Consider the following 57,671-nt stretch of genomic DNA (forward strand, 5'->3'; position numbering starts at 1 on the left):
AATAACGCAGTTCTAATTCGTTGGTTTTGGCTTTTGCACCCCATTTGGCATACCCGTAGTAAGCATCTTGCATATAGCCCGCCGCAACGTTAATTTTGCCGCAGTTGAGATAAAATTTGGCGGCGAGTTCGTTCGCGAGGCTCTCTTCGGGAAGGTTGCCGTTGGTTTTCGCAGTGGCGATCGCGCGATCGTATCCATCGCGAGCTTGATGATTTTGCCCCAAGACGCGGCATTGCTCGGCTTCGACGAGATCCACCTTATGCTGGTGGTTCATGGGGGCGTAGCGCGCCCAATAATCGGTGAGTTGCTGTTGGTTGCGAGCGACTCGCTCGAAGGCGGCGGCGGCTTCTGGCGCTTGCGCGTCTAGTTGGGCAAGCAGACTGAGCGAATCGTAGAAATAGTACGCGGGTTCGCCAATCATCCCCGCCCCCGCCACGAGATAACGCTCGACTTCAACACTCTGCTGGCGCGCCGATTCGATATCCTCAAATAAATAGCACAGCATTAACTTGTAGAGGTGGAAAAAACACAAGCCATGCACGTCCTTCGCTTCGATCGCGCGGGGGATATCGGTTTCTTCTTCGAGCGCTTCGCCGGATAAAATACAGGGGTTCGCGCTCGCTCCCAACAAATTGAGAATGGGCTGCCAATAAATGCGACACCACTTTTCGGGGGGTTTTTGCTTGAAGTGAACCAGCGCTTCGGTGTAAGCGCGAGTTTCTTGCTCTAAAGATTCCAGCGGCTGACCGCACCAAAAGGAATTAAGACAGTATAAATGGGCTAGAAAACCGACAAATTCGAGGTTGCCGACTTCTATCGCTGCGGCGTAGCCTTGTTTGATGAGCGGTAACATTTCTCGGGTGTGGGCGTTGCGGTGCAGCAGAAACATTCCCGCAACGAATAAGACCTCGGGCTGGGCGGCTTTGTCCTCGAGCTTGGAGATGAGGTTCAGCGCCAGCTTGCCGAACTTAACGCCACTGTCGATATCGTGCCAAACATTGCAAGCGAGAATGCCGTAGCAAACGTAAGCAAAAGCTGAGGCGTTGGTATTGCCGAATTGAATCGAAAGTTTAACCGGGTACGATATCAGTAAGGGAAATAAGGGCGACCCGGAGATATGGGCGGCGGGGATAATGCGGGTGATAATTTGCACGATCGCGATTTTTTCGGGATCGCTCATTATCGGCAAGTCGATTAAGCTTTCAACATCGCGCGAACCGATCGCAGCATTGATTTCGTCGATGGTTTGCCCTAAGTCTTGCTCGGTGGGATGCTCGGGAAAGCTCACTCCGAATTGCGCGGCGAATTTGCGGGCGATGGCAATGGCTTCAATCAGTTGACCTCGAGCGAAACTGGCAATAATTTGGGTGCGATAAACGCTGGCGCAATCGAGCAAAACGCGCGATCGCGCGATCGCAATCTCGATATATCGTTCCATCGCTTCAAAGTCACCGCCCAGCATTGCCAGTTCGGCAGCAGCTTCATAAAAAGCCAAACTCATTTCGTATTGCCGCTCCCAAGCCTGCGCTCCCAGCAAGCTCAATCCCCGTTCTGCATACTCGCATCCGGCTTGGTACGCCGTTGCCGCTCTGGCTTTACGGCAGGCGATGAGATTGAGGCGCGCGAGGTCGTCGCGTTCGTCTTGCTCGGAAATTAAAGCCGTACCGTAGTTGAGTTGATTGACCAGTTCAAAGATGCGTTCTTCTCGCGCGTCGGGCGAAAGACGCTCGAGCAATAACTGTCCGATTTGATAGTGGGTGCTTTGTTTTTGGGCTTCGGGAATGAGAGAGTAAGCGGCTTCCTGGACGCGATCGTGCAGGAAGCGATAGTGGACATTTTCGCGCCGGTGTTCTGTTAAATGCTGTTGCTCGGTGCTGAGGTAAAACTTATAGATTTCGGTCTGCGGTAGGATGAGTCCTTCTTGGAGGGCGCGCCATAAAGCCACTGCAACATCGGCTCGCGGTTTCTGGGAAACGATCGCTAAAGTTTCTAGTTGGAATTGATTGCCGATACAAGCGGCTAATTCGAGCAATAATTGGGTTTCTGGGGGGAGTTTTTGCACTCGCTCGGCCATGAATCTTACGACATCTTCGGTTAGCGAAAGATCGTTGATTTGGGTGAGGTCGCATTCCCAGTAACCGCGATCGCGATTGAAAACAATCTGTCCGTCGTCGTGCAAGGCTTTGAGAAATTGCGTCAAAAAGAAGGGATTGCCTCGAGTTTTGCGATCGACCAGTTCGGTTAACGGTCGCGCCCTCTCTTTGGAACAATGTAAGGTATCGGCGACTAATTGGTTTGTTTCCTCAAAGGCGAGCGGTGCGAGGGTCATGGTATTGACCATTTTCCCCGCTTTTTTCAATTCTTCCACCGTCAAAATGAAGGGATGAGCGGCCGAAACTTCATTATCGCGGTAAGCTCCCAGCAATAGCAAATGGCGGCGATCTTCCATTAACAGTTCGATTAACTTCAGCGACGCGCTATCTACCCATTGGAGGTCGTCGAGGAAAATCACTAGGGGATGGGCGCGAGTGGCGAAGACGGCAATAAATTTAGGGAGGAGTAAGTTGAAGCGATTCTGGACGGCGCTACCAGAAAGTTCCAGCAGTGGCGGCTGCGGGCCGATGATTTGTTCGAGTTCGGGAATGACATCGATTAAGACTTGTCCGCTGTCTCCGAGGGCTTCTAAAATCTTGGTTTTCCACGCTTGTAATTGTCCCTCGGATTCGGAGAGTAGTTGCGCCATCAAGTCCCGGAAGGCTCCGACAAAGCCGGAAAACGGAAGATTGCGATTGAAGAGATCGAACTTGCCTCTGATAAAATAGCCGTGCTGGCGCGCGATCGGTTTGTGAACTTCGTTAACGACGACCGTCTTGCCAATTCCGGAAAATCCCGCAACCAGCATCATTTCAACCTGCTCGTGCGAGGCGGATTTCGTGGGGTTAGCCACCCGTTCAAAAGCGTCGAGCAAGGTTTGAACTTCGGCTTCCCGTCCGTAGAGTTTTTCCGGGATAATGAAGCGATCGCAGAGATCTCGCATCCCCAACTCAAACTCGGCGATGGTTCCGCTTTCCTGCCATTGTTTCTGGCATTGCTCGAGGTCGTATTTTAGCCCCAAAGCGCTTTGATAGCGATCTTCGGCATTCTTGGCAAGCAGTTTTAATACGATGTGCGATACTTGGGGCGGAATGCCGGGGTTAACCTCGTGGAGGGGGACTGGTAACTGCGCGATATGAGCGTGGACTAACTCTAGTGGCTTTTTGGTTTGAAAGGGTAACTGCCCGCTTAGCAGTTGGTAGAGGGTGACACCTAAACTGTAGAAGTCGCTGCGGTAGTCTACCCCTCGATTCATCCTCCCAGTTTGTTCTGGGGAAATATAAGCTAGCGTTCCTTCTAGCGAGTTGGGGTTCTGGATTTCTTGGGTTTCTTTGGGGAGTAGCGACGAAATGCTAAAGTCGATGAGTTGGATCTGCCCGGTTTCGGGGTGAATCAGGATATTGGCGGGTTTGATATCTTTGTGGATGACGCGCTGGGCGTGCAGTTGGTGCAAAATTTCAGCGATTTGCAGGGCGACGTGCAAGCTCCCGCCTACGTCGAGCGGCTGTTGCTGGGTATATTGTACTAGGGAGAGGCTGCCGGTATCTTCCATAACGAGGGCATAGCCATTTTGCCAGGGTTCGAGGCTGAGAGGATTGATGATACCGGGGATGTTGAGATTTTTAGTAATGGTGTATTGATTGCGGAACTGAACCAGTTCGTTGAAGCTTGGATAAATGGCTTGCAGGACTTTAATAATGACCGAACGTTGAGTGGCTAGGTGTTCGGCGCGATAGACGAGGGTTCTGGAACTGGCATAGAGTTGCTCGATGAGGTGATAGCCTGGAAGTTGAGGCGATCGGTTGAGGCAAAGATGAGGGATATCGGACATGATTGCTTAAAAAATTTTATAAAAAGTGAAAAGCGATCGGTGTAGCAGAATACTGCACGGTTAACGCCCTAGGGCTTGGATGGCAGTGAAATTCGCTCGATAAGCAACACCTGAAAGCTTGACTCGTTTCAAGTGCAGACGCGCCTCACCCTTCTTAAGTGAATATCATTCGCTGATGGTTCAGTTAGTAAGGGGAAGTTGTATGGAGAATTCAGTGCCTTGACCCCATTCTGACCGAACTTTAAGCTGACCGCCATGTTTCTCTTCGATAATTTGACGGGCGATCGCCAGTCCCAATCCCGTTCCTTTCCCCACTCTCTTGGTTGTAAATAGTTGGTCGAAGATGCGCGCTTTAAGCTCTGGCGACATTCCCTTGCCGTTATCCGCGATCGCAATTGTAACGTCTTCCTCTTCGGCACGAGTCCGAATTGTAATGCAGTTTGGGTTGGGTTGAATCTCAGTAAAACTACGCCCTGCATTAGACTCTTCTAAGGCATCGATCGCGTTAGCCAGAATGTTCATGAAGACTTGATTTAACTGTCCGGGAAAGCACTCCACTAACGGTAAGTCGCCATACTCCTTGATGACTTGAATTGCTGGGCGATCCTCATTCGCTTTGAGCCTGTACTTCAGAATTAACAACGTGCTATCTAAACCGTCATGGAGATTCGCGAGAACTTTAGATTCGGTATCCGCCCGCGAAAAGATACCGAGGCTGGTACTAATCGCTTGAATGCGATCGGTTGCCCCTTTCATAGATTCTAATAATTTTGGTAAATCTGTTAAGATAAAATCGATATTGTTATCTTCGGCATTCTCTAAAATCTCGATATTTGCATTCGGGTAATGCGTGCGGTACAGTTCTAAATGTTCCAATAGAGATTGGATAGAGTCTTTGACATTAATCGAGCTTCCTTTAAGGAATCCTAGGGGATTATTGATTTCGTGGGCAACTCCCGCAACTAAAATTCCCAATGCCGACATTTTTTCGCTCTGAATCATTTGCGCTTGCGCGATTTTTAACTGTTGCAGCGTTTCCTGTAATGTCCGATTGCGATCGGCAAGGATAAAACTTTGTTTTTCAAGCGCCTCGTTAATTAATTGCAATTCCTTAAAAGCATTTTTCAATCGCACTCGCGATTGTGCCTGTTCTGACAACATCGCCATTAAAATCAAAGTTGTAAACACAATGACGGCAATAAAAGATTGCAGATTAAGTAACGATTGATTCAAATCTGGATGAGCAAAATAACCCAAGTTACGAACTGTACCTAAAATGGCAATTGTCGCGACGACAAACACACTCAGCGTTGCCCCTAAATGCCCGAAGCGGAAAGCCGACCAAACCAGTAAAGGAATCAGCATATAGGCAAAAGTATTTTGATGCCAGAAGACAGCAATACCAATCGAAAAAATCAACCCCGATAAGATTATCGTTTCCGCTATCTTTTTTCCTAAATATGCGGGCTGCTTCCGCAAATATTTAACCCTGGAGTGCTGGCGGTTGCTTTTCAACTGCCAAGATTGTAGCCCCTCCCGAACACTCAACAGTAAAGGCGTAAGAATAAAAATACCGGCAACATTAGAAATCCACCAAACAAGCCAAACGCTTTTGTAAGCAGAACCCGGTATCTTAGCAGCTACAATGAGCATCGCTACGCCTACTGTTGCATTAACTACAGGGCAGAGGAACCCACAATAAAGCAGAAATTTGATAACGTCAGTGACGCGATTGAATGGATAGCTGTAGTAACTCCTTCGGCGCAATAAAGACGTACCCCAAAAAGTTCCGAGAGTTGTTCCTCCTGCAATTCCGCAAACGGCAAAGATTGAAATTGATAAACTTTCTAGACTATTAGCGCTACTAAATGCTTGGATATTCGCTAAAAAAGAACCTAAAAAAACGCCAGGAAGCATCCAATTGCCATAAAGCAATGTTACGCCAACAGCAAGTCCGTCGGGAGGCCAAACCGGAGTGACGGAATTAGGAGTCGAAGCAAGATGTCGCGATAATTCAGCTAAGGAGTAATACAGTAGACCAACAAGAAAATTGACCAGCGTTATTTTGACACTCGCGTTTTTCGGCATACTTATCGATTGCGTCTCACTACCCTGCGAGATTAGTATACCCATTGGCAATAGCTAATCTATGCAGAGTGTAACTCATAATTTTGACAGATGACTAGAGAGCTTATTGTACGGAACAGTGCCTTTTTTTTAGGTTCAATCCCAGAAACGGCAATGCCCACCTGCGTAATCTTGTCAAGACTGAAGAGTTGACCGAAAATAATGGGATTCAAACCCCGTCCTTCTAGGACGGCTTTTCCTGATTCCCGATCGTCTCTCTAGAGTGATGCGAAGCTTCCCACCTCGCATAACTCAGGAAGAACACGAAAGAGAAATTTCAGTGAATTGATATTTTGGCTTTACAGGGGCAAGCTAATCCGGAATTCAGTCCCCCGACCGAGTTCTGAGTTGACCTCAAGGCTTCCCTCGTGTTTTTCAATAATAATTTGACGGGCAATTGCGAGTCCCAAGCCCGTTCCCTTTCCGACTGCTTTCGTCGTAAACAGATGGTCGAAGATGCGAGTTTTTAAGGCTTCGGGAATGCCGATGCCGTTGTCAGCAATAGTAATATAGGCTCGTTCTTTTCCCAGCCTTGTCTTAATGATAATGCGATTGGGAGTTGTTTCAATTTCGCTAAAGGTGCGTTCTAAACTTGCTTCTTCTAAAGCATCGATCGCGTTCGCCAACAGATTCATAAACACTTGATTCAATTGACCCGGATAACATTCAATTTCAGGCAGGTTTCCGTAATCGGTAACAACTTCGATCGCGGGTCGGCGATCGTTGGCTTTAAGTCGATACTTTAAAATCAGTAAAGTGCTATCGAGACCTTCATGCACATTAGCGCTGACTTTATGCTCGCTATCCGCTCTCGAAAAGGTTCGCAGGCTAGTGCTGATGGCTTTGATGCGAGCGATCGCGCCCTGCATCGATGTTAACACCTTCGGACAATCCCGCTCTAAAAATTCAAAATTGATGTCCTCCGCATAATCGAGAAGGGAATCGGGAACATCCGGAAAAGTCGCTTCATACAGTTCCAAATACCCGAACAAATCCTGAAGGTGTTCTTTCATATTCCCAACGCTACCGTTAAGAAAGCCAATGGGATTATTAATTTCGTGCGCGATACCCGCAACGAGATTCCCTAATGAAGCCATTTTCTCACTTTGAACGATTTGTAGTTGAGATTGTTCGAGTTGTTGGGCGTAATCTTGCGCTTGGCGATACAAGCGGGCATTCGTAAGGGAAATCGCCGCTTGCGTGCAAAGGAAATTAAGAACTAACTGCCGATCCCAGGTAAATGCGTCGGCTGCCTGCTGATTTTCGAGGTACAACACGCCCATCAAGTTGCCTTGATTGAGAATGGGCAGCACCAAAACACTTTTGGGCTTATGGGCGAACAAATAGGGATCGCTCGAGAGGAATTTCTGCTTCACATCTTCTAAGGAGACCGCTTCGCGAGTATTTTTAACGTAGTAAATTAAATGAGTCGGGAGGTGCGGATTGCCTTCGAGAGGTTCGGTTTTGAGAAACATCTCCTCGGTTGTGGCTCGGGCTTCAACTTGCCAGATCTCCTTCGCGTCGGGTAGGATGAGGGCGCAACGATTCGCCCCGGAATGTTGAATAATAATGCGGCTTAATTGAGCGATCAATTGTTCGAGGTCGAGGGTTCCCGAAACGCTCTGAGAAGCTTTGAGAACGGTCGTTAGGTCGAGGGTTGCATTGAAATTGGAACTGGAACTCGAACGAGTGGCGGTTAGGCTGTGCAGCGAGAGTTCGGTAGAGGTGAGTGACGCTAGGGTTTCTAGGGAGTTGAGCGAGGTTGCGGGGCGAAGAATCGGCGCAAGCAAGTTGGCGTAGCCTTGTTCCAGGTCGTCGGTTTTGGCTTTCGCTCCCCAACGGGCGTAGGTGTAGTAAGCATCTTGCATATAATTGGCGGCAACCTTTTCTTTGCCCCAGTTGAGATAGAACTTAGCGGCGAGTTCGCAAGTGAGGGCTTCTTCATAGTCATATTTTTGCACTTTTGCCTGCACGATGGCTCGGTCGTAAAAGTCAATGGCTGTTGCTATTTGTCCGTTGAGTCGCGCTTTTTCTGCTTGGATTAAGAGGCATTTATGACGAATATTTTCCGGGCAATCTTTCTCCCAACGGTTTAACCGTTCTTCTAAAAGTTCGATCGCTTGCCAATGCTCCTGACGTTGCTTCTCATCCTCTGCTGCTTTAATGAGTGTTAAGTGCATCAAGATAACATAAAAGACGCTGGAGGGAACTTTAGCGTGGCTGGCAATCGTTTCTTCAATAATTTGGAGTTTGGGAATTAATGCGGGGTAGAGTTCGGGTTGGGAAAATAGATAGGCATGACGAATTTTGACGGAATAAAACCACGATAAGTGATAAGGCGTGTTGCTATATTTCTGTAAATATTCAGCTTCCTTGAAATTATCGTCGTCAAAGCTCGCAGTTGATGGAGTTAAGCCGAGGAGATGGCGAAGGGGTTGTAACACGCCGACGATTAAGGCATCTAAGTTCTCTAAACTGCCGATCTGACGGAGAAAAGCAGCATGGGCAAGGGCGATGGCGTGGAGATCGTCCAAGTTTTTGCCGTAGGTGAGGCGATCGGAACCGCTTTGCATCATGGCAAAGCTCACTGTCAGCCAATTTCCAGCATCCATGCCGTATTTCAAGGCATTTTCATAGGAAGTATCTGCTTCTCGTATGGGGCGACTCCAACTTTGTACGTCTGCGGCAAAGAGGAAATTCGTCATCCCTCGCACGTCTGCGTTATCGAATTGTTCGCATAGTTGCACTGCCATGCTGCCAAATTGATAGGCTTGGGCGGCATTTTTCAACAGGGCATTGGCGATTAAACCATACCCGACATAGCCAAAGGGCGACATATCGCTGTTGCCATACTGCAATGATAGGGTTGTCATTTTGGCGAGGGCGAGTAAGGCGAGGGTGGGTTGACCGTCTAGCCATGCTGCATAGAAAAGGATTTGTAAGATTCGCAGTATTTCGGCAATGGTGTCATCCTCCATTTTGGCGAAGTCGAGGATGGATTCGATCGCGTGCCGTTCTAGGAATCGATCGACGGTGGAGATTTCTTCATCAAGCGTGCGTTGAATGTCCTCTGGCGCTGTCGGCATCGACCAACCCAGCAGTTGCAGGCTTCGATCTTGAATGGCGATTGCTTCTGCATTGCGCCCCTGAAGTTGATACTGGGTCATTTGCACTCGATAGATCGTTGCTTTATCTAGGGGAGTGCGGGCTTGCGCGAGAGCGTCGCTGTAGAGGGTTTCGACGCGATCGAACTCACTGCATAGATAGGCAGCCTCCGAACCGAGGTGATGCAGCGCGTAGAGTAACTCGTAGTCGGTTTGCCAAGCTTCGCTGGGCAGTAGGGCGATGCCGATTTCGCAATAGGTTCGAGCGGCTTGATAGGCGGCACAGAGTTTGGCTTTTGCCGCAGCTTGTAGATTGAGTTGGGCTAGTTGCTTTCGCTCGGAGAAGTTAGCGATCGCGGCTTTCCCTAAATTAAGTTGATTGACTAGAGCAAAAATTTTCTCTTCTTGTTGCTGTTCGGATAAGCCGGAGTATAAGAGTTGACCGATTTTCCAGTGGGTTGAGGTTTTCTGGACTTCTGGAATCAGAGAATAGGCGGCTTGCTGGACGCGATCGTGCAAAAACTTATAGGAGATATCGATCGCGCCGTCGCGATCGCGGACTGTTGTACTCGCCAAATCGCACGCGATCGAGTTGCTTCCGTGAAAAAATTTGTAGGTTTCATTAATCGGAAGAATAAACCCTTCCTGTAAGGCTTTCCACAGATCGCTAGCAGTTTCAACTTCCTCTTGTTCGGAAACAATTGCTAAAGTTTTGAGGTCGAAAGGGTTGCCAATGCAAGCTGCGAGTTTTAATAGCGTTTGGGTTTCTGCGGGCAGTTTCTGCAATTGCAAAGCCATAAACTCGACGACATCATCAGTTAACGATAACTGCCGTACCGCAGTCAAGTTGCACTGCCAATAACATAAATCGGCGTTAAACTGAATCCAACCCTCTTCATAAAGACCTTTCAGAAACTGAGTCGTAAAAAAAGGATTACCTTTTGTTTTTTGATAGATTAATTGAGTTAAAGGTTCGGCGATCTTTTCGCGACAACTCAGGGTATCGGCGACTAACTGATTGATGGTCGTTTCTAAAAGGGGAGCGAGGAAAATCTTTCCGATCCTCGCTTGGCTTTTCTCGATTTCCTGGAGCGTCACTATTAAAGGATGAGCCGGAAACACCTCATTATCTCGATAGGCTCCAAAAATCAATAAATATCCGCGACGGTTTTCCGCCATCAATAACTTGAGTAAGTTCAGCGATGCCAAATCTGCCCACTGCAAATCGTCCAGAAAAAGGACGAGTGGATGTTCTCTCGTCGTAAAAACTTGGATGAATTTCTCAAAGAGTAAATTAAAGCGATTTTGAGCGGCGCTGCCCGATATGGTAGGGATGGGGGGCTGTTTCCCGATAATTTGTTCGAGTTCGGGAATTACCTCGATAATGACCTGTCCGTTTTCACCTACTGCCTCAAGGATTTTAGTTTTCCAAGTTTCGAGTTGGGCGTTAGTTTCACTCAATAACTGCCCCATTAAATCGCGCAATGCCTGCACAAAAGCAGAAAAAGGAATGTTGCGATTGAATTGGTCGAATTTTCCTTTGATAAAATAGCCGCGTTCCCGGACGATGGGTTTGTGAACTTCATTAATGACGGCAGTTTTCCCAATCCCTGAATAGCCAGCAACTAACATGAGTTCTGCTGTCCCTTGGGAAACGTTTTCAAAAGCATCTAATAAGGCTTGAGTTTCGGCTTCCCGTCCGTAGAGTTTTTCGGGGATAATGAAGCGATCGCATAAGTCCCGCGTTCCCAACTCGAAGTTTTCTAGCTTGCCGGTTTCTTGCAGTTGCGCCAAGCATTGTTCGAGGTCGTATTTCAGCCCAAAGGCAGTTTGATAGCGGTCTTCTGCATTTTTTGCCATCAGTTTGGCGACGATGGATGCAATAACTTCAGGCACGCCAATTTCTGTTAAAAAAGGCGATTTTTTAGCAATATGACAATGCACCAACTCCATCAAATCGTTCGATTGGAACGGCAGTTCTCCGGCTAGCAATTCAAACAGCGTTACGCCCAAACTGTAGAAGTCGCTGCGATAGTCGATCGCGCGATTCATGCGTCCGGTTTGTTCGGGGGCGATATAAGCAAGCGTCCCTTCCAGTCGGTTGGGATTTTTGATTTCTTGGGTTTCTTTGGGGAGTAGGGAGGCGATGGAAAAGTCAATCAGTTTAACTTGCTGGGTTTGAGGGTGAATCAGAATGTTAGCGGGTTTAATATCTTTGTGGATGACGAAGTTAGCGTGCAAGGTGTGGAGGATATCGGCGACTTGTACGGCGATCTCTAAGACGCGAGGGACTGAAAGGGAATGTTCTCGGGCATAGTCGCGCAGGGAAACGCCGTCGAAGTCTTCCATCACGAGGGCGTAGCTGTTGCGGTAGGGTTCGAGACTGTAAGGGCGAACGATACCGGGGATATCGAGGTTACGCGCGATCGCGTATTGATTGCGAAACTGTAGGAGTTCGTGAAAGGTGGGATAGTCTTGTTGCAGGACTTTAATCGCAACCGGACAGTTATCAGCTAATCGAACGCCTCGCGAAACAACGGTTTTACGCCCTTCATATAGGGTTTCGATAAAATGATAGCCCGGTAGAGCATTAGTATTATTGACCTCAGCGTTCGTCAGCATAGCCTTTAATCTTATTGTCTCCAATTCTTGTAAGATTAATATTCCCTTCTGCGGAAGGAAATAAACTGGAGGTCAATGAATTGGATGGCGATTACTTTCTTAAATTAAAGGGGAATTTCGATCGCAAATTCTGTACCTTGCCCAATGTGAGAAGTACAGTATAATTGCCCGCCGTGCTGTTCTGTTACAATTTGATAACCAATCGCTAATCCTAAACCAGTACCTTTACCTACGGGTTTTGTCGTAAAGAAAGGATCGAAGACTTTCTGTTGAATACTTTCACTCATTCCAGAGCCATTATCAGCGATCGCAATCCTGACAGTATTTCCCCGGGCAACCTCAGTCATAATGCGGATTTCTGGCGTTTTCGGCGCATCGGGCAGCCTTAAAACATCGATCGCATTACCGATAATATTGAGAAACACTTGATTGAGTTGACTGGCATAGCAATTGAGCAAAGGCAGTTTTCCATAGTTTTTGGTAATGGCAATTTGTGGCTGTCCGGGAGTCGCTTTGAGTCGATGTTGCAAAATCAGTAAAGTATTATCTAAACCCTCATGGATATCGACTTGTTTCATTTCGGATTCGTCAAGGCGGGAGAAGTTTCGCAAACTGAGAACGAGTTGTTTAATCCGATTGGCTCCGGCTTTCATCGATTCCAAAACTTTAATCAAATCTTGCTCGATAAAGCTAAGCTCCATTTCCTCTTTTTTCGCTTCAATTTTCTCGTTTGGTTCGGGATATTCTTCTTGATAAACTTTCAATAACTCAAACAAAGACTTCATATAATCGCCCGTATAGTAAATGTTGGCATTAATAAAATTAACGGGATTGTTAATTTCGTGGGCTACGCCCGCCACCAATTGACCGAGCGCCGACATTTTCTCGCTTTGAATTAATTGAGATTGGGTTCTCCGCAAACTTTGCAAGGCTTCTTCTAAATCCTTCGCTTTACGTTGTAAATCTTTCGTTTTGCGCCCGACTTCTCGTTGGAGTTCTTGGGAATAGTTCTCCACTTCTCGGTACAACCGAGCATTCTCAATTGAAATAGCGGCTTGGGCGGTAATAATTTGGAGAATCTCAAGCCGCTCTTCCGTAAAAGCGCCGAAGGCAAGATCGTTTTCTAAATAAAGAATTCCGATCGCTTGACCTTGCCGAAGAATGGGAGCGCACAATACCGATTTAGGCTGGTGAAGCATCACGTAGCGATCGCTGGCAAATTGTTCTAAATCGCTGAGATTATCAAACACGGCTGTTTTTTGCGTGCGAGCGACTGAATAAACCAAACTTTGGGGGAGGTCGGGATAGCCATCCAAGGGAATCTCTAGCAAGCCTTGAGAACCTTCTAGGTAGAGATATTCAACAATCACCCAACCGATATCGGGTTTGCGAACGATTAAAGTCCCTTTTGTTGCCCCCGCATAAGTCATGGCAATGTGTCTCAAAATTGGCAACAGTTTTTCGAGAGCGATTTCTTGCGATAGCGCTCGAGCGGCTTTCATAACAGCAGGAAAGTCCAACCATAAGCGATCGCTCGAAGTCGCACTGGTTGAATGTTTTGTTCCTATCGTACTCGGAGCATTAAGCTCGAGCGTCCGGACTTCTACAGGCAGAATGGGCGCTAAAAGTTCGCGATAGCACTCCTCTAAATGCTGAAGTTTCGGCTTACTTCCCCAGCGGATGTAACAAGAGTAGGCTTCCTGAAAATAATCAGCAGCAATTTTTTCTTTTCCCCAAGCGCGGTAAAACTTAGCAGCCAGTTCGCGGGCGAGGGCTTCTTCCTGAAGCGATTCATTGGCTCGGGCGCTCGCAATAGCGCGATCGTACTGTTCGATCGCTTCGGCTTTATTGCCCAAAACTCTATATTTTTCGGCTTCGACTAAATGCCATTTATGCAAGTGATTCATCGGAGCGTTAACCGCCCACTGGTGTAGCTGGGTTTGATGGATTTCTACTTGGCGAAACATCTCCGCTCGTTCGCTTTCTAACGTTGCTGGCAACAGCTTCAAGTCGGTCAAAGCTGCATAAAAATGGAAAAGCGGAACAAAGGGAGTGTCTGTCACTCCGATTAAATACTGTTGGGCTTGGCTCAGATATTCTAGCGCGATCGCATCGCGATCGAACTGGTACGCTAGCATCAATTTATAGATATATGCAAACCCCAGCGCTGTCACCTCGTGATTCTGACGATGCCATTCCAGCATGACCGTTTCATCGTAAGCCTCACCGATTAAAAGCTCGGGTTGAGGGACGACTTCCCAACAGTTATAAGCGGCTTGCCGCGTTATCTCAAAATACATCAAACCTGAATCTTGTTTGTATTTACTTAACACGGTACTGTAATTCGCAATTTCATCAATCCAAGCATCGAGTTCGACTCCCGCTAAAAAATTGCTAAAAAAGTAATTATGGATATTGTAGATAGCATACAGAAAGTCGCCGACTTCCATCGCCGCTGTATAACTCTTTTTTGCGGTTAAACGAGCGTCTCTTAAAGATTCTTTTTGATGTTGAAGATAGCAGGTGAAGATGGCTGAAATGATGGCTTTCAATGGGGAGGTCGGGTGAGCTTCGCTTAAATCTTCGCGCTCCAGTAATGCGATCGCGAGTCTGCCAAAACGATAGCCCGTTTCTACATCTCCTAAAAAGTCGCAAAGCACGATCCCATAAACGATATAACCCATCGCTGACATGGGTGCATTCCCGAATTGCAACGATAGCTCGACCATCCTCGAAGCGAGCGAGGGCAGCAATTCTGTCACTCCTGTACGAATCGGTACGAACAAACTCCCCAAGAGTTGCATCGCCGCTAACGTTTGACGATCTTCCATTACGGGTAAGTTAACCAGTTCCTCGATCGCTTTGCCATTGAGTTGACCGATAATCGTTTGTAAGCCTTGTTCGATTTGCGCCCTCTTAGTTTCAGCACTCAGTTCCACCCCCAATTGTTTGAGAATGCTTCTGCCGAGATCCACGGCTTCTGATAATTGGCTTTGAGCGTTCAGAGCGCTAATTTTGAGTTCATAAATCTTGACTTTTTCCAAAAGAGTACGAGCGTGTTGCAAGACGATACTCGCTCTCTGCTCCATCTTTTGAAAATGACCGTTTGTGTAGGCGACTGAGGTGGCAGTAACGTGAAGTTCCAAGGCTAATTCGTACTGCTCTTGCCAGCAGTCGGCGGCTAATAGCTCCAACCCCGCCTGGAGATAAATTTCGGCAGCTTCGTAAGCGGTAGAAGCGAGCGCTTTTTGGGCGGCTTGTAAGTTAAGTCGAGCTAAGATATCTCGATCCTGCTGGCGAGCAATGAAGTCTCGTGCTAAATTCAAATGTCTGACAATTTCCAACAATCTTTCAGAAGTTTCGCTGTTTGAGTAATTGTTTAGCAATAATTGTCCGATCTGGTGATGGGTTGCTTGTTTTTGAGACTCAGGAATCAGGGAGTAGGCTGCTTGCTGGATGCGATCGTGGGTAAACTTGTAAGTCGGCGATTGAAGCGCAGTTGTTGAAAACGAAGCATAGTTTTCCCCCTCGCCACCACTCAAATAAAACTTATATCCTTCGCTTTGCGGCAGCACTAATTCTTCTTCTAGCGCTCTCCAAAGATCGGTAGCCGTTTCAACCGGCGATTGTTCGCAAACAATTGCCAATGTCTCTAAATCAAATTGGTTGCCGATACAAGCTGCTAATTTCAAAACTTCTTGCGTGAGTGCGGGTAGCTTCTGCAACTGCTGCCCTAAAAACTCCATCACATTATCGCTCGAGGCCACCTGTCGTATCCCAATCGGATTGTACTGCCAGCGTTTCAATTCCGGCTGAAACCGAATCCAACCCTCCTCATAGCTCGCTTTTAAAAACTGGTTAATAAAAAAGGGATTTCCCTGGGTTTTTTGATAGACTAATTCAACTAAAGGTTGAGCGATTTCTAGACTGCAATTCAGAGTGTCTGCCACGAGTTGATTCACCGTCCTTTCTGCTAAAGGAAGCAGTCCGATCGTATTGAGAACTGCCCCGGCTTTGCGAATCTCATCCAGGCTTAACATTAACGGATGCGAGCCGTCTACCTCATTATCTCGATAAGCTCCCAGAATCAGTAAATAACCCCCATTCGCTTCGCTCGTTAAAAGTTGCAGGAGATTCAAGGAGGCTGGATCGACCCACTGCAAATCATCCAAAAAAATGACTAAAGGATGTTCTTTTTTCGCGAAAACTCGAACAAATTTTTCAAAGAGTACATTGAAGCGATTTTGAGCCGCTGTTCCCGAAAGTTCTGGAACCGGAGGCTGTTTCCCGATAATGCGTTCCAATTCTGGGATCGTGTTAATAATCGCCTGTCCGCTCTCTCTCAGTGCGTCGAGAATTTGGGTTTTCCATTCTTCTAATCGTGCGTCGCTTTCGCCCAGCAATTGTCCGATTAAATCCCGAAAGGCTTGAACGAAGGCAGAAAGGGGAAGATCGCGATTGAATTGGTCGAATTTACCTTTAATAAAATATCCCCGTTGTCGGACAATCGGTTTGTGAACTTCGTTGATGACAGCGGTTTTGCCAATGCCGGAAAATCCAGCAACTAGCATTATTTCTGAAGTTGCTGCCCTAGAGGATGAGTGAGATGAGTGAATTGAGGTTTTGTCACCCACTCTCCCACTAACGCGCTCGAAAGCTTCTAACAGTTGCGAAACTTCGCTTTCTCGTCCGTAGAGTTTTTCGGGGACGAGGAGGCGTGCTTGCGCGCATCCCCTTCGCGAATCGCAGAGATCTCCTAACCCTAATTCAAAGGCTGTAATATTTCCGGTTTCTTCCCATTGGTTAAGACATTGCTGGAGATCGTATTGAAATCCTAGGGCAGTCAGATAGCGATCTTCAGCATTTTTCGCCATTAACTTCAGCACGATGGCCGAGAGTTGGGGGGAGATCTCTGGTTTTAATTCGTGGGGCGGAATCGGCGACTGGGCGATGTGACAATACACTAAGTCCAATGGTTCTTCAGCTTGGAAGGGTAACTGCCCGGTTAGCAGTTCGTAAAGCGTTACCCCGACGCTATAAAAATCGGTGCGGTAGTCGATAACGCGATTCATTCTCCCAGTTTGCTCGGGGGATAAGTAGGCAAGCGTTCCTTCTAGGACGTTGGGGTTCTGGATTTTTTGAGTTTCTTTGGGCAGTAGTGAGGCGATGGAAAAGTCAATGAGTTGAAGATGTTGGCTGTCGGAATGAATGAGGAGGTTTGCGGGTTTGATGTCTTTGTGGATGATGCGATGGGCGTGCAGTTGATGGAGGATTTCGGCGAGTTGGATGCCAACGTTCAGGGTGGCAGAAATATCTAAGGGATGCGTTTGGATGTATTGGGCGAGTGAGATGCTGCCGGTATCTTCCATCACTAATGCGTAGGAATTCTGCCAGGATTTTAGGCTTAGGGGGCGGATGATGCCGGAAAAATTGAGGTTTTTGGCGACTGCGTACTGATTGCGGAACTGAACGAGTTCGCTGAAGGTGGGATGGGTTTGTCGCAGGAATTTAATGACGACGGGCTGACGGTCGGCAAGTTGCACGGCTCGGTAGACGAGGGTTCTGGAGCCGCAGTACAGAGGCTCGAGCAGGGTGTAGCCGGGAAGCTGGGGCAAACGCGGCGGCTCGCTATTGGAGAATTCTTGCATTCCAGTTAGAGGGGTATCGGTGGGATGAGAAGAGGTTGGGTAGAGCCGCAGTTGGGTTGAGATGATGTTTTATTGTCCTGAGTTCAGCCCAAAATTGACTCCCTCTCGGGTTAGGGTGAGGATTCGATCGCAAATTCTGTGGTTTTACGGAGTTGGGAGGTCAGGCGCAATGCTCTGTCGTTTAAACGGAAGCCCCTATAGACAAGGCTTTCAGGGATAGAATCAACTGGCTCTACCCGAATAGAACCGGGAGGAATAATGGTTGTGTTGGCGGAGGCGTTCATGGTATCGAACCTCGTTTCACGGAGTAGTTCTTAGTCTTAGTTTTCCCTCGCTGTTAAACAATATGTTGCGAATTGGTGAATGAGAATGTTTAATGTTCGATCGCTAACCAAAGCAGGTATTCGAGATTTCCGGCGGGCCCGGAAATCGGAGAAGGGGTTAAACCGCGATCGCGCCATCCCAGTTCTCGCGCGGCTTGCAACACTTGTAGAATGGCGTTCTCGCGATCGCTGGGATCGCGCACTACGCCTTTTTTACCGACTCGATCGCGCCCGACTTCAAATTGCGGTTTCACTAGCAAAATCACTTCCCGAGGTTCGATTAATAAATCCCACAGGGCGGGCAGAATTTTAGCCAGCGAGATAAAGGATACATCCACCACCCCTAGATCGGCGCGAGGATTATCTCCATAGAGTTGTTCTGGCTGCAAATAGCGCAAATTTGTTCGTTCTTTTAAAACGACGCGATTGTCTTGGCGCAGAGTCCAAGCCACCTGTCCGTAACCGACATCAACCCCGTAAACCTGTTTGGCTCCGGCTTGCAATAAGCAATCGGTAAACCCCCCGGTAGAAATGCCACCATCCAGCGCAATTCTGCCCGCTACGGCGATTTCAAAGGTGTCTAGGGCTTTTTTGAGCTTCAGCCCGCCGCGAGAGACGTAGGGCGGTTTTTCTGCGATCGCGATCGCCGCATCGATCGCTACTTCCGTCCCGGGTTTATCCACCACCTGTTGATTCACGCGCACTTCCCCAGCCCGAATTATCCCTTGCGCTTGCTGGCGAGAAGGACAAAGATTGCGCTGAACCAAAAGCAGATCGAGTCGTTGTTTGCTCGCAGCCATCGTCCTCGGAAGAAACCTTTCTCCAATTTAGCGGTTTTTGGTAATTCTGCTTCAATCGATTGTTGGCTTCAATTCACCGCTTGTGAGATTCTCGCGTCGCGATCGTGCAAATCGTCCTCCGGCGCGGGTTTGCTTTAATCTCGGAAACGCTGCCTCTGGCGATCGCTCCTCATTGCATTTTAGAGCGTCTAAATGCCCAAAAGTCTTGGCTCGCGAGCGCTGCACTCCCTTACCGAATCTCCCAACCGATTTCCGTAGCGCTATAGCGTTTTTCTTAGGCGTGAGCTACGCTTTTTTTAAGTTCTCCTTAAAAAAAGGCTACGGTGTACGCATAAGCGATCGAATCTAGCATGATGGGTTGAGAATCCCCCCTAGCCCCCCTTAAAAAAGGGGATTTTAGGGGCGCTGTTTTCGAGGTTCCCTCGAAAATTGGAGCCGCCCCGTGGGGGATCGCACCGCTGTACTTCATCCGATTAAAAACTTTTATAACGGTCGAAAATATCGATCGATTAAGCTCATAAAACCAGCGCTTATCGTCTTAAGCATTGTAATGATTTTAACTAAATAATCTGCTCGATCTGGTATTTTTGCAATCAATAGAACCTACCTTGGGGGCAAGAGTAGGACAACGACCCATGATTTTTTTCAAAAAAAATATAAATTGAGAAGGCATCCTAGCCTCACAATTAAAGTAAGAGAAATTGAATAAAATACCATGTATGTTACCATTTAATTCCAGGAGATTGACAGTCCCAACACTTACCCCCGTACCGAAAACAAGCAAAATGGCTAATATTCCTTCAATTCTCGTCATCGACGATGAACCCAACAACTTTGATGTGATTGAAACGCTGCTAACCGAACAGAACTACGAGTTACATTACGCTGCTAGTGGCGTAAGTGCGCTGGCTAGCCTCGATACCTTCAATCCCGATCTCATTCTCCTGGATGTGATGATGCCCGATCTCGATGGGATTGAGGTTTGTCGGCGCATCCGGGCGATAGACCAGTGGCAGAGTTTGCCAATCGTGATGGTGACGGCCCTGACGGCGAAATCCGATTTAGCGGCTTGTTTGAGTGCGGGGGCGGATGATTTTATTAGCAAGCCGGTGAATGCGTTAGAATTGCGCGCCCGCATCCATTCAATGCTACGAATTAAACAACAATATGACAATATTCAAACTCTTGCTAACGTGCAGCAAGATACCATTCATCTGCTCGAAAGTAGTTTGAGCAGATGAATGGTAACTTAGCTTCCAGCCTCTCCCACGAACTCAATACTCCCCTCAATGGGTTACTGGGCGCGATCGGCTTAATGAAGGAAGATTTAGAGACAATACCGATTGATGAACTTCAGGAATTAATCGGTTATACGGAAGCGTCCGCACTTCGCTTAGAAAAACTTGCCAAAAAGTTTTTAATTTATCTGGAATTGGAATTAGTCACTCATCAGAAAAAACCTAGAAATCGCAATTTTGCGGAAGAGTCTCATGCTAAGTTTTCTGCCAGCGCGATCGAAAAAATCTCGCTCGATGCTGCTACGAAAGCAGGTCGTATTGTCGAGCAAGTGGGAGGAGAAGTTATAATCACCAGTATTTATAACCAGGAAACGACAGTCGAAGTTCTTTTACCCCTGTTAACAGAATCTCTCTAACGCTCTGATGATTGGTTCGCTCCCCGGTAATGCCCAAGTAAAAGATACAAAGCTAATTCGTACACTCCTTCATCAACAGAATAATAATCTCAATCAGAGCCATGAAAAGTTGGTGGATATTAAGCTTATCCAAAAACAAGGGTTAATCTTATGTTTTCGATTTTAGTGATTGATGATGAGCCGAATAACTTTGATGTGATTGAGACATTTTTAGAGGATGAACAATATCGACTTTACTATGCAGCCAGCGGTGAAGATGCGTTTAAGTCTTTGGATTTATTCAATCCGGACTTAATTTTACTCGATGTGATGATGGCGGGGTTGGATGGGATTGAATGCTGTCGGCGTTTGAAAGCAATGGAACGGTGGCAATCCGTACCTATTATTATCGTAACGGCTCTAGCAACCAAAGCCGATTTAGCACAATGTATGAGTGCGGGGGCTGATGATTTTATTAGTAAGCCGGTCAACCGTATCGAACTTACGGCACGAGTTAGATCGATGCTACGCATTCGCCATCAGTATCAACAACTCGAGGAGTTTAATACTCGTTTAGAAACGATGGTTCAGCACCGCACCGCCCAACTCCGACAGATGCTCTTTCAGGATGCGCTCACTTTGTTGCCGAGTCGAGCGGGATTGCTCCAAACTTTTCAGCAACGGCAGGCAATCAAGTTGCTATCCTGGGGATTGATCGCGCTAGATTGCGATCGCTTCAAGTTAGTGAATGGCTCCTTTGGGCATCAAGTTGGCGATCGGTTGCTGCGGGCGATCGCTCAACGCCTTAACCAGCAACTTTCCCCCAGACAATGGCTGGGTCGCACGGGTGGAGATGAGTTTTCAATCTTAATTGAGAATGTGGAGTGCGACGAGCAACTTGAAGCTTGGGTAACGCGGATATTAGCGGTCTTCACCGAGCCTTTTTGGGTAGAAGGCTATGAAATTTTTATAACGGTCAGTATTGGGGTCGCGAGAACGAACTCCAGCACTCGAGATGGAGAACGGCTTTTTCAAGATGCCGATACGGCAATGTATCAAGCTAAGTCGAAAGGGAAGAACAGCTATCAAGTTTTTGATGCTCAAATGCACGTGGCCATGTTGCAACGATTGACTGTAGAGAATGATTTGCAACTGGCCTTTAAGCAGTCGGATTTCACGGTCTATTATCAGCCCATTTTTGATTTAAACACAGAACATCTGGCGGGGTTTGAAGCCCTGATCCGCTGGCGACACCCCAACCGAGGTTTAGTGTCTCCGGGGGAATTTATTCCCTCAATGGAGATGACGGGATTAATCGTGTCGGTGGGACTGTGGGTATTGCGCCAAGCTTGCGAACAGCTTCGGGATTGGCATCGCCGGGGACGGTCGGATCTGACAATGAGCGTGAATTTATCAGTACGGCAATTTGCTTCACCGACGCTGCTGGCGGATGATGATGACGCTCGCCTGATTGGCATCATCACGCACGAAAGCCTGCGGCAACAGACTCGCCCGTTCGATCTGTTGCGCTTGCTGTCTGCGGTGGAGGTGATGAGCGTTCGGGTTGTCACCGCAAGACAGGATTGCTCGGTGCTAGACATTGCCCGGTTAATGGCCGAGCGCCGGGTGAGTTCGGTGGTGATGACAGTCGTGGAGGGCAGTGACGAGGCTCCCCTCGAGCGGGCGGTGGGGCTGCTGACGGAGCGGGATTTGGTGCAGTTTCAGTCTCTGGGCGCGAGTTTGGCAGAAACCAAGGTCAGTGACGTGATGAGCAGCCCGGTCTTTTGAAATGTCCGACTGCCACCGCGAAATGCTGATTAGCCTCCAGACGCGGGCTAAGATTTTAGTGCCTTTATTCTGTGAAGGTGAGGCTTGGGGGACGATCAATGCGACCGAGACTCAACCCCGCGATTGGCAACCGACCGAAATTGAATTTCTGCAATCGCTCTCAATGCAGTTGGCGATCGCGATTCAACAAGCCTCCACCTACGAAAAATTGCAGTCCGAATTGCAAGAGCGGCAGCAAGCAGAGAAACTCTTGCGCCAGAGTACAGAACGCTTGCAGGAAGCCCAACGGATTGCCCGGATCGGCAACTGGGAACGCGAAATCCCGTCCGACACCCGCTACTGGTCGGAAGAAGTTTTTCGCATCCTCGAGATCGATCCGCAACAATCTGGTGCTTCCTTCCAAGCCTTTCTCGATTTGGTGCATCCAGACGATGCCCCCATCGTTGAAGAAACCTACAACAGACATCTGCGCGATGGCAGACCTTACAGCATCGTCTATCGCCTGCAAATGCCCGACGGTCGAATTAAGCACGTGCAGGCGCAGTGCGAAACCACCTACAGTGCCGACGGTACGCCCTTAATATCGCGGGGTGCGGTGCAGGATATTACCCAACAGCAAGAAGCCGAAATTCGCCGCGATCGCGCAGAAGCCGCCCTCCGCCAATTAATCGAAGGCACGGCTGCCTTCACCGGCGAAGAATTCTTTCCGGCCTTAGTCCGCCACATTGCCGAAGTGCTGGGAGTCCGCTATGCCTCCGTTTCGCAAGCCACACCCCAAGGGTTTCAAGTCCTGGCATTTTTTGCCGATGGCGAATTCTTGCCGCCGTCATTCCTGCCCTACGAATCAGTACCCTGTTGCACGGAAGCGCTAGAGACCGGGAGTTGTTACCACCCCGAGGGTATTCGATCGCTTTATCCTGACAATCCCCTATTTACCGACTTGGGGGTAGACAGTTATCTCGGAATCGGACTGCGGAATGGAGCCGGCGATTCGATTGGCAATCTCTGCATTTTCCATGATGCTCCCATCGCGACCCCAGACTGGGCCCAAGCCCTGCTCGCCATTTTCGCCGCCCGTGCCGGAGCCGAACTCGAGCGGTTAATTACAGCGCAAGCCCTGGAACAACTCAACGAGGAGTTGGAAGCGCGAGTCGCCCAGCGCACCGCCGAACTGACCGAAGGGAAAGCGTTCCTCCAAGACTTTTTGGACAATGCCAACGACCTGATTCAGATGGTTGATGTTAAGACCGGACGCTTTGAGTTTGTGAATCGGGCGTGGCGGGAGACCTTGGGCTACACGGCAGCAGAAGTGGAGCAGTTGACCCTCTTCGATGTTTTAGCTCCCAACTGTATCCCCCACTGCAAGGTCGTGATGCAACAGATGCAGAGCGGAACGCTGGTCAATCTCGAACAGGTTGAATTGACCTTTATCCACAAATCGGGGAAATTCGTGCTAGTGGAAGGCAGCATCAACTGTCGTTTTGGGGTCAGTGCCGACGGTTGCTCGCCAACCCTCTCCACCCGCGCTATCTTCCGAGATGTCACGGCTAAAAAGATGGCCGAGCAGGAGCTACATCGACGAGAAGCTCGCTACCGCGCCCTGATGGAAGGAGCGAGCGATGCCATTCTGTTGGTCAATCTTAGAACTGATCTTGCAACAGATTCGGCGCTCCCTGGATTTGCCGGAAATCTTGAGGATTGCGACCCAGCAGGTGCAGGAGCTTTTGCAGGGCGATCGCGCGATCGTCTTTCAGGTTTCCCAGGACGGTAGCAGCTGCATCGTTGAAGAAGCCGTCGCCCTCGACCTCCCCAGCCTCAAAGCCATGCACTGGGATGATGAAACTTGGTCTCAAGACATTTTGGAACACTACTGGCAGGGGCAACCCCGGATTGTGCCGGATGTGATGGACGACATCTGGACCGATTGTTTGGTGGAGTATTCCCGAGCCGGACAGATTCAGTCCAAAATTGTTGCCCCCATTATCCAGGAACTTCACGACTCCGAAGAGCATCGTTGGGTATCCCCGGAAGGCAGCAGCAAACTGTGGGGCGTGCTGGTGGTTCATGCTTGCCGTACCCGTCGCGTTTGGCATCAGAACGAAGCCGAGCTTTTGCAGAAAATTGCCAACCAGTTGGCCATTGCTATCCAGCAATCCTCCCTCTTCGAGCAGTTACAGGAGGAACTCAGCGAACGGCAACAAGCCGAGGAACAGCTTACCCTGCGCAACGAAGAACTGATCCGCGCCACCCGCCTCAAGGACGAATTTTTGGCGAATATGAGCCACGAACTCCGCACCCCCCTGAATGCCATTTTAGGCATGACGGAAGGACTGCAAGAGGAAGTGTTCGGTAAAATCGATGATGCGCAGCTTAAAGCCTTGCAAACGGTGGAACGAAGCGCTTCTCATCTGCTGGATTTGATTAACGATATCTTAGATTTAGCGAAGATTGAGGCCGGACAGGTGGAGTTAGAATGCGCGCCCACCGCGATCGCGCCTTTGTGTCAATCGAGCCTGACGTTTGTCAAACAACAAGCCTTCAAAAAGCAGATTCAACTTTCGGTCAATGTCCCTTTAAACTTGCCCGATATTGTGCTGGACGAGCGACGCATCCGTCAGGTGTTAATTAATTTGCTCAATAATGCGGTTAAGTTTACCCATCCGGGGGGGAGCATTATCTTAGAAGTGAGCTTAAACCGATCGCCCGGTGAAGAGTCTACAACCCCCTATCTGCGGTTTGCGGTGAAGGATACCGGCATTGGCATTAGCCAGGAAAATATTAAGAAGTTGTTTAAACCCTTCGTGCAAATTGATAGCGCCCTCAACCGCCAATATCAAGGAACGGGCCTAGGTTTGGCTTTGACGACCCGAATTGTCGAACTTCATGAGGGTCGGGTAAGTTTGACCAGTGAAGTGGGGGTGGGTAGCTGTTTTGCGATCGATTTACCCTATCAGGCTTCTGCGATCTTTCCCGTATCGACTAACACTAAACCCGACGCGAGCAGCCAGGGAGAGGAAGATCGAGATCGGAGGTCTGCGCCTTTGCTGCTTTTAGCAGAAGATAACGAGGCGAATATCAGCACCATTTCCGGCTATTTAAACGCGAAAGGCTATCGGATCGAGTTGGCAAAAAATGGTGAGGAGGCGATTAGTCAAGCGATCGCATTAGCGCCGGATCTGATCCTGATGGATATTCAAATGCCGGGAATGGATGGTTTGGAAGCGATGCAGCGCATTCGAGAAATTCCGGAGTTGGTAGCAACGCCGATTATTGCGTTAACGGCGTTGGCGATGGAGAGCGATCGCGAGCGTTGTTTGGCCGCCGGAGCGAATGAATACTTGAGCAAGCCAGTGAAGTTAAAACAGTTAACCGTAACGATTCAACAGTTATTGGATTCTTGATTTAGTTAAGGGGCAGACTAATCAAAAATTCTGTCCCTTGACCGATTTTTGAGTTAACCTCTAATTTGCCGCCGTGTTTTTCGACCACAATCTGACGCGCGATCGCCAATCCCAATCCCGTGCCTTTACCGACGGCTTTGGTGGTAAATAAATGGTCAAAAATCTTCGCTTGCAATTCTTCCGGAATTCCGACTCCGTTATCAGCGATCGCGATTTTGACTTCTTCATTTTCCGCCCTAGTGCGGATCGTAATCCGGCTGGGCTTTGCGCTAATCTCCGCCGCGCTACGTCCTGCGATCGCTTCCTCGATCGCCTCGATCGCATTCGTTAAAATATTCATAAAGACTTGGTTGAGTTGTCCGGGGAAGCATTGAATTGCTGGAAGCAGATCGTAGTTGGTGATGACTTGAATCTCGGGACGATTTCCATTCGCTTTGAGGCGATGTTTGAGAATTAAGAGCGTACTATCAATTCCTTCATGAAGATTAAAGGAAACTTTTTCGTCTCGATCGGCCCGAGAAAAAATTCTCAGGCTGGTACTAATTTTTTCAATGCGATCGCAACCCGCTTGCATCGCAGCGAGCATTTTCGGAAAATCCTCCAAAACATACTCCAAGTCAATTTCTTCAACTTTTTCCTCAATCTCATTTCCCGGATTGGGGAATTTTTCTTGATAGAGTTGCAGAACCTCCGTAAGATCTTGAACTGAGGCGAGCGATTCGGTAATATTGCCTGAAATAAACCCAAGCGGGTTATTGATTTCGTGGGCTACTCCAGCGACTAAGTTCCCCAAAGCTGACATTTTTTCACTTTGGACTATTGTTAATTGGGCTTGTTGTAAATTTTGGAGGGCGGCTTCGAGTTCTTGAGACTTTTGTTTGACCGCCATTTCTGCTTGTTTGCGTTCGGTAGTCTCTAATAATAGACCATCCCAGATAATCGTTCCATCCGCTTCTTTAATAGGATTAGATGAAGCTTGAACCCATTTTAATTGCCCGGAAGGAGTAATGACTCGTCCTTCATATTGCCAAGATTCTAAAGTTTGAGCGGAAAGGGCTACAGATTCTTGAAAGTAGGGTTCATCTTCTGGGTGAGTCAGGGATAGTAATCTATCTGCATTTGCTTCCACTTCTTCTGGTAAAACTTCGTAAATTTCATAACATCCAGCACTGACATAGTTAAACTTAGGGATACCATCTGGAGAAAGTTGAAATTGATAAATCATACCCGGTGCATTCTCAGCAAGGCGTAAAAAGCGAGCTTTACTGGATTGTAAGTTCCTGTAGAGTTGTGCATTTTCTAAGGCAATTGCAGACTGGCTACAAAGTAAGTCTATCGCTTGTAAGCGAGCGCTCGTAAATACCCCACGAGCAAGTTGATTTTCAAGGTACATAACCCCCACTAAATGTCCTTGATTGAGAACGGGAGTGCAACAAACACTTTGCGGTTGATGCGCGAGCATATACGTTCCGATTAATCCGGAAATATCTGTTTTTAAATCATCAATAATGATGCTTTTTTGAGTATTTTTGACGTAATTAATTATGGGTTTGGGAAGATCGGGGAAGCGTTCGAGAGGTTGGGAAACAAGGATTGTTTCGATCTCAGTTCGATCGTTGATATGAGTAATGGCTCTAACTTGCATAATCCCATCTTCCAAGAGAACTAGAGCCGATTTTTTTGCGCCTGAGTTTTCTAAGAGAATCCGGGTGAGGCTAGCCATCAATTCATCGAGTTCAATGCTGCTGGAAATCGCTCGAGCCGCTTTGAGGACAGAAGCAAAATCTAGTGCATCCGGAATGCGACTGATAAAAGCAGAAGTTGAGTCTAAAGTTTGCGTAATCGTGGCGATTGTTTCTGTAGAGTTGAGGTTGATGCGTCGCTGTTGCAGGATAGGTTGTAATAATTGTGGGTAGCATTTTTCTAGATCGTCGGTTTTGGCTTTCGCACCCCATTTAGCATAGCAATAGTAGGCTTCCTGCATATAGCCGCTCGCAACTTTTTCTTTTCCCCAATCGAGATAAAATTTAGCAGCGAGTTCGTTGGCGAGGGCTTCTTCTTGGATGTAGCCATTTTCTTTAGCTCCTGATATAGCGCGATCGTACAGGTCTATCGCTATAATTTTTTCATCGGAAACTCGATACCTTTCTGCTTCCACTAAATGAAATTTATGAAGATAATTCATAGGGGCATTTTCTCCCCATTTCTTCAACTTTTCTAGAGCATTTGCAACTTGTTGCAGAAAGTTTTCTTGGATTGATTTTGCAGACTTAGGTAGAACGGCTAACCGAGTTAGAGACGCATAAAAATAGAACGCAGGAATAGAAAACATTCCTTTTCCTCCGCCTATATTATGTTCTGCCTGCTCGATATATTTGAGTGCTTGCTCAAACTCTTGAAATAGATAGCACAGCATTAACTTAGTAAAAAAGAAATGCCATAAACCAGTTTTATCGTTTGCTTTTTGATACTTTGCTAACAGTTTATTCTCTCGATCTGCTGCACCCAGCAACAGGAACGGACTAACCGTTTGACCGAGTAAATTCAGAACCGTTTGTCGATAAATCTCATTATAGTTTAGCTGCGTTTGCTGGCTGGTTTGTGCTAATACCTTACTATAAGCTGTCATTTCCTGTTCTAGCTTTGATAATTCATAACCCATTAAATAACAATGAAAGCCATAACCATAAGCAGCATACCCCGCATCCGTTAAACTACCATTTTCCCAACCCGTGGAGTAAGCTGTTTTCAAGATATTTACGACTTTTCTCACATGAGCTTTCCAATGAATTATAAAAGCAGCGGTGACAAATAAAACCTTAGCTTCCAGTTTTTTTTCTTTGAATTTAGATAATAACTTTAAAGCCAACTTACCGAATTCATGACCTTGCTCAATATCGTCAGCAACCGCACAAAGAAATAATCCGTAGCTAGAGTAGCCTAGGGCAGAAATCGGTGCATTGCCATACATCATTGACAAATTTATCTGTATCATAACAATCAATGAATTGAGATTGGGTTTTGTCAAATAAGCAGGGACAGAGATTTCATTAAGAATTTGCATCGCTGCCAAAGCTTGAGGATTTTTCATCTCCGGCAGAGCGAGAAGATCCATCGGTTTCTTACTACCGAGGAGAGCTTGGTTTTTTTGACCTACCCGCGCCACATCTTCTAAGTCTGGCGATTCAGGTAAATCGATCTCAAATTGCTTTAATATAGTCAATCCAGTGTGAATGGCTTTGAGTAGCTGACCCTGTGAAGTATATGCGGCAATTCTTACCGCATATACTTTGACTGTATCCAATGCTGTTTTGGCTTGTTGTAGTACCACTTTTACTAGGCATTCCATCTCATCGAGATCGGAATTGAGATGGGCTGCCTCTACTGCCTCTATATGCAATGCTAATGTCAAATCGTACTGACTTTGCCAGCAATCTCTTGCCAATAGATCGCGCCCTACTGCAAAATATTTTACCGCAGCACTATAAGCCGTAGAGTTTTTTGCTTTGCAACCGGCTAGCCAATTCAGCTTGGATAGTTCTTCTCGCTCTCTTGGTTCCTCGATTAATTCGATGGCAATATTGAGTTGATTGACAATCTCAAAAATTCGTTCTTCGCGATCGCTCGTAGATGTGCCATTGAGTAACCGTTGACCAATTTTATGATGAGTGGCTTTCTTTTGTGATTCTAGAATGAGTGAATAGGCGGCTTGTTGGACGCGATCGTGCAAAAATTTATAGGGAACAGAAATTTCCTGCTCTTTTATCTCTACATCTCGGCTTTGGAAGAACTTATAAGTTTGTGAAATCGGGAGAATCAAGCCTTCTTGCAACGCTTTCCACAACGCTACAGAGGTCTCGGTTTGGAATTGTTCGGAAACGATCGCTAATGCGCTCAAATCGAACTGCGCGCCAATGCAAGACGCAAATTTCAGTACGGTTTGAGTTTCTGCGGGCAACTTCTGCAATTGGGCCGCCATAAATTCCACTACATCGTCAGTGAGTGAAAGCGATCTCACTTGCGCTAAATCGCACTGCCAAATCCCAGTCTGATAGTCAAAGGTAATGCAATCATCCTGATGCAATCCTTTGAGAAAGTGCACGGTAAAAAAGGGATTGCCTCGAGTTTTTTGATAAACAAACTTGCTGAGGGGTTGGGCTGCTTCGGGCTGACAGCCGAGGGTATCGGCGATCGCGCGATTGATATGATGGAGATGCAACGGGGGCAGTGTCATGGTCGTGACGGTTGCCCCTGTCTTCACCAATTCATCCACAGTCAAGATAAAGGGATGAACGGGCGAAACTTCGTTATCGCGGTAAGCTCCTAATAAAAGCAAATGCCCTTTATCTTCCATCAGCAATTTCATCAGCCCCAAGGAAGCCGAATCCGTCCATTGCAAGTCATCTAAAAACAACACCAGAGGGTGTTCTACTGTAGTAAAAACGGCAATAAATTTTTGGAACAAAAAGTTAAATCGATTCTGTGCTGCCGTTCCTGATAGTTCTGCAACCGGGGGCTGCACTCCTATCAGCCGTTCGAGTTCTGGAATAACCTCAATCAGCAATTGACCGTTGTCGCCAACCGCTTCCAGAATCTGGGTTTTCCATGCTTGCAGTTCTCTGTCCGACTCAGACATGAGTTGCTGCATCAAATCCCGAAAGGCTTGCACAAAGGCAGAAAAAGGAATGTTGCGATTGAATTGGTCGAACTTACCTTTGATAAAATAGCCGTGTTGCCGGACAATCGGTTTGTGAACTTCGTTAATGACGGCGGTTTTGCCAATCCCGGAAAAACCCGCCACTAGCATCATTTCGGTGCTGCCCGTACTGACGCGCTCGAACGCTTCTAAGAGTTGTAAAACTTCGGCTTCCCGTCCGTAGAGTTTTTCGGGGATAATGAAGCGATCGCATAAGTCCCGTTTCCCAATCTCAAACGGTTCGAGTCTTCCCGTTTCTTGCAGTTGCGCCAAACAGCGTTCGAGGTCGTATTTCAGCCCCAACGCGCTCTGATAGCGATCTTCTGCATTTTTTGCCATCAGTTTAGCGACGATAGAAGCAACAACTTCAGGTACGCCAAATTGCACCAGAGAAGGCGCTTTCTGAGCAATATGACAATGCACCAATTCCATTAAATCGTTCGATTGGAAAGGTAATTCTCCGGCTAGCAATTCAAACAGCGTTACGCCCAAGCTGTAGAAGTCGCTGCGATAGTCGATCGCGCGATTCATGCGTCCGGTTTGTTCGGGGGCGATATAAGCCAGAGTCCCTTCCAATCCCTTGGGATTTTTAATTTCTTGGGTTTCTTTGGGGAGTAGGGAGGCGATGGAAAAGTCAATCAGTTTAACTTGCTGGGTTTGCGGATGAATCAGAATGTTAGCGGGTTTAATGTCTTTGTGGATGACGAAGTTAGCGTGCAAGGTGTGGAGGATATCGGCGACTTGTACGGCGATCTCTAAGACGCAAGCGACTAAAAGGGGGTGTTGCTTAGCGTAGTCGCGCAGGGAAACGCCGCCGAAGTCTTCCATCACGAGGGCGTAGCTGTTGCGGTAAGGTTCGAGACTGTAAGGGCGAACGATGCCGGGGATATCGAGGTTACGCGCGATCGCGTATTGATTGCGAAACTGTAGGAGTTCGTTAAAAGTCGGATAGTCTTGTTGCGGGACTTTAATCGTGACGGGTTGGTTGTCGCTTAAACGCAAGCCTCGGCAGACGACGATACTCTGGGTCTTATACAAAGTGCCTCGAAAACGATAGCCCGGTAGTTCGATGACTGGGTTCCCGTTAGCACTTATCGGTGATAGCTCTCTGTTTGACATATCTTCTCTCGCTCGATTATAACACTCCTCAAAGCGATGTTAAACCCGATCGGTGATTCCCATTTCCCACCGAGCGCCACTGAAGTATTTGTCTTTAGTATGCCCTAGAGAGCCGGTCTACCAACCGACGGGCAAAGAGATAACAAACTCGCTTCCCTTGCCGAGTTCGGAGTTAACCGCGAGGATACCGCCGTGTTTTTCTTCAATAATTTGCCGCGCGATCGCGAGTCCTAAACCCGTGCCTTTTCCTGGCTTTTTCGTGGTAAAAAGGCGATCGAAAACCTTTGCCTTCACCTCTGCTGACATCCCGACTCCGTTATCGGCGATCGCGATTTTCACCTTTCCATTTTCCGCACGGGTGCGAATCGTAATGCGGTTGGGGTTGGCTTTAATTTCAGCAAAGTTGCGCCCGGTACTGGCTTCATCTAACGCATCGATCGCGTTCGCTAAAATATTCATAAACACTTGGTTCAATTGCCCGGGAAAGCAGAGAATATCCGGGATTTGACCGTAATCTTTAATCATTTCAATCTCTGGGCGACGCTCGTTCGCTTTCAGGCGATACTTTAAAATCAAAAGGGTACTGTCGAGACATTCATGCAGGTTAGCAATGACGGGGCGATCGCTATTGGCTCTCGAAAAGATACGAAGACTATTACTAATCGCAATAATACGCTCCACCGCAGCAGACATCGAGTGCAACAGTTTCAGAAAGTCTTCGCTCATAAACTCGAGGTGAATCTCCGCAGCATTTTCTTCAATTTCTGAAGGGGGGACGGGGTAATATTTTTGGTACAGTTGCAGGTGTTCGAGCAAATCGCAGGTATAATCTTTCGCATTGCTGAGGCTGCTTTTCAGAAAGCCAACCGGATTGTTGATTTCGTGAGCGACTCCGGCGACTAAGTTCCCCAGCGAGGACATCTTTTCGTTCTGAATCAGTTGCAATTGAGAGGCTTCGAGTTCGGCAGTTTTCTCCAACACTTTTTGTTCGAGGCTCTGGGTTAAGCGATGCAACTGCAAATGCGTTTTGACGCGCGCAATAACTTCCACCTCCTGAAAAGGCTTGCTCACGTAGTCTACGCCTCCCAACTCAAAGGCTTGCACTTTGCTTTGTGCGTCGGACAAGGCTGTCATAAAGATTATCGGGAGATGGGCGGTGCGAGGATTAGCTTTCAGGCGCTTGCAGGTTTCAAAACCATCCATTCCCGGCATCATAATATCTAATAAGATTAAGTCGGGAAGTTCGCGTTCGACTTGTTGCAGCGCTCGTTCTCCGCTGGTAGAGATCGCAACATCAAACCCCGCATCGACTAGCGTTTCGCAGATCGCGTCTAAATTCGCGGGCGTATCGTCCACAATCAGAATCAAACCGCTCAGATCCGTATTCATAAGTTATTTTCAGCAGCAAGATAGCTTTGTAGCAGTTGTTCGAGTTGTTCGATTTGGAATTGTTTAGCCATTGGAACGATTTGTTTGGCAAACGGTTGGTAGCGATCGTCCTGTTCGCTCATTTGTTCTGCAAGGGCAATTAACTGTCGAAGTCGTCCTTTTTGTGCGAATTCAAGCAATTGTTGCAACTGTTCCCGGGGGGGGAGGACGATTTCTACGGGTTCGGAAGTCGATCGCGCTTTTGGGGATGACTCCTCATACACCCAATCCAAGTGTAAAGACTCGGCGAGCAATTGGAAAAGTTCTTCGGCATGAATCGGTTTAGCTAAAAAATAGTCTCCACCTCCTCTGAGACCCTTTTGTCGGTCTCTCTGAGACACAGAGGCAGAGGAAACAATCACTTTAAGCGATTTTAAAGCATCTTCGCTTCGCACTTGTTTTAACATCTCGAATCCATCCATGACGGGCATCGATAGGTCGGTAATGACTAAATCCGGCAATTGCTGCTGCATTCGTTCTAAGGCCTCTTGACCGTTTTCAGCTTCGATCGCCTTAAATCCAAGCGGTTCTAATAAATTTACCAGCACCGAACGATTTTCCCAGCGATCGTCCACCACTAAAATCTGTCGGGGCGAACCTTTATAACCAATAATCTTGCTCGCGCGCGCAGTTTGTTGTTTCCCCCAATCGCTCGCAAGGGGCATCTCGAGGGTAAAGAAAAATTCGCTGCCGACTCCAAGCTGACTCTCGAGGCGAATTTCTCCCCCCATTAACTGTACGATCTGCTGGCTAATCGCCAAACCCAGCCCCGTGCCTTCGGCTTGGCGCGTTCGCTCCCCAACTTGCGTGAAAGCTTGGAAGAGTTGATCGCGATTTTCCCTAGCAATACCCGTTCCCGTATCGGAGATGCAGAAACGAAGGCACACCGAGCGCTCGGAAGAAGCAAGTTGCTCGACGCGCAGGCTAACGCTGCCTTTGTCGGTGAATTTAATCGCATTGCCCAAAAGGTTAATCAGGACTTGGCGCAAGCGTTTTTCATCGGCTTCGATTCCTTCGGGTAGGTTGGCATCTGGTTCGTAATGGAAACTCAACCCTTTTTGGTCGGCGCGGATCTGGCAAATTTCGACCACTCCTTGGAGTACGGAGGGAAGATGAATTGCTTGGGCGGAGAGTTCTAATTTCCGGGCTTCGATTTTCGACAAATCCAGCACGTCGTTAATTAAGGTCAGCAGATGAGCGCCGCATTCATGGATAATGTTTGCGCCGTGACGTTCTTTTTCTGGCAAGACTTTCGAGCGACTGAGAATTTGGGCGTAACCGAGAATGCCGTTGAGGGGCGTGCGGAGTTCGTGACTCATGCTGGCGAGGAATTCGCTTTTGGCTTGGTTGGCACTGTCGGCGATTTCTTTGGCGTGCTGAATTTCTCGGTTGGCTTGTTGAATTTCTTGAAATTTATTTTGCAGCGCGATTGCCATGAGTTGATAGTTGTCGGTAAGCGCGTTGATTTCAGCGATTTGACTGTCGGGAAGGTCGAGTTTTTGGCGATCGAGCAGTTTATCGGGTAGGTTGGTGGTGACGTTTTTGAGTTGGCGCAGCGGTTGGACGAGGTTGCGGCTAATGGTTTTAGCAATCAGGGGCGAGAGAATCGCGATCGCCATTAGGGTGGCGAAACTATTGGTATAGAGCCGATCTAAAACATCGAGATAGGGCGCGCTCGCCAGTTCGACAACCACTGTCCAGGGAAATTTCTCGCTGACGGCAACGGTTTGCACGTAGAAGGAGTTTCGCCAGCGCACGACTTTGGGCATATTGGCAACGAGCGGCAACCAGCGGTAAACGCGATAGTTAATGCGCTGAACCTCTCCCTTATCGTGATGGTCGAAGGGTTGCAGCAATTTTAATTCGGGGCGGGTGCTGAGGAGAACTTGCGATCGGGCATTGAGGAGCGTTACCAGTTGTTTTCCCGAACCGGAAGATTGTTCGAGAGCGCGCTGGAGAGGTTCGATCTCGATTTCTGCCAAGATATGACCTAATAGCCGCTCGTTTTGGCGAATTGGCAAATTTTGGAGGAGGAGAGGCGTACCGCTGTCGGTTATTAAGGTTTCGGAAACGGTAGGTTGTTGTTGGGCGAGGAGCGATCGATATTCGGTCTTTTCTAAGCGCTGTGGGGGGGGAGGAACGGCAGCAGCGAGAAGATCGCCTCGGGCATTGACGATGTAGAAATTGCGGAATTTGGGAAAGGATTGACGGGTGAGTTGGATTGAGTTTTGGAGAAGGCTGGGATTCAGGTTTGCCGCTTTTGCCCTGTCGGCGAGTTGCGTCATAATGCTTTGATTGTACAGATACCAGTCTTCGAGTTCCGCCTCGATATCGCGGGCGGTATGGTTCAGCGTTTCGAGCATTTGACCTTCTTGCTGAATTGTTGCCGCTTGGCAGTTCCAGATGGTGAGAACTAGGGTGGGAATGAAGACGAAGGCGACGAAGAGGTTTAAAAGGGTTTGCTCGAAGGGGACGATTTGGGCGGCTTTGGTACGAGAAACCCAGCGCGCGATCGGGGTGTGGGCGAGAATCAGGCTAGCAAGCAGGGCGTTGCAAATTTGATTGACGGGGTTTTTGAGGGAGATAAAAACGAAGGTGGCGGGGGCGATTTTAGCCAAGCCGACGTAGGTAATCCACAGTAAGGGAATGCCGATGAATGCCCAATAGATGACATCGAGGAGGAGGAGATTTTTGCTGTAGCGCTTGAGTCCCCAACCGACGAAGACGACTTCGAGGGTGAAGACAATGGCGGCGTAGGGATGCTTCCAAAGGTAAATGGTATAGGATGCCGCGATCGCAGCCGCTAGGGTTCCCCAAAACAAGCCGTAAAGTCGCATCGCGATTAGTGCGAAGACCGTACCGAATAGCCAATCGGCATGAAAAAGAATCGGAATTTTGAAGTAGTTGCCCGCAAAGCTGAGGAGAATTAAAGCGATGGGAAACGAGCGGTTTAGCCAACCGAAGGATTGAGGAGAACGCTCTGGGGCAACAGAATCCGACATCGTTTGACTGGGATGCGAGCTTTTCTTCAATGGCATAATCCCGCGAACTTTTAGAGTACACCTTCAGAGTTCCCAAATCCCATACGATTCTACATTTAAGAATTATGAAGGAAGTCAATCCCGGAGTTGCGATCGCTCCTCACTCTTTAACTCGACGACTTGAGACTATCAATTTTTTTAATGAATAAGTCAGTAAAAATGGTAATTACGGGACGTTTTCTCGTTTTAATATTCGCACTGACCGACATACCCGATTGTAATTTCACTGCTTGCTTATTAATAACTAGCGACTGTTTATCGAGTTCGATTTCGGCAGGAAAGCGATAAAATGGGTAAATTTCATCGGGCGGCAGTGCGTCGGAACCGATGCGAATAATCTTCCCTTTAACATCGCCAAACTCGCTATACGGAAAAGAATCAATCCGTACATCAACATCCATATCTTTTTTCACAAACCCAATATCGCGATTGGTAATAAACACGCGAGCGACTAAATTATCATTGGGAACAATTTTAAGGATCGGTTCGCTGTTATTAGCAACAAAACCCGCCCCTTTCGGTTGCAAGTCAAACACTACGCCGCTCGTGGGCGCTCGCAACTCTTGATACCGCAAGGTAAGTTTAATTTGCTCGAGCTTGCTATCCATCTCCTTAATCTGTTTTTCATTTTCCACGATCGCTTTAGTCAGTTGACTGTCGATTTCGGCGATGCGTTTTTCATTCTCCGAAATTCGCGTATATTGCTCGTCTTGCGTCGTAGCGACGGTATTTTGCGTTTTTTTCTGCGCTTGTACGATCGCCAGTTGCAAGCGTTTTTCTTCTTGAGTGAGGCGCAAAACCTCTGCTTTACTGGTTCCGACTTCTTGTTCTTGTTTCAAAACTTGCAGCCTCGGAATGCCGCCATTTTTCAGCAACGGCGTAATATCGTCGAGAATCTTTTGATTCGTTCTCAGGACTTCTTGAGAATTTCTCAATTGAATGCGAGTTTGCTCTAGTTGTTGGCTTAACTGTTCGACTTCGAGTTTCGCCGCCGCCACCCGCGATTCGAGTTCAGTTTGAGAGGTTTGAAACCGCAGTTGTTGGGCAACATTTAAATTAGTCGTCGAAGTTGGATTGCCGCTGATGCGAGCGAGGTAGTATTGATTTTCAGCAAGTAAGGCGGCGCGATTTTCAGTTAAAGAAGTGAGTTCGGGTAATTTTTCTAAGCTGGCAACATTGACGGTTGCAGTCCCCCTCATTTGCCCGCGATAATAATTATTTTCTCGCATCAAACTATCGCGAATTTTAATAAGAGATTGTAACTCAGCTTTGGCTGAAGTTTGATCGAAGCTAATCAGCGCGTCTCCCGCTTTAACGCTTTGTCCTTCCTTGACGCGAATTTCTCGAACCACCCCACCGACGGGCGCTTGCACGTTTTTCACCGCACCGACAGGCTCGAGTTTGCCTTTAGCAGGAACAGCTTCTTCGATTTGCGCGATGCACGCCCAAGCAACGCTTAAGGAGGTTACACCCATTAAAGTCCAAACGATCGCGCGAGACCAAACAGGCGATTGACGCAGGATAACGGGGCGATCGAAACGAGAAGGAGGAGAAACGTTCATTTTGAATTGGTAATTCGTAATTCGTAATTTGAGCGCGGTTTCTAAGTCAGTATTAATTCAGTTTTTTTAATTGTAGATCGAGAGGGTTTGAAGATTTTAAGAGCATGGTTATTGTAATCGGTGAATTCTTTGGGCTTGACAGGTACGATTGTATGTTTTTTCTAAGTCGAGGGGAAAAACAATACCGGGCTTAAGCCATAGCGGTAAGGTCGGCAGAGATTTCCCCAGTTCGAGCAATTCATACCACACTTTCAACTGAGGGGATTCCGCGCTCGCGACTTGATAAGCTGCCGCATACAAATTATCTTCGTTAACGGTTACTGAAGCCGCGATCGCGTGCAATAATTGCTGGTGAAGCGATGACTTTCTTATCGTCACAATATCGATAACAATTAAGCCGATTCCCTGCTCCAAATAACTCTGGCATTTACTAACAAAAGCCTCTCTCTGGGAACGACGATCCTTATTCGCCGGACTGACAATTTCAATCGCACCGATTAAGTGCGTAGTTTGTTCCGTACTGAAAATACCCACTTCAACTTGCTCGATACTTCCGGTTTCAAAAGGAATTACTTGAGTCGGAGGTTTAGGCTGCCAATCTTCAACAGAATTGGGGAGCGAATTCTCTTCTTCAAAGGCAGCGACATCAATCTCAATCCCAAACTGAACATTTGATTCTGCAAAGTAACCGACGGGTAAACGTTGGTTTAAATCTTCAGCCATGTAAGTTGCCCAAGCATTATGAAAGGAATGCCAGTGTCGTCTAGTGGCGAGGGGAGGGCGGAAATGGTCGAGTAAAGCCATTTTGTAATTTATAATTCGTAATTCGTAATTCGTAGTTCGTAATTGCCCAATTTATCACTTATAACTCATCATTTATAATTTCCCCACCATTTCCCCATTCATAATTCATAATTCATCACTCATCATTACATCTGCGCGTCCTGCTGTTGGAACAGACAATAATACCGCCCTTTTAATGCCATCAATTCTGCATGGGTTCCTTGTTCGGCGATACTGCCTTTATCCATCATGAGGATGATATCGGCGCTGCGAATAGTATTAAGACGGTGAGTAATAAACAGAACCGTTCGCCCGCGAAAAGCTTGTTGTAAATTCGCGCTGACTTGGCGCTCGGTTTCGTAGTCGAGGGCGCTAGTCGCTTCGTCTAAAATGAGCAATTGGGGGTTGTGGAGGATGGTGCGCGCGATCGCAATTCGCTGGCGCTGTCCCCCAGAAAGCGCCGATCCCCGCTCCCCAACATTCGTGGTATAACCGCTCGGCAGTTCCATAATAAAGTCGTGGGCGCAAGCCACTTTTGCCGCTTCAATAATCTCGGCTGAAGTCGCATCGGGATGAGTAAGCGCAATATTTTCCTGCACCGATCCTTTAAACAAAAGCGAATCTTGAGGAACAATCCCAATTTGATGTCGCAGCGAATAAAGTTCGACTTTACTAATATCGTAATCGTCAATTAAAATGCGTCCGGCATCAACTTCGTAGAGGCGCGGCAACAATTTAGTTAAGGTACTCTTTCCCGAACCGCTTTGTCCGACAATCCCCACAAACATTCCCGGTTCTAATTCGAGATTAATATTTAACAGTTGCATCGGTCCGCTGGCGGCAAAACGGAAAGAAACATTTTCGTACTTAATTTTCCCAACAACGGGAGGAAGGGGGATATTTTGGCGATCGAATTCGTCTGCTTCTTGGGGTGTATCGATAATATCGCTGAGGCGTTCTAAAGATAGGGCAGTTTCTTGGAAGTTTTGCCAGATTTGAGCGAGACGCAATAAGGGAGAGGTGACGTAACCAGCAATAATGCGGAAAGCAATCAATTGCCCGAGAGTGAGTTCGCCTTTCAGCACGAGGTACGCCCCCACCCAAAGAACCAAGAGGGCAGAAAGTTTATTAAGAAAGTTACTCGTAGAACCGGCGGCGGTGGAGGTAATGACGGTTTGGAATCCGGCGGAAACGTAACGGGCGTAATAATCTTGCCATTTCCAACGCGATTGCAGTTCGATATTTTGCGCTTTGACGGTTTGAATGCCCGAAAGGGCTTCGACGAGGTGCGATTGGGTGTCGGCGTTGCGTTCGGCTTTTTCCCGAATTTGGCGGCGAATAATCGGGGAAACGAGAATGGTGAGTCCGATGAATAGCGGGATGGTGGCGAGGGCGACGATGGTGAGTACCCAGCTATAAACAAGCATCACAGCGATATAGACAACGGAGAAAATCGCGTCTAAGACGACGGTGAGGGCAGTTCCGGTAAGGAAGGATCGGATGTTTTCGAGTTCGTTGATACGACTGGTGAGTTCCCCAACGGGGCGCTTTTCAAAGTAGCGCAGCGGGAGGCGCAGGAGATGATCGATAATTTCCGAACCGAGGGCTAAGTCGATGCGGTTGGTGGTATCGACGAAGAGATAGGTGCGTAGGGCGGTGAGGATGCCTTCGACAACGGCGATTAAAATGAGAAATGCACCGAGAACGTGGAGGGTATCGAAGCTATTTTGGACGATGACGCGATCGATGATGATTTGAATCATCAACGGGTTCACTAAACCAAATAGCTGCACGAAAAAGGAAGCAATTAAAACTTCCATTAATACCCAGCGATAGCGACGCAGGGAAGGAAGAAACCAGTTTAAACCGAATTTTTGTTTGGGAGTATTTTTGGTGGGTTGAAGGAGGAGGACTTGGACGGGAGTTTCGCGATCGCTTTCTAAGAATTTTTCGAGGAATTGCTCGGGTTTATAGCGTTCGATTCCGCGTTCGGGAATGCCGAGGACGAGTTCTTTGGGGGTAATTTCAAAAACGAGAACGGGGCGATCGCGCACGCGCAAAAGTGCCGGGGCGTTAAGTTGCGCGATTTTGTCGGCGGGAACTTCAACCAGTTGCGCTTGCAGCCCCAGCAGTTCGGAAACAGCACCGCACAGTTGCAGAGATAGCGTTCCCGTCCGCTTCATTTGTTGGTCTAAGATGCGTTGAATAACATCGCGCCGGAAGGGAAGTTTAAGCTCTCGGGCAAGCATTTGGAAGCAAGCGAGAGTGCTATCGACTTCCCCGTTACCGCCGATGTGTGCGTAATTTTTGCGCTTGCTGGGGGTTTCGACGAAGGGATGGACGAATTCCGGCGCGGGGGGGCGTTCTGGGGCGAAGGGGATAGTCGATTTGAGGTCTTGGATGTGAGATTTACCGTTACCGTTATGGTTGTTATCGACGGGCGCTTCTTCGGGAGGGGGAGGATAAAGCAGGGCGCTAGGAATGCCGATCGCGCGGGCGGGATGATTTGAGACAATCTTTACCGTCTCGGCGGGATCGAAGCGACTGCCAATGGGGAGATTGGCAACCGCACCGCCGCCGCTAATCCACCAAATTTTAGTTGGATCGAGGGGCGCGATCGCTCTGTTGTTAGGTTGCAAGTATTGGACTTCTGCGGTGTCTAAACCTTCTTGGATAATATTTTTGAGGTCGAGGTCGGTTTGCTGGGGTTGCTGTTGAATTTCTGCGCTGAGGAGATCGAAAAGTTCGGCAGGAGAACAGCGATTGTAAAAGTGGTTAGAGAAGAGGGGTTCGCTATCGAGGAGGCGCATAAAGTCGCGGGCAGGCAGCGTCATGCAGGTTGTATCCTGGGACGCGATCGCGTTTTCGCAAGGCACGCCTCGCACTAAACCCGCCCAACCTAACATATCCCCCGCTTCCAGACGTTGCAGCGTAATCGGTTTGCGACTGTGGGGATCCGCACCCAATAACCGCGCTCCTCCTTCGAGGATAATAGCCACTTGATAGGGCAAAGTTTCCGGACGTAAAATTGGTTGACCTAGCCGATAGCGCAACAGTTGAAATCGTCCCGACCAATACTGCAATTTCTCTCCTGAGAGTTGGTTAAAGGGGGGAGTTTTAGCGAGAAAACCTTCAATAGATGCTTCGGTATAAGTCATTAGAATTATGAATTATGAGTTATGAATTGTTTTCTAAAAAAATTAACTTTCTATTGGTGTTAATTCTGTATCTTTCCAAGGATCCGCTTCAACAGGATCGGGAAGAATAGAAGCTTTTTGTACTTCTTCCTGTAACCAACTATTAAACCGCTCGTTTAGTAATTGTTGCCGCATCGCATCATCTAACTGAGCCGGTCGAAATTCATCCAAGCGCACAATCACAAACCACTCGCTCAAATGAGTCGGCGGCCACAGTTGACCGGGCGTACTAATGGAAAGCATTTTCGCTAAAGTTGGGTGCGGATGACTGAGTTCGACTGGCCCAATTTTGCCACCGCTTTTTGCTTCCGGGCCTTGGGAATAGTCCCGCGCCAGTTCTTCAAAGGTTGCCTCTTCTTCGAGCAGCCGACAATATAATTCTTGGGCAATGCCAGCATCGGTCGTTCGCAACAAAGAATACACAACTTTATCGAGTTTGGCTTTGCGCTGGAGAAAGTAAGATTCGAGTTGATTGTCCCAGGTTTGTTGCTTAAATTTCTCAGTTTTAAAACCGCGTTCGACGAGGGCTTCTAGTTGTTCTTGCTTTATCCCGCGCCGTTCTAACCAAGCTTGGCGTTCGGTTTCCCCCATAATTTGCTGTTGCGCGCAGAACGTCTGGTAGGCTTGCTGCCGTTCTTCTGGGGAAAGAGCGATGTCTTCGAGGGCGCGATCGATAATAATTTCCCGTAACAATTGGGGCAACAATTGATACTTATCGAGGAGGGGAACAATTTCTGCTGCTGAAATCGCGCGATCGCCGACCTGTAGAACTGCACGCATAAAGGGGTTTGAATTAAGAATTTTTTAAAGGAAAATAAGTAGACTTTTTTCTAAAAAAAAAGGAACGCTGTCAGTAAAAGCACAGAGTCTGCTTGGATTGTAGCTTAAACCGTTGAATGCCTCTATTAGATAGACGCTTAACTTAGAGAAAATTGACAAAAAATAAGCGAGTAGCACTTCCCAAATTAGGAAGGGAGAAACGAGCGATCGCTTCTCCCCTCTTCAACGTAACTTCAGTCAGTTAGCAAAATACAACCTTCTGCCTCCAGCCCGAAGCCAAGATAGCTCGACCTGACTATGGAACCGCGATCGCGGGAACCGCAAGAACCTTATCAGCATCCAAACCTAACAAAGGTTGGGTATTGAGAGGATCGTGCGCATCCAGAGGCAAATGCCGTTCGCCAACGCCCAGCGCTTCGCCCATATCACTGTGGTCGTAGCCTAGAATATGACCGAACTCATGGGTAAGGGCAGACAGAAGATCCACGCGATCGGGATTAACTGCATCCAACGACTCAGACCAGCCATAACCTGCCGCATCATCATCGAGCTTAACAATTAAGCCATCCCGCACGCTCTCACCCAATAAAGAACCACCCAAATCGCCAATGATGATATCTGTTTTCTCCAGTTGCTTCAGACTCTTCGCATCCACACCTTGTTGCGCCCAGTAATCAATAGCAGCACTGACAATCGGTTCGAGTTGCGCCTTCGTTAGCACCGAACCGCCTGCCGTTGGCGTTCCATCCAGAGTCAGCGGTGTAGCGAACTTATACTTCAAAGTAATGCCTTTCGTATCCGTCTCTTCAATCGTGCCGTTGTTACCAACATCCGTATTGAAAGAGTAATTGACCGTTGGGAAATTACCTTGAGGCAAACCGACCACGCTGCCCGTGTTGTACTGCACCGAAAGCACATACAGAGAGCCAACTGCATCCGGCGTGAAATTAACCGTTACATCCCCTTTGTTTGCACCAATCCCCAACACGATTTGACTGGACTGCAACTGCACTTGAGTCGCAGTATCCCCCGCATCAATCGTTTTACTGTTGTTAACATCCGTGACCTTAAAGAGCTTAACATCACTCGTAGTAACACCGAAATTCCATTCCACATTTCCAGGATTGCTCGCACCGCCAACAACATCAAGTCCGTTATTGCTCTGGTTGACGTAGATTGTCATCGGGTCGGGTGCAGTTCCCGCATCCGGACCATCAAAGCCCTTAATCGCATTGGAAAGTCCCGTGTAGTAGAAGAAGACACCTGGGTTCGTATTGTTGATCTTGCCTTTGTTGGTGTTGTATTGGATGACTCCACCCTGAGAAGCATAATAATCACTGAAGTCAGGAGCCGTGCCATTGATATATTGGTTGACATTCACTCCCGTCGGCGTAATTTGACCGACATTTGCCGTACCAAAGTAGTTGGCATTATCGCTGTCACTTAGATTTACTGTGTTACCAGCACTATCAGTGTAATTTGCACTGACCGTTGCAGTATTGGTATGTTGACCGCTTTGCCAAGGGGCGGTGAAGGTGAAAACATATTCATCTTGACCTCCAGTTTGACCATCATTTGCAGCCAACGAAGCAATGTTGATTGTCGTACCAGGAGCATTTCCGTTTAAGTCAAAATTACTATCAGATAAGGTGATATTTGACAACGGGACATCGCCAGTGTTAGTAACGACAAACTTAAAGATGGGGTTAGTTCCTTGGTTGAGGTTAGGACCGGATGGATTGTCTGCATCAACGAAAGTTAAGCCACCATCAACGGAAACCAGTTTTTCCACATCAATCTTAGGTGCAACTGCTTTGATAGAGTGTGGATCGTCATCCTGAACCAAAGTATTTTCATCATCTACCCCCTTAACAGTTACAACATTAGTATGAGTTTGACCTTGGGAGAGATTGAGAGTAGTGGTGTAGTTGAAGTTGAAGGATTGATTGGGATTAAGGACAATTCCCATTTTCCCATCACCATTGATGTCTTGCAGAGTATTACCTGCGTTGAGCCAAGCTGTTTGAGCAGCACTGAGCAGATTTCCTAACTTATCATCCGTTAAAGATGTAATTTCAATTGGGTCGGTGCTGACATTAGTTGGATCGGCGGTGATGGTGAAGTTATAAGTAACACTTGCTCCTCCGACAAGAACTGTATCAGGTCCGGTCTTCACGACTTTGATGGCTGGGTCCGCATTTTCGCCCGTCACCGTTTGGGTGTCAGTGTCGGAAGTTGGCGTACCTTCATCATCTTCGGCACTGACCGTGACTACGTTGGTTAGCTCTTCATCAGCATTGAGTACCACGCCAGTGGCTGTGGCTTGGTAAATCCAAGTCTCACCTTTTTCGAGCAAGTTGTCACCATCGTCACCGCTGACATACTCCGCACTCAAGTCACCTAACTGGTCGTCGTTGATGTTGAGGATTGTCAGGGGGTCAGTCGAGGTCGAACTCTCGTTAGTTAGTTTATAGGTGTAGGTGATGTCTGTGGGTGTCCCTTCTGTCACCACGTTGGTGCTGGCGGTCTTCACGACTTTGATGGCTGGGTCCGCATTTTCGCCCGTCACCGTTTGGGTGTCAGTGTCGGAAGTTGGCGTACCTTCATCATCTTCGGCACTGACCGTGACTACGTTGGTTAGCTCTTCATCAGCATTGAGTACCACGCCAGTGGCTGTGGCTTGGTAAATCCAAGTCTCACCTTTTTCGAGCAAGTTGTCACCATCGTCACCGCTGACATACTCCGCACTCAAGTCACCTAACTGGTCGTCGTTGATGTTGAGGATTGTCAGGGGGTCAGTCGAGGTCGAACTCTCGTTAGTTAGTTTATAGATGTAGGTGATGTCTGTGGGTGTCCCTTCTGTCACCACGTTGGTGCTGGCGGTCTTCACGACTTTGATGGCTGGGTCCGCATTGTTATATGTAACCGTAGCATCATCAGTGTCTGTGGCTGCTGTACCCTCGTCATCGACTGCCGAAACCTTTGCGATGTTTGTTAGGCTGGTTCCTGCATTTTGGGCGGGCAGATTGCGAGTTATCTGATAAGTCCAGGTTTCACCAACTTCGAGGAAATTGTCTTGATCTCCACCTGTTTTGTTCAGGGTTACTCCGGGCTGTAACACGCCGTTTTTAACCAGATCGAAGTCGTCAGCCGCGTTACCGGATGTGCCGTTGTCATCCACCAAGTTTTGGATGGTTAGAGGATCGATATCTGACGGAGTTGGATCGGTATTGGTTAGAACATAGGTATAGGTAACTGGCCCTGTGCTGCCTTCAGAGATTGAAGTTGGGTTAACTGTCTTCTCGATATTGATGGCTGGGGCTAAGTTGGTTATTGTATTACCGAAGTTATAGGTAGTGGCTGTTCCCGAAGTTCCCGCTAGGTTCGTACCGCTTATGGCGGTGAAGGTATAGCCAGCCGTCCCGAAAGTTTGCGTCCACCCAGCCTGATTTTGTTCGGTTACTTTATAGGTTCCAGGGCCAAGGTTGGTGAAGGTGTATTTACCAGTGGAATCAGTGGTTGTGGTGGCATCAATTGTTCCATCGTTATTCTTGTCAAGTTGAATAGTCCAATTAGCAAGGCCTGTCTCGTTACTATCCCAAACGCCATCGCCATCTATGTCGTTCCATTTATAACCGCTGAGGCTGATATTCTTGAAGTTACCGAAGTTGATATTGGTGCGTTGTGGGGTGTTTTCATCAATCGTTAGAGGTCCCCACAAATTGTTATTTGGGAAGGTTTGAGTCCATCCTGATTGCTGTGTTTCAGTGACGAAGTATGTGCCGCGAACAATTGGGGCAAACTTGTAAAAACCTAAATCCGCACTGTTAATCAATCCGTCATCATTGGCATCCGTGGTTCCGTTTGATGTAACCCGCGTCGTAACTAGAGTATCACCTGCATCAAAGACATTATTCCCATTGTCCTTGTACAGGTTTATTGTCCATCCTGCCAAGCCAAGTTCATTGGCATCCTTAACACCATTGGCATTAAGATCGTTCCACTTATAGCCTGAGATTGCACCTTGCTGAACCACACCGGGCATCAGTTGCACAGCATTACTAGGTGTGACCCAAGTGGTTCCAGCAGCACCAGTCCCCTCAACCTTGGTCTGCAAGCTGCCACCCGTAAATCCTGATGCACCGAGACTGCCGCCTGTATTAGCGGTGGTAACAACTTCATTGGGCAGGGCTAGCCTTTGTCCCCAATAGATCTCTGCGGTTGCTTCGCCATCATTTTCATTGGCTGCATTCGCTTTGAATCTGACATCGGCGTAACGATTCAGTCCATCTGGGCTGAGGCTATAGGTGACTGACAAAACATCTGCATTGGCCACATAAAACTGTAAGCCAGGGTTTGCATAAGAGGGATCGGTGAAGGTAAATGTGCTGTCTACAGTAGGCGTACCTAATGTCCCGGTATGGGAGAAGTTATCAGGAAGCGGTGTGATACTTCTGTTATATGTGTCTAGATATAGAAAACCACCAGCATCCGTATTGGACTGGTAAGTATTCAAATTAATGCGTATCCCATAGGTTGTTCCTACAGTTAGGTTGCTCGCCTCAAGCGAGAAGGGTACTACATCACCTTCAAGGTAGGTTGCCTGATTTGAGTTGGCTTGCCCATTTGCCCACTGATCGGTCGTTGTTTCCCACTGGTTCAAGGTGAGAGAGGGGTTTCCATCGGTAAATGTTGTTGTTGCTACTTGGTCGTCGGCTGTGCCAAGAGTTCCGTCTGCTCCGGTTCCAATCGCGGTTAAGTTTAAGGTGGCATTCAACGCATCGGGAGTGCCACTACCCGTACTATTGTTATCGGTCGGAACTGTCCAAGTGGTGACGACTTTACCGTCAACTTGACCGTCGAGGTCGCCTTCACTACCATCCGTGACGGTGAAGGGCGTGTAGATGTCGGCATCGCCATCGTCGCCGGGATCGTTGGGGTCGTCGGCTAGGGAAAATTGGATGCTGGAACCGGGATCGAAGCCGCTGGCGGTGATGGTTACGGTTTCGCCGGGGGCGTAGTCGAGTTTGTCGGTGGTGACGGTGGGGATGGATTCGCTTAGGTCGCCGAGTAAGGGATCGACTAATGGATCGATTAAGTTATCGCCGAATGAAGCATCTGACATAGTTGATAGCCCTCTAATTGCTCTGAATTGCGTCTTGAAGATGGAAGATGTTGCGATCGCGTTCTGCCCTTACTCGGCATTAGGCGTGCAGATTGAGATAGCGCCCTTCTCACCGATCGGGATGAATGGCGCTTTACTCGCTCTGCGAGTCTCTACTGGAACTTTTGACAAAGCTCCGCAGATTCAAGGATGCTCTTCAAGGATTGAAGAATTTCCCGATCTCGACTGAGTAGTTTTATAGCGGTAGTTTAAAACGACTTTATGTAAAATTTGTGGAATCTTGTGAAAAAAACGTGAAAAAATTGAAAATTTTCGTTAAGCTCGCGGATGTTTGGAGAAAAGTGAAGTTTACAGCGGACTTTGGGGTCGCGCATTTGCACGGAAGGATCGCGCTTGGATTCTCGCTTGCGGGGGGAAGGGATGGAGGTTTCCCGCAAGGGGGCGAGGTCAGCAGAACGTAACAGTTCGTTAACCTCACGCAGGCACTACTTAAGATTTCCTAGTGGAGTTGAACTTTTTTGTTAAGGCTATTTCGGACGGCGATTGACGAGTTCGGTAACGTCTTCAAAGAAAATGAATAGGGTCTGCTCGCTCTGTCCTCGATCGCTGTCTGCCGAATGCGCGATCGCGTAAAGGCTGATATACTGAGGTCGCTCCGGATTGGATTCTCTGACAAACTCTGGAAGGACGAAGTAGTCTAACTCGCGATCGAGAACTTGCTGAAGTTTTTGTTCGTATTCGAGCAGTTCGGGGAAAGCTTCTCCGAGCTTTGTACCGGAATAAAATGCTTCTGGATAATCCGAATAGTTACTAGCGCCTAGGGAAAAGTTAACGATCGCACCTTCATAATTTATGCTGACATATTCGAGCGATTTCAATCGAAGTAATTGCTCTAAAACTTCAGCAGGAGGCAGTTTGCCGACCTTACTATTTTCTCGCTCTGCCAGACTTAAGCGATAGCCAACCCCATAAATAGTCGTAATGATATCGTTAGTTGCACCTGCTTGCTTAAAGGCTTTACGCAAACTTTTAATGTGGAATCGCACGCTACTGTGGGTGGGCGTTTTTTCAACATCCCAAAGTTGTTCGACAATAGCTTCGTAGCTAAAGATTTGTTCGGGATATTTTAGGAAAAGCAGCAGTAAGAAATACTCTTTTGTAGAGAGGTCAACCGGCTTCCCGTCATACATAACAGTCCGAAAATTGGGATTGACCAATAGTTTTCCATAGCGATAGTTGTTACAGTCTTTGTCCGGACAAAAGAGGTTGGCTGAGAGTTGAACTTGAGAAGGTAGATTTAAAATGGAGATACACATTTGGGAGTCTATTATTTATAAGTTTTGTTGAGATCGCAGTTGCGAATAAAGGTTCGCTTAAAAATCTGTGAGTTTGGGCGCAATAGCAAACTGCCGAGACTTCAGCAAAAATGAGGATCCAAACATAGCTCATACTCGCTTTATAAGCCACAAATATGTCCCCGTTTTCCGAAACCCAAGCCACAAAGTCTAAGGCTTTAAGCTTTGGCAGCTATAAGTTTCAGGTATGCCCTCTATAACTTATAAGGCTATTCTCCATATTAGTGTCGGGGGTAGAAAATTTCTAGAACGTACAATTACCTGGTCTATATTGATTTGAGTGTTAGCCGACAAACCCAGCTTTATCTTAAAAGTAGGTCGGATTGATTCGAGCTAGCAGCGCGTTTCTGGGCAGTATATCGATCCGGTTGTGCGATCGCGGTTGACGGCGATCGCGAAATCTACTGAGACAGGTTTTTGAAGAAGCGGTGTAACAAAAAGTTCGGGATGCAGCGATCGCCAAAAATACCGAACGAATTGCTCGATTTCTGCATCACTCATTCCGGCTTTTCCGCTGGCTTTCATTTTTTGTTCGGCTTCTTTGCGCCAGTCCAAACTCCAGCGATAATCGAGGGGATAGAGAACGAGAAGGCGATCGCAGCGCTGCCACAGGGGAAGGTAGGCGGCGAGGCGTTGGTTGCAGGTGCGGGCAAAGTCGCGATCGCCAGCGGTAACAATCGGCGCTGGCGGGTTTTCAAAAGCTTTGTCGTCAATGGGTTGCGCGCCAACAAACCAGCCTTCAAATAAAAGGATTTCGGCAGTTGCAGCGGTTTCTGGGGCGATGCGATCGCCCACTCCGTTGTGGAGGGATTTATCGAAGCGAGGTAAACTGAGGGGAAATTCGCGGCGATGGATGCGATCGAGCAGTTCGATGCCTAATTGTACATCGTGGGTTCCCGGCGGCCCGCGCCAGATTAAACGCGGATCTTGCTGTTGCAATTGCTGGCGTTCTGCATAGGTTTTATAGAGATCGTCGAGGGAAAGGTTAAGCGTTGGATAGCCCAGTTGCGCTAAAATAAAGCTTAAAATCCCAGCCAGGGTACTTTTCCCGGTTCCTTGCACGCCTAAAATTCCGAGAATGAGGGGTTGGGACTGTGCTTCTCGCCATGTTTGCAATTGCAGGGCGAGGGGCAACCATAGCGTCCAAAGGGTTTTTAGGGTTTGGGGGGAGTCGATCGCGAATCCGGGGCAGTAGGGGGCGAGGGCGGGGTAAATGTTCTCGAATAACCGCGATCGCACCTCGATTTTTTTCAATCCTATCTCTGCGTTAATCTCAAACGCTTTTGCTCGTTGCGAATCTTCTAATTCCGCCGCGAGGAGGGTTTGGCAATCTTCTGCGGTTGGTTTTTCCCCCAAACTCCAACGCCGTAAAATCTCATTCGCGTTCATCATCGATCTGGTTTAACGCAACGATCGCAATCCGCGTACCAACCCCCGATACACGCCCGCGAGAAAATCGAAGTTCAGGGTTTCGATGCGATCGCTGGGTTGATGGTAGTTCGGATTGCGCATAAAGGCCGTATCCGTGACCATAATAGCGCGGTAGCCGCGATCCCAAAAGGGGGCGTGGTCGCTGAGGCGCGTCGCGCGCAGCAGTTGCCCTTTCATCCCGGCGGGAAGCCATTGGGCGGGGGTTCCGGCTTGGCGAAATTGGCGGCTGAAGTGCCATAAATCGGGTAAGGTGGGAAGATTGCCGATGAGGGCGATGTAGTTGCCGCGATCGGGATAAATTCGCTCTAAACCGGCGGGATATTGCTGAGAACCCGGTTCTTGGCTGCAATAGCCTAACATTTCTAATGAGAGCATTAAGCGCAAAGGTTGACTTGTTCCCAAATCTTCGGCATAGCGATCGCTGCCAATTAAACCATATTCTTCTAAATCGAAGGCAATCAAACGCAGGGGGTAGCGGACGGGTTGGGCGGCGAATTCTCGCGCTAGTTCCAGCAATACGGCAACGCCCGTTGCATTGTCGTCTGCGCCTTGGGTTCCCGGAACTGCATCGTAGTGCGCGCCGATTAAAATGGGCGGTTTAGAAATTGTCCCATTGCGGGCGGGTAGATTTAGCACTAAGTTTTGATGGGTGCGCCCTCTGGGAGTGTAAGTAAAGTTGTGGCGTTCGACGGTTCCCCATTGTTGTAATTGTTGCTGGATATAGGTTTGCACGTAAAAATGTCCGGCGCTGGCAAAATAGGGATCGCGCTCTCGGGCGATTTCGAGGAGGTGCGATCGCAAGCGTTCTTCATCATCCTTCATACCATTAATCTGGGCATCAATTGCCGAAACTCCCATTTTAACGCCGTTTCTCCCTCCCCATCTCCCCCTGTTCCCCTTCATAACTCATCACTCATAACTCATCACTCAGAATTTATCCCCCCTTCATAACTCATCACTCATAACTCATCACTCAGAATTTATCCCCCCTTCATAACTCATCACTCATCATTCATCACTCAGAATTTATCCCCCCTCTCCCGAACAGCTACAATTGAGCTTGACAGACTCCCGACTGTATCAGTTGCCATTGCGAACAATCCAAGCTGGAACATTGCAACCTTCTGGGTAGACTTAAAGTAAAGCAGAACCAACTTCACCAAATCCGATTGATTTAGCAGCCACTATGCGCCAGAAACTTGACTTTAGCCTTTTAGTCGTTACCTCGTTTATCGTTGTTCTAGCCTTAGAACCCGTCCATCAATCCTTAGATAAAAGCGCGGCAGCTAGCGAACCCTCTTCAGCCAAACCCCGTGCGGCAGATTCCACCGATGCTGGAAACGCGCGCAACTCCTCGGGCAATCCTCTCCTCGTTGGTTCGGCAGAACGAATTTTGCGCGATTTAGAGCGCAATAAGTTAGATTTCGATCGCACTTAATTTTATTGCTGTCATTTTACCCTTGAAATCGAGTTGAATAGAAACGCAGGCAAAGGATGTAGACTATACGCCTTTGCTTTTTTTTAAGCTAGCCCCGCAAGCAGTCCTGCACTTAGCTTAAAGGTAAAAAGAAACCCCACGCCGTTATTTAATAGCGCTACTTGCCCGATAATGAGCGGTACTAAAAGCACCAAAGTCTTGATTGGTGGGCGCTGCCCACCCTACCGAATGTCCTAACCTATGGGCATAGCGCTATACATGATTCGGCGTGCGGTAGTTCGCTAACACAATGGATTCCGCCATGCACGATTCAGAGGCAGAAAATCTCTCCCGTTCCCTTCTTTCAAAATTTATTGCCACAGAACCCTTGGATAAAGTGGGCGAAGCGGGAGAACGGGCAGTCTGGGAGGCGGTACAAGGGGCGTTTTGCGATCGCGAATGCCTTGCCTATTGGCGCTACCCGATCTTTTCGCAACGGGGGAAATACCGCAAGGAACCGGATATCCTGATTGTCGATCGCGAGTGGGGCGCAATTATTATTGAGGTGAAATCCCTTGCGATCGCGCAAATTGCGTCAATTTCCGGGCATTTATGGGAATATCACGATTACTACGCGGCAACGGGCAATCCTTACCAACAAGCCGAAAATCAACTGTTTGCGCTCCTCGAGTATAGCGATCGCGAGCCAACATTGCAGCGCCAAGTCAGCGGGCGCGCCCTCGTCGCCCTACCGAAAATTAACCGCCAAGAGTGGCAAGAACGGGGATTCGATCGCCTCCCAACTAGCCCACCCCTACTCTTTCAGGAAGATTTATGCGAGGGAATGCGCGATCGCCTCATTAAAACGCCGCCCCTCGTCACCGCCCCGCCCTTAACCGAGGAACAGTGGCAACTGCTGTTAGCGGTGGTTGCAGGAACACCGCTGTATCGTCCGCCGTCGCGTCGGGTTCTCGCGCGCGATCGCAGTCGGGGTAAAATCTTACAGCAGGCTAACGAGCAACTTTTACAACTCGACCTCGAGCAAGAACGCATCGCCAAGCAAATCCCCCCCGGACCGCAGCGCATTCGTGGGCTAGCCGGTTCGGGAAAAACCGTCCTCCTTTGCCAAAAAGCTGCCCATATCCACCTCAAACACCCCCATTGGCAGGTTGGCTTCGTTTTCTTCTCCCGCAGTCTCTATCCGCTCGTTATTGCACAGATCGATAAATGGTTGCGTTACTTCAGCCAAAATGAAGTCGGTTACGATGCCGATAACCGCAACCTGCGCGTTCTCCATGCTTGGGGGGCGAAGGGACAACCGGGACTCTATAGTTTTCTGTGTCGTCAAGCGGGCGTGAAACCTCTGACGGTGAAGAATCTCCGCACCAAACAACCGAACGAAGCACTCGCCGAAGCTTGCTGCTATCTCCTCAATACGGCGGCAATTCCGCAATGCTTCGATGCGCTTTTGCTCGATGAAGGACAGGATTTAATCGTCGATCGCTGTAAGTTTGAAGGGAAACAGCCTTTTTATTGGCTGGCTTATCAATCCTTGCGTCCCGTCGATCCCGCGCTTCCTCACCAGCGGCGTTTGATCTGGACTTGCGATGAGATGCAAAGTTTGGAAAGCCTCACCGTGCCTTGCGTTAGCGAGCTTTTTGGCGAGGAGTTGGCGCATCTGGTGGCGGGGAGTTACAGCAATGGCATCCCGAAAAGTGAGGTTCTCTCGCGCTGTTATCGCACGCCTCACCGCATTTTAACAGCCGCCCACGCGATCGCGATGGGATGGTTGCGTCCGGGGGGAATGCTGACGGGAATGCAATGTCCGGAAGATTGGCGCGCGATCGGTTACGAGGTACGCGCCCCCGCCACTCTCCATCGTCCTCCTCAAAATTCCCCCAACCCCATTTCCCACCTTTGGCAGGGAGATTGCCTCGAATTTAAAACCTTTCCCAATCGGCAACAAGAACTTAGCTATTTAGCTCGCCATTCCCTCGATCTTCTCCGTCATGAAGGGTTACGACCCAGCCAAGAAATATTAGTCATTGTGTTAGGGAACTTTTTAGAAGCACGACAACTCGAAATTGATGTTGCTAACTTTTTAATTCAACAAGGAATCGACGTTTATTTGCCAGGAACTAATAATTATAACACGATCTCCTGCAATAAAGAACAATATAATCCTAATTCTTTTTGGTTTCCCGGCGCAATTACAATCTCGCGCATTCACCGCGCCAAAGGGCATGAAGCCGACCTCGTTTATATCGTTGGACTAGATAAAATTGCCGTAGATGAAAGCAACTTAAAACTGCGAAATCAACTATTAATTGCTTTGACGCGGGCGAGAGGATGGGCGGTTTTGAGTGGGATTGGGAATTACTCTTTTTATGATGAGATGCGGAACATTATGCAGCGCGACGAGACCTTTTCTATCGCTCATCGCTATGCGCCCCAAAGAAAACTCGCCGCCTCCAGCGCGGGCGAATTATTGCAATCCTATCAATCTGGAAATCGTAACTTTCGCAACTGGAATCTGGAAAAAGCAGAACTCGAAAATGCGAACTTGAAACAAATCGATCTACTTGGAGCGAATTTAAGAAGTGCAAACTTACAGGGCGCAAATCTCGATAAGGCTAAATTGATTGCTGCCGATTTGAAAGGCGCAAGGTTAAAGGGAGCGAGTTTGAATAAAGTCCAGTTAATAGGAGCAAATTTGCAAGACTCCGATCTAACTGCCGCCGATTTAAGGGGCGCAAATCTAAGCGATGCTCGGTTAGAAGGAGCAATTTTATCGGGAGCAAATTTAAACGCTGTGGAATTGACCGGAACGATTCTTTTAAAATGATTAAACAATTGCTTATAGCGTTTTTGTTTGCGTGAGGTACAGTTCCAAAAATTAAATCGGTAGGGGCGCGGATTTCGAGGTTTTAGGGGCGAATGGTATTCGCCCGCTGGGTGTACCTCATCCATGTGAAAGCTGCTATAGTACCAGTTTTTATTGATTTTGCAATGTTGCGTAGAATTAGGGAAGAGTAATGCTCTGCCCTACAGATAAAATTCATTGCATCAGACTTTGGGAATTTGTATAATGCTAACTTTTATCGAGCTTGTACGATTTTACAAGAGGGTATAAAGTGCGATTGCTCTAAAGCGAAGAAATATTGCATTGCGAGCGTAAATTAGTGCAAAAATACTGTAAATATGGCATAATTAAACTAATATAGAAAGTAACGCACAATCTTGGGGCGTTACCGTGAGCCTAAAAATTAGTCTCTTTTTTCCAAAATCTAACCCGCGCTTAACGCACCCTACAAAAAAGCTTAGAAACTCATTATCCATTATCCATTATCCATTAAATCCATGAGTTCTAACCCCGCGCAAATCGCGCTGCCTACACCCTTCCCAAATCATCTGCAATTGCCCGAAGAAAACGGTGAATTCGTGAAGAACTTTCAAGAACATCCCCAAAGCATCTTACTAACAGATTCTCTCAGCGCAGTATTAGAAAACCTGCATCCCGACGGACGTTACGCGATCGGTCAGGACTGCGGGATATATTGGCGACAAACCGATCCGCCCGATCGCGGTGCAGAAGCGCCCGATTGGTTTTACGTTCCCGGGGTTCCTCCCAAACTCAACGGTCAAATTCGCCGTTCCTACGTCATTTGGCAGGAATATATCGCCCCGATGATTGCCTTAGAATTTGCCTCTGGGGATGGGTCGCCCGAACGAGACAGAACGCCGTTATTTTCAGCAGAAAACGAGAATACCAGACCGGGAAAATTCTGGGTCTACGAACAAATTTTGCGGATTCCTTACTACGGAATTTATCAAATTCGGAACGAACAGTTGGAACTGTATCGCTTGATTAACGGGATTTATCGCCTGCAAGAAACTAACGATCGCGGCCATTATCCCATTGAACCGATGGGAGTAGAACTGGGCTTATGGGAAGGCAGCTACCAAAACCAGACGCAGCGGTGGTTGCGTTGGTGGGATGGGGAGGGCAATTTGTTGCTGACGGGTAGCGAACGCGCCGAAATCGAACGACAGCGCGCCGAACGAGAGCAACAGCGAGCCGATCGCGCCGAACGGGAAAGAGACAGCATCGCGCGATCGCAACGCGAAGCCATCCCCCAACTGTTGAGGATGGGATTAACCCCGCAGCAGGTATCCGAAGCATTGCAGTTGCCGCTCGAAGAAGTGCAGGGCTTCAATAAAAGAGAGGAAAGAAGTTAGAGTAATAAGGAAACCAAACCGACTCTTTTGCGGCGATCGCGATGGCAACCACCCAAGACGCACCCAACTCACCCTCTACCCAACCCGAAGACTATCTCGACGAAATCCCCAACGAAGTCGAGATGTCGTTTTTCGATCACCTCGAAGAATTGCGCCAGCGGATATTTTACTCGCTTCTAGCGGTTATTGTCGGCGCGATCGGCTGTTTTGCCTTCGTGCGTCCCCTCGTCCAATGGCTCGAAATTCCCGCGCAAGGCGTAAAATTCCTGCAACTCGCCCCGGGCGAATTCTTCTTCGTCTCCCTCAAAGTCGCCGGTTATAGTGGCATTCTCGTTGCCAGTCCCGTCATCCTCTACCAAATCATTCAATTCGTTCTCCCCGGACTCACCCGTCGCGAACGTCGCTTCATCGGTCCGGTTGTACTCGGTTCCAGCGTCCTCTTTTTCGCCGGACTTGCCTTTTCCTATATTGCCCTAGTTCCCGCCGCCCTCAACTTTTTCATTACCTACGGCGCGGATGTCGTCGAACAAGCTTGGTCTATCGAACGTTACTTTGAATTCGTTCTCTTGCTCATGTTTTGTACCGGAATTGCCTTCCAAATTCCCGCCATTCAATTCATCTTGGGCGCATTAGGAATTATTAGTTCCGCCCAAATGTTTTCCGGTTGGCGCTACGTCGTATTGGGTTCGGTTATCTTAGGGGCAGTCCTCACCCCATCCACCGATCCCGTCACGCAATCGCTGCTCGCTGGAGCGGTATTATTCCTTTATTTTGGCGGCATTGGAGCCGTAAAATTAATCGGGCGGTAAGTATAGGTTGGGCGTAGTGTCGTGACACAGCTAAAACTGTGCGATAGGTTTCTCGTTCTATTGCTTACTCGATCGGGGTTTCGAGAGTTTTTCTAACGCCTCATTTAAGGTGTGTCACGGCAGTAGTGCCGTGACACCGCTAAAACTGTGCGATAGGTTTCTCGTTCTATTGCTTACTCGATCGGGTTTCAAGAGTTTTTCTAAAGCCTCATTTAAGGTGTGTCACGGCACTACGGAAAAGCCGGAATTTAAGACTTGCTTGATAAGAAGGGCGAATGCCATTCGCCCCTACCTGCACAATCTGAAATCCATTGCGCTTAGGGCAACCAAAAATCCGGCAACCAACCCCCAACCATCTGCCGCACCGATTGGTTCAGCCACCGCCCAGCTTGAATATGCGGTTCGTCTGCCTCTACTGGGATAATCTCGGCTTTCTGCCCCAATCCAAAGCGGTTAACGACTAAATTCGCTGCCTCCAAACCCGTCACGTAAGCTTTTTCTTGCGACCAAGAACCGTGGCGAGTAACAACCCAATCCCCGCTCATTAAAACATTCGGAATACTCGTCTGTGCGGGCAAGAGATACTGATAGCTTCCGGGGGCAAAATGGGTTACGCCCTGCCGCACGCGAACGACACTACTATCGATGATTTTCGCACTGCTAAATTCGGGAATACAAGTTGCAATATCCCGGCAAACTTTGGCGACAATTTCTGCATCGCTCATTCCCAATAACTGATTGGCATGGTAGAAATCTGCTTCAATAACGCTGCCCGGTTCGTCGCGATAGTCGTCGTGCAAAGTATTGAGATCGAAAAACGTCCAGCCTGTGGTTGCATCGAAGCCAAAACAAGCATTGGATGGTAAAGGAATATTCACTTTGCGATCGCACCACAAGCGCACGGCTAAAACATCAATTCCCCCTAAATTGCTCAGGTTGCGGAATTCTGCGTAGCGATTCAAAGTTTCACTTCCAGCAACAATTTTCTTTATCCCGCTAACGCTGGTTGCAAAGATAACCGCATCCGCCTCAAACACTTCTTCGTCGCAAACGACGGCGTTGGCATTGCCTGTTTCATCCAGGAGGATGTCGTTAACGCGCCGATTCGTTAAAACCTTTCCGCCCGCATTTTCAATCTGCTGTACCCAGGGTTTAAAGATGCGTTCTCCCACCGTTCCCCGACACCAGACGACATCGAAATCGGGTTGGTGAGCCAAAATGAAGTAATAAAGCATTCCCAGGGCTGCGGCGGCGCTGCACTGTTCGCCCGGGGCAAAGAGTCCCACCAGCAGCATCGGTTCAAAGGATTCGGCATAAA

At 48.1% G+C, this 57,671-nt stretch carries 27 protein-coding genes and 1 pseudogene (2 of these 28 only partly in view); 10 read left to right on the forward strand and 18 right to left on the reverse strand.

The window, feature by feature from the left end:
* The 6 genes from H6G50_RS10150 to H6G50_RS10175 form a co-directional block, all read right to left on the reverse strand.
* Window positions 1–3,925: the 5' portion of an ATP-binding sensor histidine kinase gene (locus H6G50_RS10150; protein ID WP_190715778.1), read on the reverse strand. The gene continues 1,511 nt to the left of window position 1, outside the view; the window shows 3,925 of its 5,436 coding nt (coding positions 1–3,925); it begins with the start codon at window positions 3,923–3,925; its stop codon lies off the left edge, out of view.
* Window positions 3,926–4,105: 180 nt separating this feature from the next.
* A complete protein-coding gene (locus H6G50_RS24535; protein ID WP_190715780.1) occupies window positions 4,106–6,013 on the reverse strand; it encodes an MASE1 domain-containing protein in 1,908 nt (635 codons plus the stop codon).
* Window positions 6,014–6,351: 338 nt separating this feature from the next.
* Window positions 6,352–11,778, reverse strand: a complete 5,427-nt coding sequence (locus H6G50_RS10160; RefSeq protein WP_190715782.1) for an ATP-binding sensor histidine kinase — start codon at window positions 11,776–11,778, stop codon at window positions 6,352–6,354.
* A 104-nt stretch (window positions 11,779–11,882) separates the two neighbouring features.
* A complete protein-coding gene (locus H6G50_RS10165; protein ID WP_190715785.1) occupies window positions 11,883–17,426 on the reverse strand; it encodes an ATP-binding sensor histidine kinase in 5,544 nt (1,847 codons plus the stop codon).
* A 110-nt stretch (window positions 17,427–17,536) separates the two neighbouring features.
* A complete protein-coding gene (locus H6G50_RS10170; RefSeq protein ID WP_190715787.1) occupies window positions 17,537–17,710 on the reverse strand; it encodes a hypothetical protein in 174 nt (57 codons plus the stop codon).
* Between the two features lie 89 nt (window positions 17,711–17,799).
* Window positions 17,800–18,549 carry a TlyA family RNA methyltransferase gene (locus H6G50_RS10175; protein ID WP_190715789.1) on the reverse strand — a complete coding sequence of 250 codons (750 nt, stop codon included), beginning with the start codon at window positions 18,547–18,549 and terminating at the stop codon, window positions 17,800–17,802.
* Between the two features lie 104 nt (window positions 18,550–18,653).
* Between H6G50_RS10175 and H6G50_RS10180 the strand changes: the two genes are divergently transcribed.
* The 5 genes and pseudogenes from H6G50_RS10180 (at window position 18,654) to H6G50_RS24095 (ending at window position 25,371) form a co-directional block, all read left to right on the forward strand.
* Window positions 18,654–18,815 carry a hypothetical protein gene (locus tag H6G50_RS10180; protein WP_190715791.1) on the forward strand — a complete coding sequence of 54 codons (162 nt, stop codon included), beginning with the start codon at window positions 18,654–18,656 and terminating at the stop codon, window positions 18,813–18,815.
* Window positions 18,816–19,334: 519 nt separating this feature from the next.
* Window positions 19,335–20,008, forward strand: a pseudogene (locus H6G50_RS23855) (response regulator); the annotation flags it as partial.
* Between the two features lie 345 nt (window positions 20,009–20,353).
* The gene (locus H6G50_RS10195; RefSeq protein WP_190715801.1) at window positions 20,354–21,970 is read left to right on the forward strand and encodes a diguanylate cyclase; all 1,617 of its coding nucleotides are present in this window, start codon (window positions 20,354–20,356) and stop codon (window positions 21,968–21,970) included.
* A 1-nt stretch (window position 21,971) separates the two neighbouring features.
* Complete coding sequence (locus tag H6G50_RS10200; RefSeq protein ID WP_190715802.1) at window positions 21,972–23,741, forward strand: PAS domain S-box protein; 1,770 nt, start codon at window positions 21,972–21,974, stop codon at window positions 23,739–23,741.
* Window positions 23,683–25,371, forward strand: a complete 1,689-nt coding sequence (locus H6G50_RS24095) for a response regulator (protein WP_347239916.1) — start codon at window positions 23,683–23,685, stop codon at window positions 25,369–25,371. Before H6G50_RS10200 ends, H6G50_RS24095 begins: the two co-directional genes overlap by 59 nt.
* 1 nt (window position 25,372) lies before the next feature.
* Here H6G50_RS24095 and H6G50_RS10205 read toward each other — a convergent pair whose 3' ends face one another.
* From H6G50_RS10205 to H6G50_RS10240, 8 genes are all read right to left on the reverse strand, one after another.
* The gene (locus H6G50_RS10205; protein ID WP_190715803.1) at window positions 25,373–31,186 is read right to left on the reverse strand and encodes an ATP-binding sensor histidine kinase; all 5,814 of its coding nucleotides are present in this window, start codon (window positions 31,184–31,186) and stop codon (window positions 25,373–25,375) included.
* A gap of 117 nt (window positions 31,187–31,303) precedes the next feature.
* On the reverse strand, window positions 31,304–32,575 hold the full coding sequence (locus H6G50_RS10210; RefSeq protein WP_190715805.1) for a response regulator: 1,272 nt from the start codon (window positions 32,573–32,575) through the stop codon (window positions 31,304–31,306).
* On the reverse strand, window positions 32,572–35,616 hold the full coding sequence (locus H6G50_RS24100; protein ID WP_242032775.1) for an ATP-binding protein: 3,045 nt from the start codon (window positions 35,614–35,616) through the stop codon (window positions 32,572–32,574). Before H6G50_RS24100 ends, H6G50_RS10210 begins: the two co-directional genes overlap by 4 nt.
* Window positions 35,617–35,762: 146 nt before the next feature.
* On the reverse strand, window positions 35,763–37,217 hold the full coding sequence (locus tag H6G50_RS10220) for an HlyD family efflux transporter periplasmic adaptor subunit (protein ID WP_190715807.1): 1,455 nt from the start codon (window positions 37,215–37,217) through the stop codon (window positions 35,763–35,765).
* 108 nt (window positions 37,218–37,325) lie between these two features.
* Window positions 37,326–38,021, reverse strand: coding sequence for a DUF4058 family protein (locus H6G50_RS10225; RefSeq protein WP_190715809.1), 696 nt, complete (start codon window positions 38,019–38,021; stop codon window positions 37,326–37,328).
* Window positions 38,022–38,146: 125 nt separating this feature from the next.
* Window positions 38,147–41,158, reverse strand: a complete 3,012-nt coding sequence (locus tag H6G50_RS10230) for a peptidase domain-containing ABC transporter (RefSeq protein ID WP_190715811.1) — start codon at window positions 41,156–41,158, stop codon at window positions 38,147–38,149.
* 42 nt (window positions 41,159–41,200) lie between these two features.
* Entirely contained in the window at window positions 41,201–41,977 is a 777-nt protein-coding gene (locus tag H6G50_RS10235; protein WP_190715813.1) for a peptidylprolyl isomerase, read from the reverse strand.
* A 295-nt stretch (window positions 41,978–42,272) separates the two neighbouring features.
* Window positions 42,273–47,102 carry an SdrD B-like domain-containing protein gene (locus tag H6G50_RS10240; protein WP_190715815.1) on the reverse strand — a complete coding sequence of 1,610 codons (4,830 nt, stop codon included), beginning with the start codon at window positions 47,100–47,102 and terminating at the stop codon, window positions 42,273–42,275.
* A 34-nt stretch (window positions 47,103–47,136) separates the two neighbouring features.
* Between H6G50_RS10240 and H6G50_RS10245 the strand changes: the two genes are divergently transcribed.
* On the forward strand, window positions 47,137–47,331 hold the full coding sequence (locus H6G50_RS10245) for a hypothetical protein (protein ID WP_190715816.1): 195 nt from the start codon (window positions 47,137–47,139) through the stop codon (window positions 47,329–47,331).
* Between the two features lie 298 nt (window positions 47,332–47,629).
* Here the strand turns inward: H6G50_RS10245 and H6G50_RS10250 are convergent, their stop codons facing one another.
* The 3 genes from H6G50_RS10250 to H6G50_RS10260 form a co-directional block, all read right to left on the reverse strand.
* Complete coding sequence (locus H6G50_RS10250; RefSeq protein WP_190715818.1) at window positions 47,630–48,418, reverse strand: winged helix-turn-helix domain-containing protein; 789 nt, start codon at window positions 48,416–48,418, stop codon at window positions 47,630–47,632.
* Window positions 48,419–48,790: 372 nt separating this feature from the next.
* The gene (locus H6G50_RS10255) at window positions 48,791–49,849 is read right to left on the reverse strand and encodes a glycerate kinase (RefSeq protein WP_347239913.1); all 1,059 of its coding nucleotides are present in this window, start codon (window positions 49,847–49,849) and stop codon (window positions 48,791–48,793) included.
* Between the two features lie 9 nt (window positions 49,850–49,858).
* Entirely contained in the window at window positions 49,859–50,746 is an 888-nt protein-coding gene (locus tag H6G50_RS10260; protein WP_242032776.1) for a M28 family peptidase, read from the reverse strand.
* A gap of 328 nt (window positions 50,747–51,074) precedes the next feature.
* Between H6G50_RS10260 and H6G50_RS10265 the strand changes: the two genes are divergently transcribed.
* From H6G50_RS10265 to tatC, 4 genes are all read left to right on the forward strand, one after another.
* A complete protein-coding gene (locus tag H6G50_RS10265; protein ID WP_190715819.1) occupies window positions 51,075–51,326 on the forward strand; it encodes a hypothetical protein in 252 nt (83 codons plus the stop codon).
* Window positions 51,327–51,627: 301 nt separating this feature from the next.
* A complete protein-coding gene (locus H6G50_RS10270; RefSeq protein ID WP_190715821.1) occupies window positions 51,628–54,150 on the forward strand; it encodes a pentapeptide repeat-containing protein in 2,523 nt (840 codons plus the stop codon).
* Between the two features lie 515 nt (window positions 54,151–54,665).
* The gene (locus tag H6G50_RS10275) at window positions 54,666–55,544 is read left to right on the forward strand and encodes a Uma2 family endonuclease (RefSeq protein WP_190715823.1); all 879 of its coding nucleotides are present in this window, start codon (window positions 54,666–54,668) and stop codon (window positions 55,542–55,544) included.
* A 41-nt stretch (window positions 55,545–55,585) separates the two neighbouring features.
* A complete protein-coding gene (gene tatC / locus H6G50_RS10280) occupies window positions 55,586–56,353 on the forward strand; it encodes a twin-arginine translocase subunit TatC (RefSeq protein ID WP_190715825.1) in 768 nt (255 codons plus the stop codon).
* A gap of 317 nt (window positions 56,354–56,670) precedes the next feature.
* Here tatC and H6G50_RS10285 read toward each other — a convergent pair whose 3' ends face one another.
* Window positions 56,671–57,671 carry the 3' portion of an FAD-dependent oxidoreductase gene (locus H6G50_RS10285; protein ID WP_190715827.1) on the reverse strand. It continues 505 nt past the right edge of the window, so only the last 1,001 of its 1,506 coding nucleotides appear in the window; the start codon falls outside the window, past its right edge — the gene reads right to left on this strand; its stop codon occupies window positions 56,671–56,673.

The organism is Oscillatoria sp. FACHB-1406 (genome assembly GCF_014698145.1).
Lineage (GTDB): Bacteria > Cyanobacteriota > Cyanobacteriia > Cyanobacteriales > Spirulinaceae > FACHB-1406.

Bases quoted from the DNA above. Each gene is read 5' to 3' on its own strand.
- H6G50_RS24535 (WP_190715780.1), bottom strand. From the start codon at position 6,013: ATGCCGAAAAACGCGAGTGTCAAAATAACGCTGGTCAATTTTCTTGTT.
- H6G50_RS10160 (WP_190715782.1), bottom strand. From the start codon at position 11,778: ATGCTGACGAACGCTGAGGTCAATAATACTAATGCTCTACCGGGCTAT.
- H6G50_RS10165 (WP_190715785.1), bottom strand. From the start codon at position 17,426: ATGCAAGAATTCTCCAATAGCGAGCCGCCGCGTTTGCCCCAGCTTCCC.
- H6G50_RS10170 (WP_190715787.1), bottom strand. From the start codon at position 17,710: ATGAACGCCTCCGCCAACACAACCATTATTCCTCCCGGTTCTATTCGG.
- H6G50_RS10175 (WP_190715789.1), bottom strand. From the start codon at position 18,549: ATGGCTGCGAGCAAACAACGACTCGATCTGCTTTTGGTTCAGCGCAAT.
- H6G50_RS10195 (WP_190715801.1), top strand. From the start codon at position 20,354: ATGTTTTCGATTTTAGTGATTGATGATGAGCCGAATAACTTTGATGTG.
- H6G50_RS10200 (WP_190715802.1), top strand. From the start codon at position 21,972: ATGTCCGACTGCCACCGCGAAATGCTGATTAGCCTCCAGACGCGGGCT.
- H6G50_RS10205 (WP_190715803.1), bottom strand. From the start codon at position 31,186: ATGTCAAACAGAGAGCTATCACCGATAAGTGCTAACGGGAACCCAGTC.
- H6G50_RS10210 (WP_190715805.1), bottom strand. From the start codon at position 32,575: ATGAATACGGATCTGAGCGGTTTGATTCTGATTGTGGACGATACGCCC.
- H6G50_RS24100 (WP_242032775.1), bottom strand. From the start codon at position 35,616: ATGTCGGATTCTGTTGCCCCAGAGCGTTCTCCTCAATCCTTCGGTTGG.
- H6G50_RS10220 (WP_190715807.1), bottom strand. From the start codon at position 37,217: ATGAACGTTTCTCCTCCTTCTCGTTTCGATCGCCCCGTTATCCTGCGT.
- H6G50_RS10225 (WP_190715809.1), bottom strand. From the start codon at position 38,021: ATGGCTTTACTCGACCATTTCCGCCCTCCCCTCGCCACTAGACGACAC.
- H6G50_RS10230 (WP_190715811.1), bottom strand. From the start codon at position 41,158: ATGACTTATACCGAAGCATCTATTGAAGGTTTTCTCGCTAAAACTCCC.
- H6G50_RS10235 (WP_190715813.1), bottom strand. From the start codon at position 41,977: ATGCGTGCAGTTCTACAGGTCGGCGATCGCGCGATTTCAGCAGCAGAA.
- H6G50_RS10240 (WP_190715815.1), bottom strand. From the start codon at position 47,102: ATGTCAGATGCTTCATTCGGCGATAACTTAATCGATCCATTAGTCGAT.
- H6G50_RS10250 (WP_190715818.1), bottom strand. From the start codon at position 48,418: ATGTGTATCTCCATTTTAAATCTACCTTCTCAAGTTCAACTCTCAGCC.
- H6G50_RS10255 (WP_347239913.1), bottom strand. From the start codon at position 49,849: ATGATGAACGCGAATGAGATTTTACGGCGTTGGAGTTTGGGGGAAAAA.
- H6G50_RS10260 (WP_242032776.1), bottom strand. From the start codon at position 50,746: ATGGGAGTTTCGGCAATTGATGCCCAGATTAATGGTATGAAGGATGAT.
- H6G50_RS10265 (WP_190715819.1), top strand. From the start codon at position 51,075: ATGCGCCAGAAACTTGACTTTAGCCTTTTAGTCGTTACCTCGTTTATC.
- H6G50_RS10270 (WP_190715821.1), top strand. From the start codon at position 51,628: ATGCACGATTCAGAGGCAGAAAATCTCTCCCGTTCCCTTCTTTCAAAA.
- H6G50_RS10275 (WP_190715823.1), top strand. From the start codon at position 54,666: ATGAGTTCTAACCCCGCGCAAATCGCGCTGCCTACACCCTTCCCAAAT.
- tatC (WP_190715825.1), top strand. From the start codon at position 55,586: ATGGCAACCACCCAAGACGCACCCAACTCACCCTCTACCCAACCCGAA.